Source organism: Streptomyces sp. CRN 30, from assembly GCF_034105845.1.
Map to the genome: position 1 here is coordinate 1 of NZ_JAVRHI010000210.1, position 46913 is coordinate 46913.

Sequence of the window (46913 nt, forward strand, 5' to 3'; positions counted from 1 at the left end):
GGTCGACTTCAGCTCCAGGATCTCGCCCTTCGCCTCGACCGTGATCTTCTTGCCGAGGTCGCCCTGCGCGACGGCCGTCGAGACAGCGGCGATGTTCCGCACCTGATAGGTGAGGTTGTCCGCCATGAAGTTGACGTTGTCGGTGAGGTCTTTCCACACTCCGCTGACGCCGCGTACCTGCGCCCGGCCGCCGAGGTTGCCCTCGGTGCCGACCTCGCGGGCGACCCTGGTCACCTCGTCGGCGAAGGCGGAGAGCTGGTCGACCATGGTGTTGATGGTCGACTTCAGCTCCAGGATCTCGCCCTGCGCGTCGACGGTGATCTTCTGGCTCAGGTCGCCGTTGGCGACGGCCGTGGTCACCTGTGCGATGTTGCGCACCTGGGAGGTGAGATTCGACGCCATGAAGTTGACGTTGTCGGTGAGGTCCTTCCACACCCCGCTGACGCCGCGCACCTGCGCCTGACCGCCCAGCTGCCCCTTCGTACCCACCTCGCGGGCGACCCTGGTCACCTCGTCGGCGAAGGCGGAGAGCTGGTCGACCATCGTGTTGACGGTCAGCTTCAGCTCCAGCAGCTCACCGGTCGCCTCCACGGTGACCGTGCGGGTCAGGTCGCCCTGCGCCACCGCCGTCGTCACCGCCGCGATGTCCCGCACCTGCGCGGTCAGCCGGGACGCCATCGTGTTGACCGCCTCGGTCACGTCCCGCCAGCTGCCCGACAGGCCCCTGACCTGCGCCCGGCCGCCGAGCCGCCCCTCCGTGCCGACCTCCCGTGCCACCCGCGTCACCTCGCCGGTGAACCGCGACAACTGGTCGACCATCGTGTTCACGGCCCGGCCCAGATGGCGCAGGTCGCCCCGCAGCTGCCGGGTTCCGTCGTGCAGATCGACCCGCTGCGTCAGGTCGCCGCCGGCCACCGCGTCCAGCACGCGCGTGGCGTTCGCCGCCGGTGCGACCAGGGCGTCCAGGAGCTGGTTGACGTCGCTGACACGCGACATCCAGCAGCCCTGTCCCGGACTGGCCGACAGCCGCTCGTCCAGCCGGCCGTGCCGCATCAGCTCCCGTCCGACCCGCTGCACCTCCTCGTTGAAGTGCAGGTTCCGGTCCATGATCTGGTTGTAGACGGCGGTCAGCTCCGCGACAATGCCATGGCCGGCGTCCGGGATCTTGGTGACGTTGCCGTCGCGCGTGGCGATCATCGCGGCGAGCAGGGGGCGGAGTTCGGATACGCAGAGCCGGTCGTCCCCCGGACCGTCAGGGCGCACAGATGTAGCACGGTTCTCACTCATGGCGGCCCACTTCGGTAACTCGACGCTTATGGGCGGGGCCAGTCTGTCACTCTGTCGGCATCGACTGCGGCGTATTCGTACGAACTGCCCGGGGAGCTGTCCATGGGGGCCATTCCGACGCAACGGGAGACCGTCTCCCGTGCCACAGGTGCGCCCGTGTACCTGTCGGAGACGACCGCGCAGGCGCACGCGAGCCTGCCCGGGGGTTCCCTCGCGCCGGGCGCCGCCCGCGCGCTGGTCCGTGTCGCGCTCGCCGACTGGACGGAACTCGGCCTGCCCGGCACGGAGTACCTGACCGACCGGCACGCCGACGACGCGCTGCTGGTCATCAGCGAACTCGTCACCAACGCGGTCGTGCACGCCGGTACGGACGTCGGGGTGCACTTCCGGCTGGAGCCGTCGGGCACGCTGGTCGTCGAGATCTCCGACCACCATCCGGCGCGCGCCCCGCGCGGCAGTGACGCGGAGTCGTCGACGGAGACGCCGGAGTACGGCCGCGGGCTGCGGCTGGTCGCCGCGCTCTCCGACGCGTGGGGCATCACGTACCGCACCGGCACCAAGACCGTCTGGGCGAGCCTCCCGGCGGACGGCGACGCGATCGCCGTCGCCGAGCAGATCGAGGCGTACGCGGAGGAGCGCGCGCTGGAGCGGGGGCTACGGGCGGCGGAGATCCTGGCGCCGGGACCGACGTCGCTGCCGGGGGCGGTTGTGACACCGGGGGTGAGCGATACGCCGGGGGCGCCTGGTACGCCGGGGGCGCCTGGTACGGCGGAGGCGGTTGCGCGATCAGGGACGTCTGGTTCGACGGGGGCCCCGGAGAATCCAGAGGTCCCGGAGGTCCCGGAGGTCCCAGAGATCCCTGGGGCCCCTGGTGTCCCAGCAACCTCGGGTTCTCCGACCGCTGCGGAGTCACCGGAGCCGCCGGAGTCACCGGAGCCGCCGGGTGCTCCGCAGTCCCGGGGACCTGCGGTCGTCGTGCCGGGCGCCCCGGGAACGCGAGCCCCGCAAGCGGATACCCAGGGAGCCCCGGAGCCCCGGGGAATCCCGGCAACGGAAGCCCCGCAGACCTCGCAGCCCCCGGAGCCCCCGCAGACCCCAGAGACCCCGGAAACCCCGGTGACCACCGCACCCCCCGCCGCACCGGGGCAGGTGCCGCCAGTCGGGGCGGCGACCCGGGAGCCGCACGGCGTGGCGGACCCGGAACGGTCGCGGGCCCAGCGCGGCGGCGGCCCGCAGTGGCAGCACGAGGACGCCCCGAAGGAGGGCACCGCCCGCTCCGCCCGCGACCACCAATGGCTCGGCCGCGGGGCGCTCTCCTTCCTAGCCGAGGCGTCCGACCTGCTCGCCGGCCAGCTCGACGAGGACAAGATCGCCTCCCTCGCCGGACAGCTCGTCGTGCCCCGGCTCGCCGACTGGTGCGCGGTCTGGCTGGAGGACGAGTCCCTGGGCCGCGCCGACTGGGGCGACGGCATCACCTCCGTCGGCTCCCGCCTCGCCCGCGTCTGGCACGGCAGCGAGACCCGTATCGAGGAACTGCGCCGGGCTCTGGAGAAGGACCCGCCGCGCCCGCCGGACCAGTGGCACTCCGGGCCGGTCGAACACCCCTGGCCGGGCGACGCGCTCGGCCCCCGCGCCGCCTGGGGCGCGGCCCTCGCCTACCCGCTCGTCGCGGGCGGCCGCCCCCTCGGCACCCTGGTCATCGGCCGGGCCGCCACCGAACGCTTCCCCGACGAGATCACCGGCCTCGTCGAGGACCTCGGCCGCCGGGTCGCGCTCGCCATCGGCACCGCCCGCCAGTACGCCCGCCAGGCCACCATCAGCGCCGTCCTCCAGCGCGGCCTGCTGCCCGGTGCTGTCGCCGACATCCCCGGGATGCGCAGCGCCCTCGTCTACGAACCCCGCGACAAGGGCGGCCCGAGCGGCGACTTCTACGACCTCTTCCCGGCCGGCGACGGCCGCTGGTGCTTCGCCGTCGGCGACGTCCAGGGCAAGGGCCCCGAGGCCGCCGTCGTCATCGGGCTGGCCCGGCCCTGGATCCGGCTGCTCGCCCGCGAGGGCTACGGCGTCGCCGACGTCCTGGACCGCCTCAACCAGCTCCTCCTCGACGACGCCACCGAGGCCGCGGACGCCGCCGCGAAGGCGCTGGTCGTCTCCGGGGGACAGCCGGTTGCCCCGGGCGACGGCCCGCAGACGAGGTTCCTGTCGCTGCTCTACGGGGAGCTGGCGCCCTTCGACGGGGGCGTCCGCTGCACCCTCGCCTCCGCCGGACACCCGCTGCCGCTGCTGCTCGACCCCGACGGCGGGGTCCGCGCGGTCGCCGGCTCCCAGACCCTTCTCGGCGTCATCGAGGACGAGACGTATCTCAGCGAGAGCTTCGACCTGCCGGCCGGCCACAGCCTGCTGTGCGTCACGGACGGCGTCACCGAGCGGCGCGACGGCTCCCGTCTGTTCGATGACGACGACGGCCTCGCCACCGCGCTCGCCGGCTGCGCGGGCCTGGACGCCCAGCTGATCGCCGAGCGCATCAGACGGCTGGTCCACGAGTTCGGCCCCCGTCCCCCGGAGGACGACCTGGCCCTGCTGGTCCTCCAGGCCGAGTAGGCCCAGTAGGTCGAGTAAGCCCAGTAGGCCGAGTAGGCCGAGCAGCGGCCTCGCCGTCAGGCAGGACGGGCCGTACGGGCCGTACGGGCCGGACGGGCAACGCCCGCGGTGCGGGACAATGGAGCCCATGCCCTCCGCACTCCCCGACGGCGAGCCCGTCCCCGCCGACGGCGCCCTGCCCGCCTCCGCGCTCGCCGGGGCCGCGCACCGCCCCCTCGGCTTCTACCTGCACGTCCCGTACTGCGCGACCCGCTGCGGCTACTGCGACTTCAACACCTACACCGCCACCGAGCTGCGCGGCTCCGGCGGTGTCCTCGCCTCCCGCGACAACTACGCCGAGACCCTCGTCGACGAGGTCCGCCTCGCCCGCAAGGTCCTCGGTGACGACCCCCGCGAGGTCCGCACGGTCTTCGTCGGCGGCGGTACGCCCACGCTGCTGGCCGCCGACGACCTCGTACGGATGCTGGGGGCGATCCGGGACGAGTTCGGCCTCGCCCCCGACGCCGAGGTGACGACGGAGGCCAACCCCGAGTCCGTCGACCCGGCGTACCTCGCCACGCTCCGCGCGGGCGGCTTCAACCGGATCTCCTTCGGCATGCAGAGCGCCAGACAGCACGTGCTGAAGATCCTCGACCGCACGCACACCCCGGGCCGGCCCGAGGCATGCGTCGCGGAGGCGCGCGCGGCCGGATTCGAGCACGTCAACCTCGACCTGATCTACGGCACGCCCGGCGAGTCCGACGACGACTGGCGGGCCTCCCTGGACGCCGCGCTCGGCGCCGGTCCCGACCATGTCAGCGCGTACGCCCTGATCGTCGAGGAGGGCACGCAGCTCGCCCGGCGCATCCGCCGCGGCGAGGTCCCGATGACCGACGACGACGCGCACGCCGACCGGTACCTGATCGCCGAGGAGACCCTGTCGGCGGCCGGTTTCGACTGGTACGAGGTCTCCAACTGGGCCACCTCGGAGGCGGGCCGGTGCCTCCACAACGAGCTGTACTGGCGTGGCGCCGACTGGTGGGGCGCGGGCCCCGGCGCGCACAGCCACGTGGGCGGCGTGCGCTGGTGGAACGTGAAGCACCCCGGCGCGTACGCGGCGGCGCTGGCGGCGGGGCGGTCCCCGGGTGCCGGACGCGAACTGCTCACGGACGAGGACCGCCGCGTCGAGCGGATCCTGCTGGAGCTGCGGCTGCGTGAGGGGGTCCCGCTGGGCCTCCTGCGCGAGGACGGCCTCGCGGCCGCCCGCCGCGCCCTGTCCGACGGACTCCTGCGGCCCGGCCCGTACGAGGAGGGCCGCGCGGCCCTCACCCTGCGGGGACGGCTGCTGGCGGACGCGGTGGTACGGGACCTGGTCGACTGAGGGAAGACCGGGCTAGCCGGCCGCCCCGGCGGCCGGGACGGTCACGAAGTCGATCAATTCCTCGACCCGTCCCAGCAGCTCCGGCTCCAGATCCCTGTACGACCGCACCCGGCCCAGAATGTGCTGCCAGGCCGCGCCCGTGTTCTCCGGCCAGCCCAGCGCCCGGCACACGCCCGTCTTCCAGTCCTGGCCGCGCGGCACCCGGGGCCAGGCGTCGATGCCCAGGGAGGCCGGTTTCACGGCCTCCCAGATGTCGATGTACGGGTGTCCGACGACCAGCGCGTGCTCGCTGGTCACCGACTCGGCGATCCGCCACTCCTTCGACCCCGGCACCAGGTGGTCCACCAGGACGCCGAGCCGCGCGTCCGGACCCGGTGCGAAGCCGTCCACGATCGCCGGCAGGTCGTCGACGCCCTCCAGGTACTCCACGACCACGCCCTCGATCCGCAGGTCGTCGCCCCACACCTTCTCGACCAGCTCGGCGTCGTGCCGCCCCTCGACGTAGATGCGCCCGGCGCGCGCCACCCGCGCGCGGGCACCGGGCACGGCGACCGAACCGGAGGCGGTACGGGAGGGCCGTACGGGACCAGAGGCGGGCTTGACCAGCGTCACCACGCGCCCCTCCAGCAGGAAGCCGCGCGGCTCCAGCGGGAAGACCCGGTGCTTGCCGAAGCGGTCCTCCAGCGTCACCGTGCCCGCCTCGCAGCCGATCACCGCCCCGCAGAAGCCGGTCCCGGGCTCCTCGACGACGAGTCCGGGCTCGGCGGGAACCTCGGGAACCGCGCGCGGTTTCTTCCACGGCGGGGTCAGGTCGGCGGAGTACTGGCGCATTCTGATGACGATACGAGCGGTGGGCCCGGTGTGATCAGTACGACACGCCGTAGCGGGCCGCCAGCGCGTCCCGCTGGGCCCGGACGAACGCCGCGTCCACCGCCGCGCCGTGCCCGGGGACGTACACCGCGTCCTCGCCGCCCAGTGCGAGGAGCCGGTCCAGCGCGGCCGGCCAGTGCGCGGGCAGGGCGTCGGGGCCCGCCTGCGGCTCCCCTGACTCCTCCACCAGGTCGCCGCAGAAGACGACCTCCGGGGCGCCCGGCACCAGTACCGCCAGGTCGTGCGGGGTGTGGCCCGGCCCCACGTCGGCGAGCAGCACCTGCCGGCCGCCGCCGAGGTCGAGGGTCCACTCGCCGCTCACCCGGTGGTGCACGGCGGCCGGCGCGTCGGCCGCCTCCGCCGCCCGCTCCGGGTCGAGGCCGTTGGCCACCGCGTCCGCCCGCAGCGCCTCCCGGCCGCCGGACAGGGCCGTCTCCACGCCCGCCGCGCCGAACACCTGCGCACCCGCGAACGCCGCCGCACCGAACACGTGGTCGAAGTGGGCGTGGGTCAGCGCGAGATGCGTCACACGGTGACCGGCGAGCCGCTCGGCGTCCCGGCGCAGCCGCGCGCCCTCCCCGAGCCCTGACCCGGCGTCGATCACCAGCGCCGCGCCGCCGCCGACGACGAGGCCCGCCGTGCAGTCCCACACCGGCAGCCGCCGCCGGCCCACCCCGGCGGCCAGCCGCTCCCATCCCAGCTCTTCCCAAGTCACGGTCATGGCAGCGACGCTAACGGTGCGGACCGGCCGCGGGCCGCAGGGCGGGCCCGGCCTTGCCGGGGGCGTACCCCACGGCCGTACACTGGGCCGGGGAAGTCTGGCACTCGCCTACGCAGAGTGCCAGGAAGGCGGCGAACGAGCATGATCCTGGAGGTGTGCGCGATGCTCAGTGAACGCAGGCTCCAGGTGCTGCGCGCGATCGTCCAGGACTATGTGGGCACCGAGGAGCCCGTCGGCTCCAAGGCCCTCACCGAGCGGCACAACCTCGGCGTCTCCCCGGCCACCGTGCGCAACGACATGGCGGCCCTGGAGGACGAGGGGTTCATCGCCCAGCCGCACACCAGTGCCGGGCGCATCCCCACGGACAAGGGCTACCGGCTCTTCGTCGACAAGCTCGCCGGGGTCAAGCCGATGACGGCCCCCGAGCGCCGCGCCATCCAGAACTTCCTGGAGGGTGCCGTCGACCTCGACGACGTGGTGGCCCGCACGGTGCGGCTGCTGGCGCAGCTGACCCGGCAGGTCGCCGTGGTGCAGTACCCCTCGCTGACCCGTTCGACCGTGCGCCACGTCGAGTTGCTCTCGCTGGCGCCGGCCCGGCTGATGCTGGTGCTGATCACGGACACCGGGCGGGTCGAGCAGCGCATGGTGGACTGTCCGGCGCCGTTCGGCGAGGCTTCCCTCGCCGATCTGCGGGCGCGGCTCAACAGCCGGGTCGCGGGGCGCCGGTTCACGGATGTGCCGACGCTCGTCGAGGACCTCCCCGAGGCGTTCGGCGCGGAGGATCGCGGTACGGTCTCGACGGTGCTCTCCACACTGCTGGAGACGCTGGTCGAGGAGAACGAGGAGCGGTTGATGATCGGCGGTACCGCCAATCTCACCCGCTTCGGCCATGATTTCCCCTTGGTGATCCGGCCGGTGCTGGAGGCGCTGGAGGAGCAGGTCGTGCTTCTCAAGCTCCTCGGCGAGGCGAAGGATCCGGGCGTGACCGTACGGATCGGTCATGAGAACGCCCATGAGGGACTCAACTCCACGTCCGTCGTGTCGGTGGGCTACGGTTCGGGCGGCGAGGCGGTTGCCAAGCTCGGCGTGGTCGGACCGACCCGCATGGACTACCCGGGAACGATGGGAGCGGTACGCGCAGTGGCACGGTACGTCGGACAGATCCTGGCGGAGTCGTAGGTGGCCACGGACTACTACGCCGTACTCGGCGTGCGCCGCGACGCGTCCCAGGACGAGATCAAGAAGGCGTTCCGGAGGCTCGCCCGCGAGCTGCATCCGGACGTCAACCCCGATCCGAAGACCCAGGAGCGGTTCAAGGAGATCAACGCCGCCTACGAGGTGCTGTCGGACCCGCAGAAGAAGCAGGTCTACGACCTCGGCGGCGACCCGCTGTCCCAGTCGGGCGGCGCCGGCGCCGGTGGCTTCGGCCAGGGCGGCTTCGGGAACTTCTCGGACATCATGGACGCGTTCTTCGGCACGGCGTCGCAGCGCGGGCCGCGCTCGCGCACCCGCCGGGGCCAGGACGCGATGATCCGGATCGAGGTGGAGCTGGACGAGGCCGCGTTCGGCACGACCAAGGACATCCAGGTCGACACGGCCGTCGTCTGCAACACCTGCAACGGTGAGGGCGCGGCGCCGGGCACCTCGGCGCAGACCTGCGACATGTGCCGCGGCCGCGGTGAGGTCTCCCAGGTCACCCGGTCCTTCCTGGGCCAGGTCATGACCTCGCGCCCCTGCCCGCAGTGCCAGGGCTTCGGCACGGTGGTGCCGACTCCGTGCCCCGAGTGCGCGGGCGACGGCCGTATCCGCTCCCGCCGCACGCTGACGGTGAAGATTCCGGCCGGTGTGGACAACGGCACCCGCATCCAGCTGGCGGGCGAGGGCGAGGTCGGCCCCGGCGGCGGCCCCGCCGGCGACCTGTACGTGGAGATCCACGAGCTGCCGCACTCCACGTTCCAGCGGCGCGGTGACGACCTGCACTGCACGGTCACCATCCCGATGACGGCGGCGGCGCTCGGCACGAAGGTGCCGCTGAAGACCCTCGACGGCACGGAGGAGGTCGACATCCGTCCGGGCACCCAGTCCGGCCAGTCGATCCCGCTGCACGGCCGGGGCGTCACGCACCTGCGCGGCGGCGGCCGTGGCGACCTCATCGTCCACGTCGAGGTCCAGACCCCGACGAAGCTCGACCCCGAGCAGGAGCGCCTCCTGCGCGAACTCTCCGCCCTGCGCGGCGAGGAGCGTCCGACGGGTCAGTTCCAGCCCGGACAGCAGGGGTTGTTCTCCCGGCTGAAGGACGCGTTCAACGGTCGGTGAGGCCGTGTTCGGCGGTCGGCCGCTGAGCCGTGTCCGGTGGTCGGTGAGCCGGTGGTCGTTCGGATTCGGACTTGTTCGGAGGACGTGACAACATGCCGTCATGTCCTCCGCGCTGACCGATCTCTTTCCGTATCCGATCGTGCAGGCTCCGATGGCGGGCGGCGTCTCCGTGCCGCGGCTCGCCGCCGCCGTGTGCGAGGCGGGCGGGCTCGGGTTCCTCGCCGCCGGGTACAAGACCCCGGACGGGATGTACCAGGAGATCAAGCAGCTGCGCTCCCTGACCAACCGCGCGTTCGGCGTGAACCTCTTCCTGCCGCAGCCGGAGACGGCCGACCCCGCGGCCGTCGGGGTCTACGCCCACCAGCTGGCCGGCGAGGCCGCCTGGTACGAGACGGAGCTGGGCGACCCGGACAGCGGCCGCGACGACGGCTACGAGACCAAACTCGCCGTGCTCCTCGACAACCCCGTGCCCGTGGTGTCGTTCCACTTCGGCGTGCCCAGCCGTGAGGTGGTCGACTCCCTGCACCGCGTCGGGACCTTCGTCCTGGTCACCGCCACCACCGCCGAGGAGGCGCGGGCCGTCGAGGAGTGCGGCGCCGACGCGGTGATCGCGCAGGGCGTCGAGGCCGGCGGCCACCAGGGCACCCACCGGGACCTCCCCGAGACCGACGGCTCAGGCGTCGGGCTGCTCTCCCTCCTCGCCCAGGTCCGCGAGACGGTCTCCCTCCCCGTCATCGCCGCCGGCGGTCTCATGCGCGGCGAGCAGATCGCCGCGGCCCTCGCGGCCGGTGCGAGCGCCGCACAGCTCGGCACGGCGTTCGTCGCCGCCTCCGAGTCCGGCGCGCACGCCCTGCACAAGGACGCCCTGACCAATCCCTTGTTCGTCCGCACGGAACTGACCCGCGCCTTCTCCGGGCGTCCGGCCCGCGGCCTGGTCAACCGCTTCCTGCGCGAGCACGGCCCCTATGCCCCGGCCGCCTATCCCGACGTCCACCACCTCACCGCGCCGCTGCGCAAGGCCGCCGCCGTCGCGGGCGACGCGCAGGGCCTGGCCCTGTGGGCGGGCCAGGGCCACCGGCTGTCCCGCCCGCTGCCCGCCGGCCGGCTGATGGAGCTGCTGGTCGGCGAAGTCACCGCCGCGGGCGCGGCGTTGACGCACTACACGACCGGAGGTACGGGCCGATGACGGCACCGGTGTTCGTGGCCGACTCGCTCCGCCCGGAGGACCTGCCCGGCGGCGAGTACGTCCTCGACGGGCCCGAGGGACGGCACGCCGTCTCCGTGAAGCGCCTGCGCCCCGGCGAGGACGTCGTCCTCACCGACGGCCGCGGCCGCTGGGCCGAGGGCGTCGTCAAGGCCGCCGAGGGCAAGGACCGCCTGGTCGTCGCGGGGCTGGCGCCGGTCTCCGAGGAGCCCGCGCCCGCGCCCCGGATCACCGTCGTCCAGGCCCTGCCCAAGGGCGACCGCGGCGAACTCGCCGTGGAGACGATGACCGAGGTCGGCGTCGACGTGATCGTGCCGTGGGCGGCGTCCCGCTGCGTCACCCAGTGGAAGGGCGAGAGGGGCCTGAAGGCGCTGGCCAAGTGGCGGGCGACGGCCCGCGAGGCCGGCAAGCAGTCCCGCCGGGTCCGCTTCCCCGAGGTCGCGGACGCCGCCACGGCCAAGCGGGTCGCCGCGCTGCTGGCCGACGCCGACTTCGCCGCCGTACTCCATGAGAGCGGTACGACCCCGCTGGCCACCGCCCCGCTCCCGGCCACCGGCGACATCGTCCTGGTCGTCGGCCCCGAGGGCGGCGTCTCCCCCGAGGAGCTGGCCCTGTTCGAGGCGGCGGGCGCCGCGCCGTACGTCCTCGGCCCCACCGTGCTGCGCACCTCCACCGCGGGCACCGCCGCCGCCGCCCTGCTCCTGGGCCGCACCGGCCGCTGGGGGTGAGCGCGCGCGGGGGGTGGTGAGGAGTGGCCGTATGCGCCCTTCCGCGCCGTGCGGCTCGGTGGCAGGCTGCCCGCCATGGGGGCTACGAGGCGGTCACGGCGCGGGCGGCGAGCGGTACTGGCGGTCGCCGCCGTGGGTGTCGCCGTCGGCGGCGCGGTGGCGTGCGACCCGGCCGGGATGAACTCCGCGACGGTGGCGTACACCACGGACGAGACGGTGACCAGCGAGCTGGAACGCCGGGACCTGAACGTCCAGTGGCTCACCTGCAACGCCTCCTACGACAACGGCGCGAGTCCGTCGGCGGGCGAGCAGACGGTGGCGACCGTCGACTGCCAGGGACAGACCGACGACGGCCGTGACATCACCGTCGACGGCAAGATCACCCGTGTCGTCGAGGGCTCCTGCGTGCGCGGTCAGCTCACCGCGAAGGTCGGCGACAAGGAAGCCTTCCGGGTCACCGGCCTGGGCAACTGCGACGCCACGCCCACCCCGCCGGTGAACAACCCCACGACGTACGAGCCGGGCGGGCCCACCGTCACCGTGACCGTCACCAAGACCGTGTACTGCCGCACCGAGCCCGGCTGCTGGCCCGAGGGCAAGTGATCAAAACCTCTGTCCGGGGCCGCCACCGCTGCTTAGGGTGAGGGGGTGACTCAGTCATCGGCTGCTGCCTACCTCCGGTTTCCCCACCCGCGCGGCGAGTTGACCGCCTTCACCGCCGAGGACGACGTGTGGGTCGCGCCCCTCGACGGGGGACGCGCCTGGCGGGTCAGTGCCGACAACACCCCTGTGACCCAGCCGCGCATCTCGCCCGACGGCACGACGGTCGCCTGGACCTCCACCCGGGACGGCGCCCCCGAGGTGCACGTCGCGCCCGTGGACGGCGGCCCGGCCCGGCGCCTGACCCACTGGGGCAACCACCGCACCCAGGTCCGCGGCTGGCTGCCGGACGGCCGTGTGCTCGTCATCAGCGCCTACGGCCAGGCCTCCCTGCGCCGCAGCTGGGCCCGCGCCGTCCCGCTGGACGGCGGCCCCGCCGAGATCCTGCCCTACGGCCCCGTCGGCGACGTCGCGCTCGGCCCGGCCACCGTGCTGCTCTCCGCGCCGATGGGCCGCGAGGCCGCCTGGTGGAAGCGGTACCGGGGCGGCACGGCGGGCAAGCTGTGGATCGACCGCGACGGCGAGGGCGACTTCGTCCGCGTCCACGACGACCTCGACGGCAACATCGAGTACCCGCTCTGGGTGGGGGACCGGCTCGCCTTCCTCTGTGACCACGAGGGCACCGGCGCCCTGTACTCCTCCCTCGCCGACGGCTCCGACCTGCGCCGCCACACCCCTCTCGGCGGTTTCTACGCCCGGCACGCGGCCGGCGACGGCGCCCGCGTCGTCTACTCCGCCGCCGGTGAGCTGTGGACCCTGGACGACCTGGACGGCGCCGAACCCCGCCGCCTCGACATCCGGCTCGGCGGGGCCCGCGCCGACCTCCAGACCTACCCGGTCAACACCGCGCGCTGGTTCGGCTCCGCCTCGCCCGACCACACCGGCCGGGGCAGCGCCGTGGCCGTGCGCGGCGGCGTCCACTGGGTCACCCACCGCTCCGGGCCCGCCCGCGCGCTCGCCGCGACCCCCGGCGTCCGCGCCCGGCTGCCGCGCGCCTTCCGCGCCGACGGGGAGCAGTTCGTCGTATGGGTGACGGACGCCGAGGGCGAGGACGCCCTGGAGTTCGCGCCCGCCACCGGCGCCCTGCCCGGCGCCACCCCGCGCCGCCTGGCCGCCGGGCAGCTCGGCCGGGTCCTGGGCCTCGCCATGGCCCCCGACGGCAGCCGCGCCGCCGTCGCCTCCCACGACGGACGCGTCCTGCTCGTCGAGCGGGAGACCGGCGAGGTCCGCGAGGTCGACCGCAGCGGCGACGGCGACGTCTCCGGCCTCGTCTTCTCACCCGACTCCGCCTGGCTGGCCTGGTCCCACCCCGGCCCCCGCCCCCTCTCCCAGCTGAAGCTCGCCAACACCACCGACCTCACGGTCACTGAGGCGACCCCGCTGCGCTTCCAGGACTACGCCCCCGCCTTCACCCTCGACGGCAAGCACCTGGCGTTCCTCTCCACCCGCTCCTTCGACCCGGTCTACGACGAGCACGTCTTCGACCTCGGCTTCGTCGAGGGCACCCGGCCGTACCTGATCACGCTGGCCGCGACGACCCCGTCGCCGTTCGGCCCGCAGCGCCACGGCCGCCCCTTCGACACCTCCGAGAAGGAGGAGACCCCCGACAGCGAGGGCACCCCCGCCACCCGCGTCGACCTCGAAGGGCTCGCCGACCGGATCGTGCCCTTCCCCGTCGAGGCCGCCCGCTACTCCGGGCTGCGCGCCGCCAAGGACGGCGTGCTGTGGCTGCGGCACCCGGTCACCGGCGTCCTCGGCGCCTCCCGCGCCACCCCCGAGGCCCCGGACCCGACGAGCGACCTGGAGCGCTACGACCTCGCCCAGCAGCGCGTCGAGCACCTCGCGACGGACGCCGACCGCTTCTCCGTCACCGGCGACGGCAAGCGGGTCCTGCTGTGGACCGACGGCCGGCTGAAGGTCGTACCCAGCGACCGCCGCGCCTCGAACGACGACGACAGCGACACCAACATCACCGTCGACCTCTCCCGCGTCCTGCAGACCGTCGACCCGGCGGCCGAGTGGCGGCAGATGTACGAGGAGACCGGCCGCGTCATGCGCGACCACTTCTGGCGGCCCGACATGAGCGGCGTCGACTGGGACGGCGTCCTCGACCGCTACCGCCCCGTCCTCGACCGCCTCGCCACCCACGACGACCTCGTCGACCTCCTCTGGGAGGTCCAGGGCGAGCTGGGCACCTCGCACGCCTACGTCGTCCCGCGCGGCGGCCACGGCCACGGCGCCCGGCAGGGCCTGCTCGGCGCGGACCTCTCCCGGCACGAGGACGGCACCTGGCGTGTCGACCGCGTCCTGCCCTCGGAGACCTCCGACCCCGACGCCCGCTCCCCGCTGGCCGCGCCCGGCGTCGCCGTGCGCGCCGGGGACGCGATCGTCGCCGTCGGCGGCCGGCCCGTCGACCCGGTCACCGGACCCGGCCCGCTGCTGGTCGGCACCGCCGGCAAACCGGTCGAGCTGACCGTCTCGCCGTCCGGCGGCGGCGACCCGCGGCACGCCGTGGTCGTCCCCGTCGCCGACGAGGAGCCCCTGCGCTACCACGCCTGGGTCGCCGACCGGCGGGCCCGCGTCCACGAACTGTCCGGCGGCCGGCTCGGCTACCTCCACGTCCCCGACATGCAGGCCCCCGGCTGGGCGCAGATCCACCGCGACCTCGCCGTCGAGGTGGCCCGCGAGGGCCTGGTCGTCGACGTCCGCGAGAACCGCGGCGGCCACACCTCGCAGCTGGTGGTGGAGAAGCTGGCCCGCCGCATCGTCGGCTGGGCGGTGCCGCGCGGCATGCGGCCCTACAGCTACCCGCAGGACGCCCCGCGCGGCCCGGTCGTCGCCGTCGCCAACGAGTTCTCCGGCTCCGACGGCGACATCGTCAACGCCGCGATCAAGGCCCTGAACCTGGGCCCCGTCGTCGGCACCCGCACCTGGGGCGGCGTCATCGGCATCGACTCCCGCTACCGCCTGGTCGACGGCACGCTGGTCACCCAGCCGAAGTACGCCTTCTGGCTGGAGGGTTACGGCTGGGACGTGGAGAACCACGGCGTCGACCCGGACGTCGAGGTCGTACAGCGACCGCAGGACCACGCGGCGGGCCGGGACCCCCAACTGGAGGAGGCGGTACGCATCGCCGTCGAGGCGCTGGAGACGGCTCCCGCGAAGACCCCGCCCACTCTGCCCACCTGAGCCCCCCGACCGGCGACGATACGATGCCGTGACGGACGAACCCGAAGGGACCGCACATGCCAGGGGAACCCCAAGAGGACTGCCTCTTCTGCAAGATCGTCGCCGGCGGCATCCCGGCTACGCTCGTCCGCGAAACGGAGACGACCCTCGCGTTCCGCGACATAAACCCCCAGGCCCCCACCCACGTCCTCGTCATCCCCAAGGCTCACTACAAGGACGCCGCCGCCCTCGCCGCGGGCGCCCCGGAGCTGGCCGCGGACGTGCTCCGCGAGACCCAGGCCGTCGCCGACGACGAGAAGCTCGACAGCTACCGCACCGTCTTCAACACGGGCGCCGGCGCCGGCCAGACCGTCTGGCACGCGCACGCGCACGTCCTCGGCGGCCGCGGCCTCCAGTGGCCCCCCGGCTGAGCCACCGTGTCCGTACGCGAACTCGTCGTCCTCGGCACCGCCAGCCAGGTCCCCACCCGGCACCGCAACCACAACGGCTATCTGCTGCGCTGGGACGGCGAGGGCATCCTCTTCGACCCCGGTGAGGGCACCCAGCGCCAGATGGTGCGCGCCGGGGCGGCTGCCCACGACCTGAACCGGATCTGCGTCACGCACTTCCACGGCGACCACTGCCTCGGCCTGCCGGGGGTGATCCAGCGGATCAACCTCGACAAGGTCCCGCACGAGGTCACCGCCCACTACCCCCGCTCCGGGCAGCGCTTCTTCGACCGGCTGCGGTACGCCACCGCCTACCGCGAGACCGTCGGCGTCACCGAGGCGCCGGTGGCCGAGGACGGCGTCCTGGCGCGCACCGCCGCGTACACCCTTCAGGCGCGCCGGCTCGCCCACCCCGTGGAGTCCTTCGGCTACCGGCTGACCGAACCCGACGGCCGCCGCATGCTGCCCGACCGGCTCGCGGCGCACGGCGTCAAAGGCCCGGACGTGGGCCGGCTCCAGCGGGAGGGGTCGCTCGGCGGCGTCACGCTGGACGACGTCAGCGAGGTCCGCCGCGGCCAGCGGTTCGCGTTCGTCATGGACACCGGCCTGTGCGACGGGGTGCATGCGCTCGCCGACGGCTGCGACCTGCTGGTCATCGAGTCGACCTTCCTCGACGAGGACGAGGGCCTCGCCGTCGAGCACGGCCACCTCACCGCCGGGCAGGCGGCCCGCGTGGCCCGCGACGCGGGCGTCCGTCACCTGGTCCTGACCCACTTCAGCCAGCGTTACTCCGACCCGGAGGAGTTCGAACGGCAGGCCAGGGCCGCCGGGTTCGAGGGGGAGCTGACCGTGGCGCGCGACCTGCTCCGGGTGCCGGTTCCGAAACGTCGGTAAAGTCCCCGTACCATTCTCTGATGCCCCTGCCCAAAGCTGAACTGCACCTGCACATCGAAGGCACCCTGGAGCCCGAGCTGGCCTTCGAGCTGGCCGCCCGCAACGGCGTCGCGCTGCCGTACGCCGACACCGACGCCCTGCGCGAGGCGTACCGGTTCACCGACCTCCAGTCGTTCCTGAACCTGTACTACGAGCTGATGGCCGTCCTGCGCACCGAGCGGGACTTCGAGGCCCTCGCCGACGCCTACCTCGCCCGCGCCGCAGCGCAGGGGGTGCGGCACGCCGAGATCTTCTTCGACCCGCAGGCGCACACCGCCCGCGGCGTCCCGCTGGCCACGGTCGTGGACGGGCTGTGGCGGGCGCTGTCCCGCAGCCGGGAGAGCCACGGCGTCTCCACCCGGCTGATCATGTGCTTCCTGCGCGACCAGCCCGCCGAGTCGGCCCTGGCGACGCTGACCGCCGCGCGGCCCCACCTGGACCGGATCACCGGGATCGGCCTGGACTCCGCCGAGGTCGGGCACCCGCCGGCGAAGTTCCGCGAGGTGTACGAGGCCGCCGCCGCGCTCGGGCTGCGCCGGGTCGCGCACGCGGGCGAGGAGGGTCCGCCCGCGTACATCACCGAGGCGCTGGACCTGCTCGGCGTCGAGCGGATCGACCACGGGCTGCGCTGCGCCGAGGACCCCGAGCTGGTGAAGCGGCTGGTCCGGGAGCGCGTTCCGCTCACCCTGTGCCCGCTGTCCAACGTCCGGCTGCGCACGGTCGACACCCTCGCCGACCACCCGCTGCCCGCGCTGCTCGACGCCGGGCTGATGTGCACGGTCAACTCCGACGACCCTGCCTACTTCGGCGGTTACGCGGGCGACAACTTCGACGCCGTCCGCGACACCCTCGGTCTGACCGAGGACCGGCTGCGCGAACTGGCCCGCAACTCCTTCCTCGCCGCCTTCCTGGAGGACGACGAGGAACTGCGGGCCGCGTACCTCGCCGAGGTCGAGTCGTACGCCTTCCCCCGGTGAGACGCCGGTGAGACGCCGGTGAGGCCGCTCAGGCCGCGGAGCCGGGCAGCGGGCCGGCCGTGTCGTAGGCGTCCTGGTCGGTGACGGCCGGGACCTCCACCTCGATCTCCACGACCGGCTGTTCGCCCGCGACCGCCTCGGGCACCGCGCCGGGCAGCGGCCGGCGTCCGCCGGCGCGCAGGGCGACGGCGGTCAGCGGTACGGCGATCAGCAGCAGCCCGGCGCCGAGGACCAGGCCCATGCCCGTGAACCCGGCCCGCGCGGAGAGCACGCTGCCGGTCAGGGGCCCGGCCGCCGTGCCGAGCGAGGCCGCCGACCCGGCGAGCACCGCCCACCGGCCGCGCGGGTCGAGGGAGGCGGCGAGGCCGATCAGATAGGAGAGCACCACCGGGTAGAGGGTGTTCCAGGCGATCTCCCCGGCGGTGAAGGTGACCGGTCCGGTCGCGGACGCGGTCAGCACGATGCACCCGGCGATCAGGACGGTGCCCGCGCCGACCGGTACCGCACGGCCGAGCCGGGAGCCGAGCGCGCCGGCCGTGACCACGCCGATCAGTCCGGCGCCCAGCGCCGCGGCCAGCACCACGCCGAGCGCGGCCTCGCCGAGCCCCGCCTGGCCGAGTCCGATGCGGCTGGTGACGCCCCACAGCGAGTTCTGCGCGAGGGCCCAGAGCACCATGGCCCCGGCGAGCACGAGGCCGGACCGGCGGTGGGGGAGCGGGGAGGTGTCCGGTCCGGCGGCCGTGTGCCGGGTGGCGCCGGGCAGCCGGCCGGTGGCCGGCCACACGGCGAGCGCGGTCAGCGCGATCGCGGCGAGCGGGGTGCCGTGGCCGGGACCGAGGTGGGGTACGGCGAGATACACCGCCGCGGCCAGCGCGGAGACGGTGAGCAGGCCCAGGGTGGACGCGCGGTGCGGGTCCTTCTCGGCCGCGATCCGCGACGCGGCGACGGTGGTGGCGGTGCCCGAGCCGAACCCGCCGAGGACGACGCCGGCGACGACGGCGGGGAGGAAGTCGGTGAGCGCGGCGGTGCCGTAGCCGACGGCGGCCAGCGCGAGGCCGGTCCGGGCCAGGGCGCGGGCCCCCGCGCGCTCCACGCGGGAGGCGAGCAGGAATCCGGCGGTCGCGGAGCTGAGCAGCAGGGCGCTGCCGACCGCGCCGGCCTGGGTGGCGGTCAGGCCGAGACCGGAGCCGAGCCGGCCGACGGTGGTGGGAAGCAGGTACGGGGCGAGGTACCCGGCCGTGAAGAGGGCGACCAGGGGCCATGGAGTGGTGCGGGCGAACACGGGCGTTCCCAGGGCATGCGAAAGGAAGCGGTCAAAAGGCTGTCAAAAAGAGAGAAGCGACGGCCGTCGATCGACGGGAGCGCGGGCAATTTGTATCAAGCGCGAGGGCGCGCGAACGAAGCCGAAAAGTATGATCTGGATCACTTAACGGTTTGGCATTTGTAGTACCGGGTAACAGAGGCCGTTCTGTCCAGCCCCCGCAACGCCCGACAGTGGACGTTCCGCCGGTGCCGTGGTGCACACTGGCCTGCATCCGCACCAGGCCAGGGAGCACACACCGTGACCGCGTCCACCGCGCACTTCGGAGAGGAACACCACCGCCACCCGGGCGCCGACCCGCTGGCCGCCCTGCGCACTCCCGGCGACCCGCCCGTGGACGTTTACCTCACCGGCACGGTCTTCCTCGACATCGTCTTCACCGGCCTCGACTCCGCCCCCGTGCGCGGCACCGAGTCCTGGGCCCGCGGCATGGGTTCGAGCCCCGGCGGCGTCGCCAACATGGCCACCGCCCTCGCCCGCCTCGGCCTGCGCACCTCCCTGGCCGCCGCGTTCGGCGACGACCACTACGGCGACTACTGCTGGGACGCCCTCGAACAGGGCGAGGGCATCGACCTGTCCCCCTCCCGGACCGTCTCCGGCTGGCACTCCCCGGTGACGGTCTCCCTCGCCTACGAGGGCGAGCGCACGATGATCTCCCACGGCCACGAGGCACCGCCCGAGGACCGGACCGTCCCCGGCCGCCCGCCCCGCGCCCGCGCCGCCGTCGCCTCCCTCACCCCGGGGCTGCGCGCCCCGTGGATCGCCCGCGCCGCCGCGGACGGCACCCGGATCTTCGCCGACGTCGGCTGGGACGACACCGGAGCCTGGGACCTCGCGGCCCTGCCCGACCTCGCGCACTGCGAGGCGTTCCTGCCCAACGCCGAGGAGGCGATGCGCTACACGGGCACCGACTGCCCGCGCGCCGCCGCCCACGCCCTCACCGAACACGTCCCGCTCGCCGTCGTCACCCTCGGCGCGGACGGCGCCTACGCCGTCGACCGGCGCACCGGCGAGACCGCCGAGGTCCCCGCCATCGCCGTGGAGGCCCTCGACCCCACCGGCGCCGGGGACGTCTTCGTCGCCGGATTCGTCACCGGCACCCTCGCCGGGTGGCCGCTCGCCGACCGCCTCGCCTTCGCCGGGCTGACCGCCGCCCTCTCCGTCCAGGAGTTCGGCGGCTCGCTCTCCGCGCCCGGCTGGTCCGAGGTGGCCGCCTGGTGGCGGGAGGTCCGCTCGGTCGACGACCAGGACCCGGCGGCCCTCACCCGGTACGCCTTCCTCGCCGGCCTCGTCCCCGACGGCCCCGGCCCCGGGCCCGGACACCCGGCCCGCCCCTGGCCGCTGCGCCGCGCGGTCCCGACGATCGGCTTCCGCCGGCCGCTGTGAGCGGACCGCCGGGCCGGACCCCCGTGAGCGAACCGCCGGGCCGTCCCCGCGAGCGTGTCCCGGACGCTGCGCGAAAAGCCCTACGGCGTTGTCAGATCCCCGTCGTACCCTGGAAAGTGCGAGGCCGCTCCAGCCGTGCGGCCGTGACGAGGAGGAACCGCAGGCCTTAAGCGCCGGCCCATGACTCAGACACCCACAGCTCACACTCCCGCGCAGGAGCAGGCGAGAGCACGGTTCACCGTCCCCGCCCAGCACCCCATGGTGACCGTCCTGGGGTCCGGAGACTCCCTCCTCCGCGTGATCGAGAAGGCCTTCCCGGCGGCCGACATCCATGTCCGGGGCAATGAGATCAACGCGACCGGCGACCCTGCGGACGTCGCCCTGGTCCAGCGCGTGTTCGATCAGATGATGCTGGTGCTCCGCACGGGGCAGCCGATGACGGAGGACGCAGTGGAACGCTCGATCGCCATGCTCAAGGCGAGCGTGAACGGGGAGAGCGACGGCCAGGAGACCCCGGCCGAGGTGCTCACGCAGAACATCCTGTCCTCGCGCGGCCGCACCATCCGCCCCAAGACGCTCAACCAGAAGCGGTACGTCGACGCCATCGACAAGCACACCATCGTCTTCGGCATCGGCCCCGCGGGCACCGGCAAGACCTACCTGGCGATGGCCAAGGCGGTGCAAGCCCTGCAGTCCAAGCAGGTCACCCGCATCATCCTGACCCGCCCCGCGGTTGAGGCCGGCGAGCGCCTGGGCTTCCTCCCCGGCACCCTCTACGAGAAGATCGACCCCTATCTGCGCCCGCTGTACGACGCGCTGCACGACATGCTCGACCCCGACTCGATCCCGCGCCTGATGGCGGCGGGGACGATCGAGGTCGCGCCGCTGGCCTACATGCGCGGCCGTACGCTCAACGACGCCTTCATCATCCTGGACGAGGCCCAGAACACCAGCCCCGAGCAGATGAAGATGTTCCTCACCCGCCTCGGCTTCGACTCGAAGATCGTGATCACGGGTGACGTGACCCAGGTCGACCTGCCGGGCGGCACCCAGTCCGGTCTGCGCCAGGTCCAGTCCATCCTGGACGGCGTCGACGACGTCCACTTCGCCCGCCTGTCGTCCCAGGACGTCGTCCGCCACAAGCTGGTGGGCCGTATCGTCGACGCCTACGAGAAGTACGACAGCACGCACGGAACCGAGAACGGCGGGCACAAGTCCCACGGCAAGCCGTCCGGCACCACGCGGTCCAAGGGGAAGTAGACCAGCACGACCATGTCCATCGACGTCAACAACGAGTCCGGAACCGAGGTCGACGAGCAGGCGATCCTCGACATCGCCCGCTACGCGCTCGCGCGGATGCGCATCCACCCCCTCTCCGAGCTCTCGGTGATCGTCGTGGACGCCGACGCCATGGAGCAGCTGCACATCCAGTGGATGGACCTGCCGGGACCCACGGACGTCATGTCCTTCCCGATGGACGAGCTGCGCCCGCCGTCCAAGGACGACGACGAGCCGCCGCAGGGCCTGCTCGGCGACATCGTGCTCTGCCCCGAGGTCGCCGAGAAGCAGGGCAAGGACGCCGAGACGCAGCACACCATGGACGAGGAGCTGCAACTGCTCACCGTCCACGGCGTGCTGCACCTGCTCGGCTACGACCACGAGGAGCCGGACGAGAAGGCCGAGATGTTCGGCCTCCAGGCGGCCATCGTGGACGGGTGGCGCGCGGAGAAGGGCCTGACCGGCCCCTCCCCGGCCCCGACCGTCTCATGAGCCTCCCCCTCGTCGCCGGCGCCGTCGCTCTGGTCGTCGTCGCCTGGCTCGCCGCCTGCGCGGAGGCCGGACTCGCCCGCGTCTCCAGCTTCCGCGCCGAGGAGGCCGTCCGCTCCGGGCGGCGCGGCAGCGCCAAGCTCGCCAAGGTCGCCGCCGACCCCACCCGCTACCTCAACGTGGCGCTGCTGGTCCGCGTCGCCTGCGAGATGGCCGCCGCCGCGCTCGTCACCTACGGCTGCCTCAACGAGTTCACCGACACCACCGAGGCGCTGCTCATCGCCATCGCCGTCATGGTGCTCGTCAGCTACGTCGCCGTCGGGGTCTCCCCGCGCACCATCGGCCGCCAGCACCCGCTGAACACGGCGACCGTCGCGGCGTACGTCCTGGTGCCGCTGGCCAGGATCATGGGCCCGATCCCGTCCCTGCTGATCCTCATCGGCAACGCGCTCACCCCCGGCAAGGGCTTCCGCCGGGGCCCGTTCGCCTCCGAGGCGGAGCTGCGCGCGCTGGTCGACCTCGCCGAGAAGGAGTCGCTGATCGAGGCCGAGGAGCGCCGCATGGTGCACTCCGTCTTCGAGCTGGGCGACACCCTCGTCCGGGAGGTCATGGTGCCGCGCACCGACCTCGTGGTCATCGAGCGGTACAAGACCATCCGCCAGGCCCTGACCCTCGCCCTGCGCTCCGGGTTCTCCCGCATCCCCGTCACCGGGGACAGCGAGGACGACATCGTCGGCGTCGTGTACCTCAAGGACCTCGCCCGCAAGACGCACATCAGCCGCGACGCCGAGAGCGAGCTGGTCTCCACCGCGATGCGCCCGGCGTACTTCGTGCCCGACACCAAGAACGCCGACGACCTGCTGCGCGACATGCAGAAGGACCGCAACCACGTCGCCGTCGTCATCGACGAGTACGGCGGCACGGCCGGCATCGTCACCATCGAGGACATCCTGGAGGAGATCGTCGGCGAGATCACCGACGAGTACGACCGCGAGCTGCCGCCCGTCCAGGACCTCGGCGAGGACCGCTTCCGGGTCACCGCCCGCCTCGGCACCGGCGACCTCGGCGAGCTGTACGGCCTGGAGGAGTTCGACGACGAGGACGTGGAGACCGTCGGCGGCCTCCTCGCCAAGGCCCTCGGCCGGGTCCCGATCGCCGGTGCCTCCGCGACCGTGGAACTCCCCGACGGCCGCTCCCTGCGGCTGACCGCGGAGGCCGCCGCCGGGCGCCGCAACAAGATCGTCACCGTCCTGTCGGAGCCGGTGCCCGCGACGGCCGGCCAGAAGGCCGAGGAGCCGCGGTGACCCGGGGCCCGGCCGCCCCCGAGCCCGCTCCCGGCCTTCCGGCCGTGCTCCGTATGCTCGGATCATGACCGACAGCAGCGCGCTCACCGCCGAAGACCGCAAGATCGTCACCCTGGCCCGTTCCGCGCGGGCCCGCAACCAGGTGCCCGAGGGGGCCGCCGTGCGCGACGAGACCGGCCGTACGTACGTCGCCGGCACCGTCGACCTGGACTCCCTCAAGCTCAGCGCGCTGCGTACGGCGGTGGCGATGGCGGTGGCGTCCGGCGCGACCTCCCTGGAGGCGGCGGCCGTCGTCACCGCCGCGGAGACCGCCTCGGACGAGGACCGGGCGGCCGTACGGGACCTCGGCGGCGCCGGGACGCCGGTACTGGTGGCCGGCCCCGACGGCGCGCTCCGCACGACGGTCACCGCGGGCTGACCGGACGGCTCGGGCGGCCCGGTGCCGCGGGCCGGCCGGCGGGCTCCGGACGGCTGGTGCGGCGGGGTCTTCTGGATCAGGGACAATGGGCGCCATGAGCGTTCGCAGTCAGTCATCCGAGCCGTCGGACACCTCCGGGACCGAGGCCGTCCACCGGGCGGGCTTCGCCTGCTTCGTGGGCCGCCCCAACGCGGGCAAGTCCACCCTCACGAACGCTCTGGTCGGGAAGAAGGTGGCGATCACCTCCAACCGTCCGCAGACGACCCGGCACACCGTGCGCGGCATCGTGCACCGGCCCGAGGCCCAGCTGATCCTGGTCGACACCCCGGGCCTGCACAAACCGCGCACTCTCCTCGGCGAGCGGCTCAACGACGTGGTCCGCGCCACCTGGGCCGAGGTCGACGCGATCGGCTTCTGTCTGCCGGCCAACGAGAAGCTCGGCCCCGGCGACCGGTTCATCGCCAAGGAGCTGGCCGGGATCAAGCGGACCCCGAAGGTCGCGATCATCACCAAGACCGACCTGGTGGACTCCAAGACCCTCGCCGAGCAGCTGATCGCCGTCGACCAGCTCGGCAAGGAGCTGGGCATCACCTGGGCGGAGATCATCCCCGTCTCGGCGACCGCGAACCAGCAGGTCGACCTGTTGGCCGACCTGCTGATCCCGCTGATGCCCGAGGGGCCCGCGCTCTACCCCGAGGGCGACCTGACCGACGAGCCCGAGCAGGTCATGGTCGCCGAGCTGATCCGCGAGGCCGCGCTGGAGGGCGTACGCGACGAGCTGCCGCACTCCATCGCCGTCGTCGTCGAGGAGATGCTCCCGCGCGAGGACCGGCCCGCCGACCGGCCGCTGCTCGACATCCACGCCAACGTGTTCATCGAGCGCCCCAGCCAGAAGGGCATCATCATCGGCCCCAAGGGCAAGCGCCTGAAGGACGTCGGCATCAAGTCCCGCGCGCAGATCGAGGCGCTCCTCGGCACCCCGGTCTTCCTGGACCTGCACGTCAAGGTCGCCAAGGACTGGCAGCGCGACCCGAAGCAGCTGCGGCGGCTCGGGTTCTGAGACCCTGAGCGCGGGCGTCGTCCCGGCTTCCCCGAGCGGGCGGGTCGCCCCGTCTCACGCCACCGAGCGGATGCGCCCCACCAGCGCCGCCCCCGCCAGCGCGATCACCGCCGCCACCGCGTACAGCACCCGGTACCCGCCGAGGTGGGTGACGAGGGGCGCGGCGAGGGCGGGGGCCGCCACCTGCGGCAGGGCGTTGGCCACATTGACCAGGCCGAGGTCCTTGCCGCGGTCCGCGGCGCTCGGCAGCACCTCCGTCATCAGCGCGAAGTCGACGGAGGTGAACACCCCGAAACCGACGCCGAGCAGCGCGGCGGCGACGACCGCGGCGGGCCAGGTCTGCCACCCGGCGAGCAGCGCCGTCGCCCCGGCGATCAGCAGCCCCGCCCCGGTCACGAAAGGCCGGCGGCGGCCCGCCCGGTCCGACCACGCGCCCCCGACGACCACCGTGGCCAGCAGCGTCACCGCGTTCACGGCCGTCAGGACCAGCACGCCCCGCTCGGGGTCGTCGATCTCCAGCCGGTCCCGCAGGTAGTAGAGCAGGTAGAGCAGCACCAGGGCGTTGCTGAGGTTGATCAGGCACCGGGTCAGCCAGGCCCAGCCCAGATCGGGGTACCGGCGCGGGCTCAGCCAGAAGCCCCGCAGGAAGTCCCGCCACGACGACGGGGATCGCGGCCGCACGGGCGCCGCCCCCGGCTCCGACCGGCCGAGGACGTACGGCAGGACCCCCACCACGACGAACACCGCACAGGCCGCGTATCCCGCCCCCGTCCCGCCCGCCGCCGTCGCCAGGCCGGTACCGCCGACCACGCCCAGGATCTGGGCCACCCCCAGCCAGCCGCCCACCGCGCCCCGCTGCGCGCGCGGCACCCGGTCCGGGACCGCCGCCGTCACCGCCGCGAACGCCGCGTTCAGCGTCAGCTGCGCCAGGCACCAGCCGGCCGCCAGGACGGCCGCGCCGCCCGCCCCCGCGAGCAGCAGCAGCGACAGCGCGCCGCCCGCCGCGCCCGCCGCGACCCACGGCCTGCGCGGTCCCCACCGCCCCGCCGTCCGGTCGGAGAGCGCCCCGAAGAACGGGTTGGCGAGCAGCGACACCGCCGCGCCCGCCCCCGTCACCCAGGCGAGCAGCGTCTCCTTCGACATCCCGGTGCCCGGCGCGAACTCCTCCGCCTGGTCGGCGAGCAGGATCTGCAGCGGACCGAACCACCCCACCCAGACCGCCGCGTTCGCCAGTGCCAGCGCCGTGACCCAGCCCCGTCCGGCCCGGCCGCCCGGTCCGCCCGCGTCCGGTGTCGCGTCCGGGCCGCGGGTCGTGGTCACCGCTGTGCCTTCAGCAGCTCCCGGAACCAGTGGTAGGAGGCTTTCGGCGTACGTGTCAGCGTGGCGAAGTCGACGTGCACCAGCCCGAACCGGCGGGCGTACCCCGCCGCCCACTCGAAGTTGTCCAGCAGCGACCACACGAAGTAGCCGCGGACGTCCACGCCCCCCGCCACCGCCCCGTGCAGGGCCCGCAGATGGGCGTCGAGGAACGCGATGCGGTCCTGGTCGTCCAGGCCGGGGTACGAGCAGCCGTTCTCGGTGATCAGCACCGGCGGCAGCCGGTCGCCGTAGCTGTCCCGCAGCCCGGTGACCACCTCCGCCAGCCCCCCGGGGACGACCGGCCATCCGAAGTCCGTCACCGGGTACCCCTCGATCTGCCGTACGGAGAAGGGCAGCCCGGCCGGGACCGGCACCCCGCCGGCGTCGCTCGGGGCGTCCGTCGGGGCGCCCACCGAGGTCGGCGCGTAGTAGTTGACCCCGTAGAAGTCCAGCGGCTCCGCTATGACCGCCAGATCGGCCGCCACGTCCCCCGGCATCAGCTCCGCCACGCCCCGCGGGTACCGCCCGGTGAGCAGCGGGTCGGCGAAGAGCCGGTTGAGGAGGAGGTCGTAGAAGTCGGCCGCCTCCCGGTCGGCCGGGGCGTCGGAGGCGGCCCGCACGGGGGTGTGGGAGTTGGCGATGCCGATGTCCCGGGCGCCCGCCGCGCGCAGCGCCCGTACCGCCAGGCCGTGCGCCAGCAACTGGTGGTGGGCCACCGGCAGGGCGTCGAAGAGCAGCTCCTCGCCGGGCGCGTGCACCCCCAGGGCATGGCCCAGCAGGGTGTGCTCGGCGGGCTCGTTGAGTGTGATCCAGGACGGTACGCGGTCCCCGAGCCGGTCGGCGACCCGGGCCGCGTACTCGGCGAACCGGAACGCCGTGTCCCGTATCCGCCAGTCCAGGGTGACGGGCAGGTCCCAGTGGAAGAGCGTCGGCACCGGCCGCACGCCCGCCGTGCACACCTCGTCCACCAGCCGGTCGTAGAAGTCGAGGCCGCCGGGGGAGTTCACCCGGGGCCAGGAGACCGAGAAGCGGTAGGCGTCCACGCCGAGACCGGCCAGGAGGGCGACGTCCTCGCGGTAGCGGTGGTAGTGGTCGCAGGCGACCGCCGCCGTCGAGCCGTCGGCCACCCGTCCCGGCCGGTCCGTGAACGCGTCCCACACGGACCGCTCGCGCTTCTCGGCCGCCCCCTCGATCTGGTGGGCCGAGGTCGACACTCCCCACAGGAAGCCGGCCGGGAACCTGGGCATCGGGTCGGTCGTCATGCGCGGATCATCCGCACCCCCCTCGGGGGAAGTCAACGGCCGTACCGCACACGGAAGTTACCGGCCCTCCTTCAGTACCCGGGAGATCAGCCGCCGCTGTTCCTCGGTCAGCCGGGGATCGGCGGCGTACACCGTCCGGTCGTCCACGGTGATCTGGTAGCTGAAACCGTCCGGTACCCCGACGGGCGGCGTGGCCCGAGCGGTCTCGACCGCCTGCTGGGCCAGCGCGTGCCACTCGTGCGCGTCCGCGCGGCCCGCCGTGTCCACCTCCGCGTGGCGTTCGATGCCCGCGAAGCCTCCTGTGCGCCTCACCTGAATCCGCATGGGTCCGTGTCTAGTACCTCCGCGTCCCGTACGGAACTACTGCGCGGGCACGCCGACCTGTTCCCATGCCTTGCTCACCGCGTCCAGTTCCTCACCGTTGCCGTAGCGGGCGCGGGCGGCGGCCAGGGTCAGCCCGGCGAACTCCTCGAACTCCGCGGTCTGTGTCAGCTCACCGCCGGTCAGCGTGTCGTACCAGACCTGTCCGGCGCGCTCCCACGCCTTGCCGCCGAGTGCCGTGGCGAAGAGGTAGAACGCGTGGTTGGGGATGCCGGAGTTGATGTGCACGCCGCCGTTGTCCTGCCCGGTGTGGACGTAGTCGTCCATGGTCGCGGGCTGCGGGTCCTTGCCGAGGACGTCGTCGTCGTAGGCCGTGCCCGGGGCCTTCATCGAGCGCAGCGCCGTGCCGGTGACGTCCGGTCCGAGCAGGCCCTCGCCGATCAGCCAGTCGGCCTGCTCGGCGGTCTGGTCCTTCGAGTACTGCTTGATGAGGGAGCCGAAGACGTCCGAGACCGACTCGTTGAGGGCGCCGCTCTGGCCGAAGTACTCCAGGTTCGCCGTGTACTGGGTGACGCCGTGGACGAGTTCGTGGCCGATGACGTCGATGGCGACGGTGAAGTCGAGGAAGATCTCGCCGTCGCCGTCGCCGAACACCATCTGCTCGCCGTTCCAGAAGGCGTTGCCGTAGTCGCGGTCGTAGTGCACGGACGCGTCCAGCGGCAGTCCGCTGCCGTCGATCGAGTCCCGCCCGTACGCCGTGAGGAGCATCTCGAAGGTGGCGCCGAGGCCCGCGTAGGCGCGGTTGACGGTGGCGTCCTTGCCGGGCTCGTCGCCCTCGCCGCGGACCTTGGTGCCGGGCAGGTCGGTGCCGTGCTGGAGGTCGTAGATCGTGCGGTGCGGCTTCCCGGCCTCGGCGGCCGCGGGCGCGGCCACGGCGCGGGCGCCGACCACCGTGGTCAGGCGGCGCTGGGTGCGCTCGGCGGCGTCGCGCCTGAGGGTGCGGCGGGCCCGGTCGGCGACCGTGGAGTTCTCCGCACGGGCGAGCCTGTCGAGCAGGTGCGGCGGGACGATGGTGCAGAAGACGGGCTGGAAGCCCCCGTTGGTGTTCATGCCCGAAACCCTTGCACTGCGTAGCGCTACTGTCACTACCTGCAACCGTTATTGGTAAAACTGAGGCGCCGGTGAGTGAATGCGGCTTCCGAAGTGGTATACGGCACTTTTCGTCCCTGTTTCCTCACGGGTCCCGCATACTGATACGGACCCGCGTATCCGGCACGGCTGGGCTAGGCTGCACAGCACCATGCGTTTCGGGCTGCTTCTCCTTAGCTGCCGCGGCGAGGGCCTGTAGTCGAGGCCGACTCCCTCCCCGCGGAGCTTCGTGTTGCGTCGGCCGTCCTTCCGGACTCGCGGACACCGCGGAAAAAACGAGGAGCCCACGCCACCATGGCCAATCGCCAGCAGCCCAGTTCCATGCCCGTCAGCAAGTACCGCGGCTACGAGCAGGTCGACATCGCCGACCGCACCTGGCCGAACCGGCGGATCACCGCCGCCCCCCGCTGGCTCTCCACCGACCTGCGTGACGGCAACCAGGCCCTGATCGACCCCATGTCGCCCGCCCGCAAGCGCGCGATGTTCGATCTGCTGGTCAAGATGGGCTACAAGGAGATCGAGGTCGGCTTCCCGGCCTCGGGCCAGACCGACTACGACTTCGTCCGCTCCATCATCGAGGACCCGGACGCCATCCCGGACGACGTCACCATCTCCGTACTGACCCAGGCCCGCGAGGACCTGATCGAGCGCACGGTGGAGTCGCTGCGGGGTGCCCGGCGCGCCACCGTCCACCTGTACAACGCCACCGCGCCGGTCTTCCGCCGGGTCGTCTTCCGCGGCTCCAGGGACGACATCAAGCAGATCGCCGTCGACGGCACCCGGCTGGTGATGGAGTACGCGGAGAAGCTGCTGGGCCCGGAGACCGTCTTCGGCTACCAGTACAGCCCGGAGATCTTCACCGACACCGAGCTGGACTTCGCGCTGGAGGTCTGCGAGGCGGTGATGGACGTCTACCAGCCCGGCCCCGGCCGCGAGATCATCCTCAACCTGCCCGCCACGGTCGAGCGCTCGACGCCCTCCACCCACGCCGACCGCTTCGAGTGGATGCACCGCAACCTGTCCCGCCGCGAGCACGTCGTGCTCTCCGTCCACCCGCACAACGACCGCGGTACGGCCGTGGCGGCGGCCGAACTGGCCGTGATGGCCGGCGCCGACCGCGTCGAGGGCTGCCTGTTCGGCCAGGGCGAGCGCACCGGCAACGTCGACCTGGTCACTCTCGGCATGAACCTGTTCTCGCAGGGCGTCGACCCGCAGATCGACTTCTCCGACATCGACGAGATCCGCCGTACGTGGGAGTACTGCAACCAGATGGAGGTCCACCCGCGCCACCCGTACGTGGGCGACCTGGTCTACACGTCCTTCTCCGGCTCCCACCAGGACGCCATCAAGAAGGGCTTCGACGCCATGGAGGCCGACGCGAAGGCCAAGGGCGTCACCGTCGACGACATCGAGTGGGCCGTCCCGTACCTGCCGATCGACCCCAAGGACGTCGGCCGCTCCTACGAGGCCGTCATCCGCGTCAACTCGCAGTCCGGCAAGGGCGGCATCGCCTACGTCCTGAAGAACGACCACAAGCTGGACCTGCCGCGCCGGATGCAGATCGAGTTCTCGAAGCTCATCCAGGCGAAGACGGACGCCGAGGGCGGCGAGATCACGCCGAAGGCGATCTGGGCGGTCTTCCAGGACGAGTACCTGCCCAACCCCGAGAACCCCTGGGGCCGCATCCAGGTCAGGACCGGCCAGACCACCACCGACCGGGACGGCGTCGACACGCTCACCGTCGAGGCCACGGTCGACGGCGCGGACACCGTCCTGACCGGCTCGGGCAACGGTCCGATCTCGGCCTTCTTCGACGCGCTGGCGGCCGTCGGCATCGACGTACGGCTGCTGGACTACCAGGAGCACACGATGAGCGAGGGCGCCTCCGCGCAGGCCGCCTCGTACATCGAGTGCGCCATCGACGGCCAGGTGCTGTGGGGGATCGGAATCGACGCGAACACGACACGTGCCTCGCTGAAGGCCGTCGTCTCCGCCGTCAACCGAGCGGCTCGCTGACCGGCCGGACCAGTGGTTCGAAGCCCCGTCCGCCTCATAGGGGGCGGGCGGGGCGCCGTCGTGTATCGGCCATAAACCCGTGCAGGTCACGGAGAGGTCTCGTACGGGGTACTGACTCCACGTCGGCGATGTGGCTAACATCACGCCAGCACGGCGATGTTGCCGTGCGGTTACGGAGGTGCGACGTGCTGCCTGGACGGGGACGGAACGGCAGGGCTGCCCGGCCGCCGCGCATCCTGGGGACCCGCACCGCGTGGACGGCCGTCGGCGACGGCGAGTTCTACTGCCCCGGCTGCGGGGGCGACCGCAACTACCAGCGCCTCACCGGCCGCAGGCGCCTCACCCTGTTCCGCGTGCCCGTGCTGCCGCGCGGCGAGACCGGACCGGTCGTCGAGTGCGCCGCCTGCCGCCGGCACTTCGGCACCGACGTCCTGGACCACCCGACCACCACCCGCTTCTCCGCGATGCTCCGCGACGCCGTGCAGACCGTCGCCCTCGCCGTGCTGACCGCGGGCGGCACCCGCTCCCGCACGTCCCTGGAGGCGGCGGCCCTCGCGGTGCGCGCCGCCGGCTTCGAGGAGTGCACCGAGGAGCGGCTGGACACGCTGGCGCGGGCGGTCGCCGAGGACACCGGGCGGGTCCACGGGGAGCCCTGCGGACCCGGGCTGGCCATAGAGCTGCACGAGGCGCTGGACCCGCTGGCCCCGCACCTCGCCGCCGCGGGCCGCGAGTCGATCCTCCTCCAGGGCGCCCGGATCGCGCTCGCCGACGGCCCCTACACACCCGCCGAGCGGGACACCCTCGCCACGGTGGGCGCCGCCCTGACGATCTGCTCCGACGACGTCACCCGACTGCTGGCGGCGGCGCGGACGCCGTCCTGAGGGACGCGTACCCCGCTTCCCGGTCCAGCGGGCCGATGTCCAGGAACATCACCTCGCGGTCCATCCCGGGGCCGAAGTAGTCCCGCCGCAGGCCGCCGTCCGGCGGCTCGGGGACGAAGCCCAGGGAGCGGTAGAGCAGGATCGCCGCCCGGTTCGCGGGCTCCACGGTGAGCCGCACCCGCTCGGTCCCGCAGCGCCGCAGCCGCGCCAGCACCTCCTCCATCAGTTCCCGGCCGAGGCCGTGCCGCCGCCGGTCCTCGGCCACGCACAGCCCGAGGATCCAGCTCTCCCGGTCCAGCGCCGTGGTGCCGGCCAGTACGTAGCCGCGCAGGCGGCCCCGGCCGTCGTCCAGGACCAGGAAGTGCTCGGCGTACATGTCCCACAGCTGGCGCAGCAGGAACCCCGGGTAGGCGACCTCCTGGAAGACCTCCTCGTCCAGTCGCCGCAGCTCGGGCAGGTCGGCCTCCCGAGCCGCCCGCAGGACCAGCGGTTCCGGGTCCGCGACGGCCCGCGGGTCCGGTATGCGCAAGGGGGTCACGAGCTGTTCGGGATCATTGAGGAAACGTTCCAGCGATTCTGCGGTCATTACTTCCCCCAGTCGGATCATATGGGCAAAAGTCAACTTGACGATGACGTGGTTACCCCTTGCGGGAACGTGGTTCCGTGTGGCGGACGGTGGCGGCTTCTGGCTAGAGTGTGCTGCCAACTCCCGTCGTGCAAGGGAGAGTTGGCGTGTGCGACGGTGCGCCCGACGTGCGCCCGCTGGAAGGGGACTGGCGTATTTCGTGCTGGCCGCACCGTATTTCGTGGCCTATCGTGCGGAATGACGATGTGCTGTTTCCGTCGACAGCCGTCCCGGCGATCACACGCACGGCACACTCTTTTGTCGATGACGAACGGAAAGCGGCAGGGTGATTATGGATCGCAACGCCGACGCGCCTTGGTCGAAGTTCGATCCGGAGGCTTACGTCGACGTCAATTACAGGACACCGCTCGACGTCGATCTCCTGATCCTTCGGGCGATGCGGGATCACTTCAGCCGTTGTTTCAGAGACTCCGCCCCGCAGTCCGTGCAGGGTATCGACGTCGGCGCCGGCGCGAACATGTACCCGGCGCTGGCCATGCTCCCGTGGTGCGAAAAGATCGTTCTGCTCGAATACGCCCAGCCGAATGTCGAATATCTGGAACGGCAGACCGTCGACGGCGGCCTCGACGCGACATGGAACGCATTCTGGGACGTCCTCCTGGAAGATCCGGCCTACCGTGACGTCAAACCGGCCGGCCGGGTCTCCGAGATCGTCCGCGTCGAGCGCGGCAACCTCTTCGACCTCGACGGACCCCAGCGCTACGACCTGGGCACCATGTTCTTCGTGGCCGACTCGATGTCCGAGTGCCCCGACGAGTTCCGGCGCGGCGTCCGGTGTTTCATGAACACCTTGTCGAAAGGTGCCCCCTTCGCCGCCGCCTTCATGAAAGAATCGGTCGGCTACCAGGTGGGAGATCAGCACTTCCCGGCGTACCGGGTGAACGAGGAGCGGGCCAGGGAGAGCCTCGCCGCGTACACCGACGACCTGGAAATCCACGATCTTCACCAGGTGGTGCGGAAGGGGCACGAGGGAATGCTGCTCGTACTCGGACGACGCAATTCCGCGGTTGCCCTTCCCTGACGGCGGGGACGATTACTGCGTATAAGGCAGAGAGATCTGTGCGAGGGGTGCGGGGATGCAGATCAAGCCACGTCAGCATCTGCTGGACGTCTGGCGGGCGGTGGCCCGCTACTCGTTCGACAACGGGAAATATCTCGCGGGGGACTCCAGAGGGCTGAGCAGCGTCGCGGACGCGGAGCGGCTGCTGTGTCTGCTCTACCCGGCCACGGAGGTCCCCGCCTTCCGCCTGGACCAGCCGGACACGACCGACCGGGAGGTCCTGCGCGTCCTGGAGGACGCCGGCGGCCGACTGGAGATCCCGTCCAACCTCATCACCGCCCTGACCCAGTACATGCGCACGCACACCGGACCGGACGAAAGCCCCACCTTCGCCGGCGGCTACTACTTCAGGACCGCCGACCCCGAGGCCGAACTCACCCACCAGCAGTCCCAGTTGGGAGTGGTGGACTCCTTCTCCATGTCCGTCACCCTGTGCCTGGCCACCCTCGGCTTCCTCAAGGTGTACGAGACCACCACCACCCGGCCCGACGTGCGCGCCTCCGTCGCCGAGCTGAGGGAGGTGACCAAGACCCGGCTCACCGCCGCGATGATCAGCCTGCTGCGCTCCTTCACGGTCAACGTCTTCGACGCCGAGTCCGAGCAGGGCCGCCGCCTCATCCAGGTCATCGGGCAGAACAGACAGTCCGACCGGGTCGTGCTCCAGCAGTTCGCCCGCCGGCTCCGGCCGCTGCGCGCCACCATCATCGAGAGCCTCACCCGCGGCATCCAGGTCGACGAGTCCATCCGCGACGAGACCCAGCTCTTCGAGTGCGGCTGGGCCTGGGGCGTGGTCCGCGACGCCCCGCGCGTCACCGACCTCGACATCCAGGTCCCCGGCCAGCCCGACGGCATCGCCGACCGGCTGCCCTACGTGTACTTCACCGTCGTCGCCCTCGACGGCATCCAGGACCTCTTCTCCAACCGCACCCTCACCCTCGGCCTGCTCGACGAGGACCAGCAGAAACTGGCCGAGGCCCTCCGGCTGCGCTGGGAACTGAGCCAGCAGTACTGGTCGGCCGTCGCCCGCTTCGGCGCCGACCGCTGGCCCCTGGAGGACCTGCCCTGGCAGACCACCGGACTGCGGCTGGAGTCCGAGTACTTCTCCCTCACCGTCGCGGCCATCCTCGTCCACGACCTGGTCCGCCGGAACGCCACCGACGACGACCTCACCCGCACCGTCGCCGTCATGGAACGCCTCGCCGACCGCGGCCGCATCAACAGCCGCATGACCAAGGACGACCCGACGATCCGGCTGCACCACCCGGGCGTCACCATGCCCCTCGCCGGCTCCGAGCGCTCCGGCGGTCCCCTGCTGTGGCGGATGACCGACTACTCCGCCCAACTGCTCAAGCGCATCATCCAGCTCGCCGTGCTCTCCCAGAACATCAACTCCCAGGGCCGCCTGCTGCGCCTGGCCGAGCAGACCTTCGAACACCTCTGGCACCGGCGTATCCGCTCCGGCGAGGGCCTCGACCTCTGGGACGACGTGCGGTCCGTCTACCCCAACGCGCACGACACCGACCGGCGCCTGTCCTGGTCCGTCACCGAGCGCGTCACCGAATGCCTGGTCGCCGCCCGCAACCTCTACGAGCAGCAGCCCATCCCCAGCGTCGAACTGGCCCAGCTCGCCCGGGAACTGCTCAGCGAGGCCAACCACCTCTTCGGCAAGGAGCAGCTGGAGGCGGCCAGCGACGTCGGCGGCAACCGGGGCCGCGCCATGCGCTCCATCGAGAACCGCCTCGACCGGGCCCGCGCCCTGGTCGACAAGCAGCCCGCCACAGCCTTCTCGCTGACCCTGCCGGTGCTTCAGGAACTCGACACCCTGGCCCAGGCCCGGGACGCCGGCGTGAAGGAGGCGTGATCCGTGCTCGTCTTCGCCGCCTCCGACAAGGGAGGCACCGGCCGCTCGGTGACCAGCGCCAACCTGGCCTACCAGCGCGCTCTCAACGGCGACCACGTGGCCTACGTCGACTTCGACTTCGGCTCCCCGACGGCCGCCGCGGTCTTCGACGTGCCCAGCGCCGTCCGCGGCACCAAGGAGCGGGGACTCCACTCCTACCTGGAGGGCGGCACCCCGGAACCCGTCATGATCGACGTGTGGCGGCAGACCGAGCACCCGCAACTGCACGCCTGGCCCAACCAGTCCGGCCGCCTCGTCCTCTTCCCCGGCGACATCGGCGGCGGTGAGTTCGCCACCGACGAGGACGCCCTGGAACGCTGCGTCGACCTGCTGCTGCGGCTCAACGGCGAGTTCGACGTCATCGTGGTCGACCTCAGCGCCGGCCGCAGCTACGCCGTCGACATGGCGCTCGCGGCCACCGCCCACCCCCGGATGCGCAACGTCCCCTTCCGCTGGCTCGTCTTCCACCGCTGGACCCGGCAGCACGTCATCGCCGCCTCCGGCCTCGTCCACCGCGAGCACGGCATCATCCGGGGCGGCGTCGAACGCGGCCACGACGAGAACGCCCTGAGGGCCGCGATCCGCTTCGTCCGGGCCGCCGTACCCGACCCGGAGTCGGCCGTCTGGTCGCAGGGGTCGCCCGCGCAGGCCGCCTGGATGCAGTCCTGCGACGAGGCGCTGCGCAGGCTCGCCGCCGAACACGCCATCGGCGACAGCGTCGTCCTCGGCATCGTCCCCCTGGAGCCCATCCTGCAGTGGCGGGAGCAGCTCATCACCGAGGAGGACGTCCTCGCCACGCAGATAGCGAACAAGGAGACACTGGAGGCGCTGGAGGAGATCGCCCGGCGGCTGACCGACGACTCGTACTGGGGGCTGCCGTGACGGAGCCCGTGTTCCGCGAGACCACCGCCGATCCCCGGACCCAGGCGGTGCCGCTGTCCCACCTCTCGCTGGAGCTGGGCCACGTCTACATGGAGGACTTCGAAGCCGGCCCCGCGCGGCTGCGCGAGCACTTCGCCCGGGTCCGGCCCTGGGCCGAGGCCGCCCGCGCCGTCGCCGCCGCGGCCACCGGCGGCAGACGCCCCCGGATCAGCACCTGCTTCCTGATAGACGACTACTTCGCCCGGTTCTCCAGCCCCGCGCGGATCGTCCCGCTGATCCGCGACGAGGCCGAGCGGGCCGGACTCGCCGTCGACTACGTGGCCCGCGAGTCCGGCTGCGCCGTCACCGGCAAGGTCCCCGTCGCCGACGCCGTCGCCGCCCGCATCGTGGAGTCCCCGCCGCCCGGCAGCTACGGGCTGCGCCCGCCCGCCGCCCAGACCGGCTGGCTGGCCAACGGCGAGCGCAGCCCCGTCGCCCGCGCCCCGCAGGCGATGAAGCGGGCCGCCGCCTGGGAGCCGCCCAAGGAGACCGCCGCCCGCAACCACTCCGTCTTCCTCGACGTCGAGCTGTGGAGCGAGGACGCCGACGGCCGGCGGCTGTGGTCCTGCCCCTTCCTCGCCGCCGTCTGGCAGCTCGCCCGCCTCGGCCTCCTGCGCAACGAGGGCGAACCCGTCTTCACCGCCCAGCCGCACACCGACGACGGCTTCCCCGACGACTGGGACGAACTGCCGTCCCTGATCCGGCTCAACCCCAAGGCCGACCCGTTCGCCGCCTACCGGACCGCCTCGGTCGTCCCCAACCGCTTCCTCCCCGTCGAGCACTCGGTCCGCGTCATCCTCGACCAGCTCGACGTCGACCACGGCGCGCTGCGCCAGGTCGCCGAGCGCTCCGCACGGGAGCAGGCGGCCGTCCCCGACTCGGTGGCCGACCGCGTCTCCTACGTCTTCTACGCGGGACCCTGACATGGTGGCCGCGGCCGGCGCACCCGAGACCGTGCTCGCCTGCGGCGAGATCCGCACCCGTCTGCTCCCCACCCGGCAGGCCCTCGACATCCGCACCGCCGCCCAGTTCCTCGCCCTGCGCGCCGACGAACGCGTCCTGGTCTCCGAACGTCCCGGTCTCTACGCGCGTTCCCCCGAGACCCTCACCGGCGTCGACTGCCCGCTGCCCAGCGCCAACGGCGCCCGGATCCGCGCCGTCGGCACCGTCGCCGCCCGCGCCGCGCTCACCGAGGGCCGCGTCCTGCAGACCTCCGCCTGGTTCCGCCTGCCGGCCGGCGGGCCCGACCGGCGCCGCCCCTGGGGCCACTACCTGGTCCGGCCCGGCGTCGTGGAACCGTTCGGCAAGCTGTCCGCCGAGGCGGTCGCCCAGGGCGTCCTCACCGGCGGACACCACGGCGACCTGGACGTCGGCCTCATCGCCGACGCCCTGCTCACCCGGCTGCTGCGCCACCCCCTCCTCGACCAGCGCCCGCCGCTCAGGTCCCGGCCCACCCGGGTCCGCTGGGCGGCGCTGCCCGCGGCCCCCGGCGAGGGCCCGTCGATCGAGCGGTTCACCCTCGCCGAGGGCGAGCTGCGCACCGTACGCCTGCGGGTGCCCGCCGGGACACCGGCCGCCGACATCGCCGGACTCTGCGACGACCTCGCCCTGCACGACTGGCTGCTGACCACCGTGGTCCACCTGCTCGACGGAGTACGCCTCGGAGCGCCCGGACCCGCCGCCCGGCCGCGGCCCGGCGCCGACGACCGCCCCGCCGTCGTCATGGCGCTGCGCCCCGCCGTGGACCACCTGCTCCACCTGTGGATGCCGCGGGCCCGGGTGACACGGGAACTGGCCCCGCTGTGGGAGACGTTGGAAGAACGCCCGGGATTCACCCGGCAGTGGCAGGCTCTGGTGCAGCGCATCCGCGACCAGCTCACCCTGCACGCGATCCCCTCGCTCTACCGGGAGGTGGAACCCGCTCCCTGAACCTTCCGCGTCGAACCCGACCCGGCCCGCCCCGACGCCCCCACGCACATCCCCGCACCTCGATCCGAGCACATCCCGACGGGGGGAGAAGCGAGATGAGCACGGCAGAGTCACCTCAACCCCAGGAACCGGCCGCACCGCACGGCCCGCGGAGTCCGGCCCTGACCGGCCGGAGCGCCCGTGTGCGGGCCCTGGGCACCGAACATCCCGGCGCGGACCTGTGGCTGCGCCGACTGGCGGCCGGCCTCGTCGTCGGCGCCCTGGCCTGGGCCGTCGCCGCACTGCTCGGCCAGGAGGACAGCACCGCCCGGCAGTTCTCGGCGGCGCTGCTCTGCGCCGCCGCGGCGGTCGCCGTCCAGCACGTCCTCGGCCTGGACCGGCGCGCCCGGGACCTGGAGCGCCGAACCCGGACCGCGCTGTTCGAGACCACCACGGCCGTACAGGACGGCCTGCGCCGCTACGACGACGAACTCCGCACCGAACTGGCCCGCTGGACCGAGGACGTACGGCAGCTCGTCGACAAGCGCCTGCCCCGCGCCGACCTGGACGACGGGGTGCGCCTGCCCGACCGGGCCGACGGGGAGGGCGTGCCCGACCTCGCCAGAAGCTTCGCCGAGGTGCTGGCGCCCGGCCCGGCGATCCTCGGCACGTTCGTCCGCATGGAGATGAAACGGGTGGTCGCCCACCTGTCGGACCTGACCAACCTCAGCGCGGAGTGCCCCGGCGAGAACCACGACTGGATGCTCACCCTCACCCGCGCCGCCCAGCACTCCATCTGCGCCATCAGCACCTCCGTGGACCGCGAGTTCTGGACCAGCGAGCCCGCCAGCCGCTACCTCCAGGCGCAGAAGGAGGTCATCGAGGAGCGGGGCGTCCCGGTCAGCCGGCTCTTCCTGCTGCAGAGCGCCCGCGAACTCGACGACCGGCTGCTGAGCCTCTGCGACGAACAGGAGGTCCTGCGGATCGAGGTCCGCGTGGCCGTCCTGCCCGAGCTGCCGCCGCACCTCCAGCGCGGCACCACCGACGACTTCATCGTCTACGACGAGGAGGTCACCTTCGAGATCGAGCAGGACCTGCGCAGCGTCAACGTCCGGACCCGGCTCAATGCCCGCCAGGACCACGTCCAGGACCGGATGAAGCGGTTCCGGGAGCTGTGGGAGGCGGGCATGAACGTACGGGAGCTGGAGGTCCGGGTCGACGACGAGGAGGACGGCACCTGGATGGTCGACCGGGGCTGAGCGGACCGCTCAGCAGCAGTACGTGTCGTCGGCCGGCCGGACACCGGTGGCCAGGAACCGGGAGACGGTCGCGTCGCCCCAGGCGGTGCCGTTGGCCAGGTAGGCGTCGTGGCCCGTGGCGTCCAGGGTGATCATGACGGCCCGCCGGCCGAGCGCCGCGCGGAGCTTCTGCGCGCCGGCGAGCGGGGTGGCGACGTCCCGCTCGTTCTGCACGAGCAGCACGTTGGAGGGTCCCCGGTCGGTGATGCGCACGGGGGCCTGCCGCGGCGGGTAGGGCCAGGCGGCGCAGACCATCGCGTTGCGCGGCATGCCGGCGGTGAGCGGGTACGTCGCCCGGCTCTCGGCGACGTCCGCGCGGTACGCGTCGGCCGTCCGGGGCCAGGCGGCGTCGTTGCAGACCGTCGCGATGCCGACCGCCATGACGTTCTGCAGCACCTCCTCGGGCGGCGCGGCGGGCGCGGGCGGCACCGTGCCCTTCACCGCGGCGTTGATCAGCCGCGCCAGCGTCGGGTACTTGCCCGGCGCGTACAGGCTGTCCAGCATCGTCTGCCGCAGCACGTTGCCGGTCAGCTCCTCCGGGTTGGCGCCCGGCCAGGGGATCGGCTCGCGGTCCAGGCGGGCGGCGAGCCGCAGGAACAGCGGCCGGATCTCGTCGGCGGTGGCGGCCACCCGGTCCGGGTTGTCCGGCGCGGACGCCCACGCCGCGAAGTCCGGGAAGACGTCCTCGACCCCGCGCTCGTACATGGCGAGCCAGCTCCGCTGGACCCGGACCGGGTCCGGGTCGTCGTTGCTGTCCAGCACGATCCGGTCGGTGCGGTGCGGGTACAGCTCGTTGTAGACCGCGCCGACGTACGTGCCGTAGGACACGCCCCACGCGGAGATCTTCCGCTCGCCGAGCGCGGCCCGGACACGGTCGATGTCGTGGGCCTCGGCGACCGTGCTGAGGTGCTTCACCAGCTCCCCGCCGTTCTCGGCGCAGGCGTCGGCGAGGCGCCGCGCGGTGGCCAGGTTGCCGTCGACGGAGCCGTCGGGGGCGGGCCAGGGGCGGGTGACGGACGTGGCCAGGTCGGCGCGGTCCAGGCCGCAGCTCACGGATGTCGACGGCGCGTTGCCGCGCGGGGCGAAACCGATCAGGTCGTAGCGGTCCCGCACCTCCTGCGGCAGTCTCTGCCCCTTGCCCGAGGGGTCGTTCAGACTTGAGCCGCCCGGTCCACCGGGGATGAGCAGCAGGACGCCGCGCCGCGCGGACGGCTGCTCGCTCGGTATGCGGGAGAGCGCGAGGTCGACGGTGGGGCCGTCGGGGTCGGTGTGGTCCAGCGGTACCGCGAGCGTCGCGCACTGCTGCCGGGGGTCGACGCCGGTCCCGGCCGGGCAGTCCGCCCAGTCGAGCGGGGCGGCGGCGGAGGAGGGGGCGCGGCTCACGGCGGCGGCCCCCACGGGCGCCGCCGCGCCGAGCAGGACGGCGGAGACACCGAGGAGGGCGGCGGCCCGCCGGACACGAGAGGTGCGTGTGATCCGAGTCATGGGGAGAGCCTCGCGGAACGGCACCCGCCGTCGAATCCGGCCAGCAGCCGTGTTCGTACGGGGGTATGCCCCCGTATTCGCGCTCACGCTCGAAAACAGGCGGGGCAGGGCATCACTTGCTCGAACGGCGTACGCCCCCGCTGTCCGGCCCCGATCGTGAACTTCCCGCCAAGACAGCGCACTTGCCGCTCCCTGACCCCCCGGCCGCCCGGTGCCGAAACGTCACCTTGGGGACGCGGAACGGACGGCCGAAGAACAGAGGAGGCACGGTGGGAGAGCGGAGGACGCGGTGAGGGAACCGGTGGGTTCGTACGTCGTGGACACACGGAACGGCAAGGTGGGGATCGTCATGGGGCACGAGGGCCCGTACACGCAGCTGCGGCCGCACGGCGGCGGCCGGGAGTGGGACGCCGACCCCGGAGCCGTGCGCCGGGCCACACCCAGGGAGCGCATCGGCGTGGCGACGGCGTACGCCAATGCCCGCAGCCGCGGAGAGGTGTCCTGAACGTGGGGGACAATGGGTGCCATGAGTCTGTTCCGCGACGACGGCATCGTGCTGCGCACCCAGAAGCTGGGTGAGGCGGACAGGATCATCACTCTGCTCACCCGCGGTCACGGACGGGTACGCGCCGTGGCGCGCGGCGTGCGCCGCACCAAGAGCAAGTTCGGCGCGCGCCTCGAACCGTTCTCCCACGTCGACGTGCAGTTCTTCGCGCGCGGCAGCGAGCTGGTGGGCCGCGGCCTGCCGCTGTGCACGCAGAGCGAGACCATCGCGCCCTACGGTGCGGGCATCGTCACCGACTACGCCCGGTACACGGCGGGGACGGCGATGCTGGAGACCGCCGAGCGGTTCACCGACCACGAGGGCGAACCGGCCGTGCAGCAGTACCTGCTGCTCGTCGGCGGCCTGCGCACGCTCGCCCGCGGCGAGCACACCGCGGGCCTCGTCCTCGACGCCTTCCTGCTGCGCTCCCTCGCGGTCAACGGCTACGCGCCGACCTTCGGTGACTGCGCGAAGTGCGGCCTGCCGGGGCCGAACCGGTTCTTCTCGGTCGGATCGGGCGGCTCCGTCTGCGTGGACTGCCGGGTGCCCGGCAGCGTCGTACCCTCGCCCCAGGCCCTGGAACTGCTCGGCGCGCTGCTTGCGGGAGACTGGGGCACGGCGGACGCGGCCGAGCCCCGGCACGTCCGGGAGGGCAGCGGACTGGTCTCCGCCTACCTGCACTGGCATCTGGAGCGGGGACTGCGCTCCCTGCGGTACGTCGAGAAGTAGGAGAACCACACATGGCCGTACGCGGAATCCTCGGAGGCAGGCGCCGGGAGTACCGGACGCCCGACCCGCATCCGTCCGGCGCGCGGCCCCCGAAGGTCCCCGGCGAGCTGGTCCCCGAGCACGTGGCCATCGTCATGGACGGCAACGGCCGCTGGGCCAAGGAGCGCGGACTGCCGCGCACCGAGGGCCACAAGGTCGGCGCCGAGCGGGTCGTGGACGTCCTCCAGGGCGCGATCGAGATGGGCGTGCGGAACATCTCGCTGTACGCCTTCTCCACCGAGAACTGGAAGCGCTCGCCGGACGAGGTGCGCTTCCTGATGAACTTCAACCGCGACTTCATCCGCAAGTCCCGCGACACCCTCGACGAACTCGGCGTCCGGGTCCGCTGGGTGGGCCGGATGCCCCGGCTGTGGAAGTCGGTGGCCAAGGAACTCCAGGTCGCCCAGGAGCAGACCAAGGGCAACGACCGGCTCACCCTGTACTTCTGCATGAACTACGGCGGCCAGGCCGAGATCGCCGACGCCGCGCGGTCCATCGCCGAGGCGGTCCGGGCGGGCCGGCTGGACCCTGCCAAGGTCACCGAGAAGACGATCGCGAAGCACCTGTACTACCCGGACATGCCGGACGTGGACCTGTTTCTGCGGCCCAGCGGCGAGCAGCGCACGTCCAACTTCCTGCTGTGGCAGTCCGCGTACGCGGAGCTGGTCTTCCAGGACGTGCTGTGGCCGGACTTCGACCGGCGTGATCTGTGGCGCGCGTGCCTTGAGTTCGCGTCCCGCGACCGTCGGTTCGGGGGTGCGATCCCCAACGAGGTGCCTCCGGCGGAGGAGGAGTAACCGGCTGCGGGCAGGTGGGTGGAGTGCGCAGTTCCCCGCGCCCCCAGAAGGGGCGCGGGGAACTGCGCGACCAGCCGACCACCCGCCCGCGGACGAGCTTCGCTCAGCGCGCCGCGCAGTCGGCACACGTGCCGAAGATCTCCACCGTGTGGGCGACGTTGACGTAGCCGTGCTCGGCGGCGATCGCCTCCGCCCACTTCTCCACCGCCGGCCCCTCCACCTCGACGGCCTTGCCGCACGACCGGCACACGAGATGGTGATGGTGGTCACCACTGCTGCACCGGCGGTAGACGGACTCGCCGTCGGCGGTGCGCAGGACATCGACCTCGCCCGCGTCGGCGAGGGACTGCAGCGTGCGGTAGACCGTGGTGAGCCCGACCGAGTCGCCCTTGTGCTTGAGCATGTCGTGGAGCTCCTGTGCGCTGCGGAACTCCTCCACCTCTTCGAGGGCCGCCGACACGGCGGCCCGCTGCCGGGTGGCGCGGCCCTTCACGGGCGGTCCAGCGGTGGTCACCGGTTGCCTCCTCACGTCTGCGCTGCCCGGCCCATTGTGCCAGTCCGGACAGCGGTCGGTCAGACGTCGATCACACACCGGTCATACCCCGACCTCGTCACCGGCCGCCCGCCCGGCGGGAACGGAGCATCCCTCGACGGGGGCGGCCGCTGCCGCCGCCCGCGCGCGTCGCCGGGCCAGCGGCGTGGAGAGCGCGGTCAGCACGATGAACGCGGCGATGGTCAGCAGCACGATCGTCGCGCCGGGCGGCACGTCCTGGTAGTACGAGGTGACCGTGCCGCCGAGGGTGACCGCGACGCCGATCGCGACGGCGATGGCGAAGGTCGCGGCGAAGCTGCGGCTGAGCGCCTGCGCGGCGGCCACCGGGACCACCATCAGCGCGGAGACCAGCAGCAGGCCGACGACGCGCATGGCGACGGTCACGGTCACGGCGGCGGTGACGGCGGTCAGCAGGTTGAGCGCGCGCACCGGCAGCCCGGTGACCCGCGCGAACTCCTCGTCCTGGCTGACCGCGAAGAGCTGTCGGCGCAGTCCCAGGGTGACGAGGACCACGAACGCGGCGAGGCAGCAGATCGCGGTGACGTCCGACTCGCTCACCGTCGACAGCGAACCGAAGAGGTACGAGGTGAGGTTGGCGTTGGAGCCGCCGGGCGCGAGGTTGATGAACATCACACCGCCGGCCATGCCGCCGTAGAAGAGCATCGCGAGGGCGATGTCGCCGCGGGTGCGGCCGTACCAGCGGATCAGCTCCATCAGGACGGCGCCCAGCACGGAGACCAGCGTCGCCATCCACACCGGGGACCAGGAGAGCAGGAAGCCGAGGCCGACGCCGGTCATCGCGACGTGGCCGATGCCGTCGCCCATCAGGGCCTGGCGGCGCTGGACCAGGTAGATGCCGATCGCGGGGGCGGTGATGCCGACCAGGACGGCCGCGAGCAGCGCCCGCTGCATGAAGGCGTAGTTCAGGATGTCCATCAGCTCAGCAGTCCCGTGCGGATCGGTTCGGCGCCCGCCGGTGCGTGCGGGTGTACATGGTCGTGGCCGGGCAGAGCATGCTGGCCGACGGCCTTCGGGGGCGGGCCGTCGTGCAGGACGCAGCCGTCGCGCAGGACGACCGCCCGGTCGATCAGGGGTTCCAGGGGGCCCAGTTCGTGCAGGACGAGCAGGACCGTCGTACCGGCCGCGACCTGCTGTTTCAGCGTCTCGGCGAGGACTTCCTGGCTGGCCAGGTCGACGCCGGCCATCGGCTCGTCCATGATCAGCAGCTCGGGTTCGGCGGCGAGCGCGCGGGCGATCAGGACCCGCTGGTGCTGGCCGCCGGAGAGGGCGTTGACCGAGTCCTTGGCCCGGTCCGCCATGCCGACCAGCTCCAGGGCGGCCCGTACGGCCGCGTGGTCGGCCTTGCGGAGCACGCCGAAGCGGGCCCGGGAGAGCCGGCCCGAGGAGACGACCTCGGTCACCGTGGCGGGGACGCCGCCCGCGGCGGTGGTGCGCTGCGGTACGTAGCCGACGCGCGCCCAGTCGCGGAAGCGGCGCCGCGGGGTGCCGAACAGCTCGACGTCCCCGGCCGCCACCGGCACCTGGCCGATGACGGTGCGCACGGCGGTGGACTTGCCGGAGCCGTTCGCGCCGAGCAGCGCGACGACCTCGCCGCGGTGGACGGCGAGGTCGATGCCGCGCAGGACGAGGCGTGAGCCCAGTTCGGCGCGGACGCCGCGCAGGGATATGACGGGCTCGTCGCTCACGGATTCCTCCAGGGGGTCACTTGGCGCCGAGGGCGGACTTCAGCGCTTCGAGGTTGGACTGCATGACCTCGACGTAGTCCTCGCCCTTGGACTTGTCGGTGATGCCTTCGAGCGGGTCGAGGACGTCGGTCTTCAGCCCCGCGTCCTTGGCGAGTGTCTTCGCGGTCTTGTCCGACACCAGTGTCTCGTAGAACACGGTGGTCACGCCGTCGGCCTTGGCCTCGGTCTGCAGCTCCTTGATCCGGGCGGGGCTGGGCTCGCTCTCCGGGTCGAGGCCGTTGATGGCCTCCTGGGTGAGGCCGTAGCGCTCGGCGAGGTAGCCGAAGGCGGCGTGGTTGGTGAAGAAGACCTTGGTCTCGACGTCCTTGAGGCCGTTCTCGTAGGCGGTGTTCAGCCCGTCGAGGCGGACGGCGAGCTTCTCGGCGTTGGCCTTGTACGTCTCGGCGTGGTCCGGGTCGGCCTTCTCCAGCGCCTTCGCGACACCGTCGGCGATCTCGGCGTACTTCACCGGGTCGAGCCAGACGTGCGGGTCGAGGCCGCTCTCCCCCTCGGAGTGCTCCTCCTCTTCCGCGTGCTCCTCGTCCCCGTGGTCGTGCTCGACGTCGCCGTGGTCCTCCAGCTTCGTCAGCGTCGCCGCGTCGATCTTCGTCTTCACGTCGGACTGGGCGACGGCCTCGTCGACGGCGGGCTGCAGGGACTTCAGGTAGAGCACCGCGTCCGCCTCGCCCATCTCGGCGGTCTGCCTGGTGCTCAGCTCCAGGTCGTGGGGTTCCTGGCCGGGCTCGGTGAGGGAGGTGACCTTCACCCGGTCTCCGCCGATCTGCTCGGCGAGGTACTGCATGGGATAGAACGACGCGACGACGTCCAGCTTGCCGTCACCGCTCCCGCTGTCCGCCTCCGCGCTGTCGCTGGAGCAGGCGGAGAGAGTGGTGAGGCCGAGGGCGGCGGCTGCCGCGACGGCTATTCCGGATATATGGCGTCGTCGTACGTTCATGACACTCATTTTCAACGATTCTGGAAACCGTTGTCAACAACGCCCTCATGTGACCCGGGGAACCCCCGATTTGGTCGAGGGGCAGGCCCCGCCGGTAACCTGAAGCATTCGCTGGAAGCATCTCGCTTCGTCGCCCGTCGTCGTAATGAAGAGAGCACCGTGGCCGCCGACAAGATCGACACCATCGTCAGCCTGAGCAAGCGCCGTGGCTTCGTTTTCCCCTGTAGTGAGATCTACGGCGGTCAGCGTGCCGCCTGGGACTACGGCCCGCTCGGTGTCGAGCTCAAGGAGAACCTCAAGCGCCAGTGGTGGCGCTACATGGTGACGTCGCGCGAGGACGTCGTCGGTATCGACTCGTCCGTGATCCTCGCCCCCGAGGTCTGGGTCGCCTCCGGCCACGTCGCCACCTTCACGGACCCGCTGACCGAGTGCACCTCCTGCCACAAGCGGTTCCGCGCGGACCACCTGGAGGAGGCGTACGAGGAGAAGAAGGGCCGCGCCCCGGAGAACGGCCTCGCCGACCTCAACTGCCCCAACTGCGGCAACAAGGGCACCTTCACCGAGCCCAAGCAGTTCTCGGGCCTGCTCTCCACCCACCTCGGCCCGACCCAGGACAGCGGCTCCGTCGCCTACCTGCGGCCCGAGACCGCGCAGGGCATCTTCACCAACTTCGGCCAGGTGCAGACCACTTCGCGCCGCAAGCCGCCGTTCGGCATCGCCCAGATGGGCAAGTCCTTCCGCAACGAGATCACGCCCGGCAACTTCATCTTCCGCACCCGCGAGTTCGAGCAGATGGAGATGGAGTTCTTCGTCAA

General features: G+C 72.6%; 43 protein-coding genes. 29 read left to right on the forward strand and 14 right to left on the reverse strand.

Annotated elements, in window-relative coordinates:
- Nucleotides 1-1197 (reverse strand): HAMP domain-containing protein (locus UW392_RS22375; protein WP_320776858.1); only part of this gene is annotated, 1197 nt, incomplete at its 3' end.
- Between the two features lie 192 nt (nt 1198-1389).
- Here UW392_RS22375 and UW392_RS22380 point away from each other — a divergent pair.
- Nucleotides 1390-3888: a SpoIIE family protein phosphatase gene (locus UW392_RS22380; RefSeq protein WP_320776859.1), complete on the forward strand. Its 2499-nt coding sequence runs from the start codon at nt 1390-1392 to the stop codon at nt 3886-3888.
- A 127-nt stretch (nt 3889-4015) separates the two neighbouring features.
- Nucleotides 4016-5248 carry a radical SAM family heme chaperone HemW gene (gene hemW, locus UW392_RS22385; RefSeq protein WP_320776860.1) on the forward strand — a complete coding sequence of 411 codons (1233 nt, stop codon included), beginning with the start codon at nt 4016-4018 and terminating at the stop codon, nt 5246-5248.
- 12 nt (nt 5249-5260) lie between these two features.
- Here the strand turns inward: hemW and UW392_RS22390 are convergent, their stop codons facing one another.
- Nucleotides 5261-6079 (reverse strand): DUF3097 domain-containing protein, encoded by an 819-nt coding sequence (locus UW392_RS22390; RefSeq protein WP_320776861.1) that lies wholly within the window; start codon nt 6077-6079, stop codon nt 5261-5263.
- A 34-nt stretch (nt 6080-6113) separates the two neighbouring features.
- Entirely contained in the window at nt 6114-6839 is a 726-nt protein-coding gene (locus tag UW392_RS22395) for an MBL fold metallo-hydrolase (RefSeq protein WP_320776862.1), read from the reverse strand.
- Between the two features lie 162 nt (nt 6840-7001).
- On the opposite strand from UW392_RS22395, the gene hrcA reads away from it, so the two are divergent.
- The 9 genes from hrcA (at nt 7002) to UW392_RS22440 (ending at nt 17274) form a co-directional block, all read left to right on the forward strand.
- Nucleotides 7002-8018 carry a heat-inducible transcriptional repressor HrcA gene (gene hrcA, locus UW392_RS22400; protein ID WP_320776899.1) on the forward strand — a complete coding sequence of 339 codons (1017 nt, stop codon included), beginning with the start codon at nt 7002-7004 and terminating at the stop codon, nt 8016-8018.
- Complete coding sequence (gene dnaJ, locus UW392_RS22405) at nt 8019-9155, forward strand: molecular chaperone DnaJ (protein WP_320776863.1); 1137 nt, start codon at nt 8019-8021, stop codon at nt 9153-9155. It begins immediately after the preceding gene.
- A gap of 100 nt (nt 9156-9255) precedes the next feature.
- Nucleotides 9256-10341: a nitronate monooxygenase gene (locus UW392_RS22410; protein WP_320776864.1), complete on the forward strand. Its 1086-nt coding sequence runs from the start codon at nt 9256-9258 to the stop codon at nt 10339-10341.
- Nucleotides 10338-11087 (forward strand): 16S rRNA (uracil(1498)-N(3))-methyltransferase, encoded by a 750-nt coding sequence (locus UW392_RS22415; protein ID WP_320776865.1) that lies wholly within the window; start codon nt 10338-10340, stop codon nt 11085-11087. The genes UW392_RS22410 and UW392_RS22415 overlap by 4 nt, the downstream gene beginning before the upstream one ends.
- Nucleotides 11088-11162: 75 nt before the next feature.
- On the forward strand, nt 11163-11690 hold the full coding sequence (locus tag UW392_RS22420) for a hypothetical protein (RefSeq protein WP_320776866.1): 528 nt from the start codon (nt 11163-11165) through the stop codon (nt 11688-11690).
- Between the two features lie 45 nt (nt 11691-11735).
- Entirely contained in the window at nt 11736-14936 is a 3201-nt protein-coding gene (locus UW392_RS22425) for a S41 family peptidase (RefSeq protein WP_320776867.1), read from the forward strand.
- 56 nt (nt 14937-14992) lie between these two features.
- Nucleotides 14993-15346, forward strand: a complete 354-nt coding sequence (locus UW392_RS22430; RefSeq protein ID WP_320776868.1) for a histidine triad nucleotide-binding protein — start codon at nt 14993-14995, stop codon at nt 15344-15346.
- Between the two features lie 6 nt (nt 15347-15352).
- On the forward strand, nt 15353-16258 hold the full coding sequence (locus UW392_RS22435) for a ribonuclease Z (protein ID WP_320776869.1): 906 nt from the start codon (nt 15353-15355) through the stop codon (nt 16256-16258).
- Nucleotides 16259-16278: 20 nt separating this feature from the next.
- Nucleotides 16279-17274, forward strand: a complete 996-nt coding sequence (locus UW392_RS22440) for an adenosine deaminase (protein ID WP_320776870.1) — start codon at nt 16279-16281, stop codon at nt 17272-17274.
- Nucleotides 17275-17302: 28 nt separating this feature from the next.
- Here UW392_RS22440 and UW392_RS22445 read toward each other — a convergent pair whose 3' ends face one another.
- Complete coding sequence (locus UW392_RS22445) at nt 17303-18556, reverse strand: MFS transporter (RefSeq protein ID WP_320776871.1); 1254 nt, start codon at nt 18554-18556, stop codon at nt 17303-17305.
- 279 nt (nt 18557-18835) lie between these two features.
- Here UW392_RS22445 and UW392_RS22450 point away from each other — a divergent pair, with 279 nt between their 5' ends.
- From UW392_RS22450 to era, 6 genes are all read left to right on the forward strand, one after another.
- Nucleotides 18836-19981 (forward strand): carbohydrate kinase family protein, encoded by a 1146-nt coding sequence (locus tag UW392_RS22450; protein ID WP_320776872.1) that lies wholly within the window; start codon nt 18836-18838, stop codon nt 19979-19981.
- A 180-nt stretch (nt 19982-20161) separates the two neighbouring features.
- The gene (locus UW392_RS22455) at nt 20162-21241 is read left to right on the forward strand and encodes a PhoH family protein (RefSeq protein ID WP_320776873.1); all 1080 of its coding nucleotides are present in this window, start codon (nt 20162-20164) and stop codon (nt 21239-21241) included.
- A 12-nt stretch (nt 21242-21253) separates the two neighbouring features.
- Nucleotides 21254-21751, forward strand: coding sequence for an rRNA maturation RNase YbeY (ybeY, locus tag UW392_RS22460; RefSeq protein ID WP_320776874.1), 498 nt, complete (start codon nt 21254-21256; stop codon nt 21749-21751).
- Nucleotides 21748-23052 carry a hemolysin family protein gene (locus tag UW392_RS22465; RefSeq protein WP_320776875.1) on the forward strand — a complete coding sequence of 435 codons (1305 nt, stop codon included), beginning with the start codon at nt 21748-21750 and terminating at the stop codon, nt 23050-23052. The genes ybeY and UW392_RS22465 overlap by 4 nt, the downstream gene beginning before the upstream one ends.
- A 64-nt stretch (nt 23053-23116) precedes the next feature.
- Nucleotides 23117-23470: a cytidine deaminase gene (locus UW392_RS22470; protein ID WP_320776876.1), complete on the forward strand. Its 354-nt coding sequence runs from the start codon at nt 23117-23119 to the stop codon at nt 23468-23470.
- Nucleotides 23471-23564: 94 nt separating this feature from the next.
- On the forward strand, nt 23565-24530 hold the full coding sequence (gene era, locus UW392_RS22475; RefSeq protein ID WP_320776877.1) for a GTPase Era: 966 nt from the start codon (nt 23565-23567) through the stop codon (nt 24528-24530).
- A gap of 54 nt (nt 24531-24584) precedes the next feature.
- On the opposite strand, the gene UW392_RS22480 is transcribed toward era, so the two are convergent.
- From UW392_RS22480 to UW392_RS22495, 4 genes are read right to left on the reverse strand one after another with little or no spacing between them, the layout of a single operon-like run.
- The gene (locus tag UW392_RS22480) at nt 24585-25850 is read right to left on the reverse strand and encodes an MFS transporter (protein ID WP_414496590.1); all 1266 of its coding nucleotides are present in this window, start codon (nt 25848-25850) and stop codon (nt 24585-24587) included.
- Nucleotides 25847-27151, reverse strand: coding sequence for a GH1 family beta-glucosidase (locus UW392_RS22485; RefSeq protein WP_320776878.1), 1305 nt, complete (start codon nt 27149-27151; stop codon nt 25847-25849). Before UW392_RS22485 ends, UW392_RS22480 begins: the two co-directional genes overlap by 4 nt.
- A gap of 57 nt (nt 27152-27208) precedes the next feature.
- The gene (locus UW392_RS22490; protein ID WP_320776879.1) at nt 27209-27475 is read right to left on the reverse strand and encodes a protealysin inhibitor emfourin; all 267 of its coding nucleotides are present in this window, start codon (nt 27473-27475) and stop codon (nt 27209-27211) included.
- A 36-nt stretch (nt 27476-27511) separates the two neighbouring features.
- A complete protein-coding gene (locus UW392_RS22495; RefSeq protein ID WP_320776880.1) occupies nt 27512-28582 on the reverse strand; it encodes a M4 family metallopeptidase in 1071 nt (356 codons plus the stop codon).
- 333 nt (nt 28583-28915) lie between these two features.
- On the opposite strand from UW392_RS22495, the gene leuA reads away from it, so the two are divergent.
- Together leuA and UW392_RS22505 are read left to right on the forward strand one after the other, a co-directional pair.
- Nucleotides 28916-30637, forward strand: coding sequence for a 2-isopropylmalate synthase (gene leuA, locus UW392_RS22500; protein WP_320776881.1), 1722 nt, complete (start codon nt 28916-28918; stop codon nt 30635-30637).
- 185 nt (nt 30638-30822) lie between these two features.
- Nucleotides 30823-31518 carry a TerB family tellurite resistance protein gene (locus UW392_RS22505; RefSeq protein ID WP_320776882.1) on the forward strand — a complete coding sequence of 232 codons (696 nt, stop codon included), beginning with the start codon at nt 30823-30825 and terminating at the stop codon, nt 31516-31518.
- On the opposite strand, the gene UW392_RS22510 is transcribed toward UW392_RS22505, so the two are convergent.
- Nucleotides 31481-32104, reverse strand: coding sequence for an N-acetyltransferase (locus tag UW392_RS22510; RefSeq protein ID WP_320776883.1), 624 nt, complete (start codon nt 32102-32104; stop codon nt 31481-31483). The two genes, UW392_RS22505 and UW392_RS22510, sit on opposite strands and share 38 nt — an antisense overlap.
- A 331-nt stretch (nt 32105-32435) precedes the next feature.
- On the opposite strand from UW392_RS22510, the gene UW392_RS22515 reads away from it, so the two are divergent.
- The 6 genes from UW392_RS22515 to UW392_RS22540 all read left to right on the forward strand — a co-directional run bounded on the left by UW392_RS22515 (nt 32436) and on the right by UW392_RS22540 (nt 39212).
- Nucleotides 32436-33185, forward strand: coding sequence for an SCO2525 family SAM-dependent methyltransferase (locus UW392_RS22515; protein ID WP_320776884.1), 750 nt, complete (start codon nt 32436-32438; stop codon nt 33183-33185).
- Between the two features lie 55 nt (nt 33186-33240).
- On the forward strand, nt 33241-35085 hold the full coding sequence (locus UW392_RS22520; RefSeq protein ID WP_320776885.1) for an SCO2524 family protein: 1845 nt from the start codon (nt 33241-33243) through the stop codon (nt 35083-35085).
- 3 nt (nt 35086-35088) lie between these two features.
- On the forward strand, nt 35089-36006 hold the full coding sequence (locus UW392_RS22525) for an SCO2523 family variant P-loop protein (RefSeq protein ID WP_320776886.1): 918 nt from the start codon (nt 35089-35091) through the stop codon (nt 36004-36006).
- Nucleotides 36003-36968: an SCO2522 family protein gene (locus tag UW392_RS22530; protein WP_320776887.1), complete on the forward strand. Its 966-nt coding sequence runs from the start codon at nt 36003-36005 to the stop codon at nt 36966-36968. Before UW392_RS22525 ends, UW392_RS22530 begins: the two co-directional genes overlap by 4 nt.
- Before the next feature lies 1 nt (nt 36969).
- Nucleotides 36970-37974 (forward strand): SCO2521 family protein, encoded by a 1005-nt coding sequence (locus UW392_RS22535; protein ID WP_320776888.1) that lies wholly within the window; start codon nt 36970-36972, stop codon nt 37972-37974.
- A gap of 95 nt (nt 37975-38069) precedes the next feature.
- Nucleotides 38070-39212 carry a hypothetical protein gene (locus tag UW392_RS22540; protein ID WP_320776889.1) on the forward strand — a complete coding sequence of 381 codons (1143 nt, stop codon included), beginning with the start codon at nt 38070-38072 and terminating at the stop codon, nt 39210-39212.
- A gap of 9 nt (nt 39213-39221) precedes the next feature.
- Here UW392_RS22540 and UW392_RS22545 read toward each other — a convergent pair whose 3' ends face one another.
- On the reverse strand, nt 39222-40736 hold the full coding sequence (locus tag UW392_RS22545; protein WP_320776890.1) for an alpha/beta hydrolase: 1515 nt from the start codon (nt 40734-40736) through the stop codon (nt 39222-39224).
- Between the two features lie 289 nt (nt 40737-41025).
- Between UW392_RS22545 and UW392_RS22550 the strand changes: the two genes are divergently transcribed.
- Genes UW392_RS22550 through UW392_RS22560 form a run of 3 tightly spaced genes read left to right on the forward strand, consistent with a single transcriptional unit; the run spans nt 41026 to nt 42845 of the window.
- Nucleotides 41026-41241 (forward strand): hypothetical protein, encoded by a 216-nt coding sequence (locus UW392_RS22550; RefSeq protein ID WP_320776891.1) that lies wholly within the window; start codon nt 41026-41028, stop codon nt 41239-41241.
- A gap of 21 nt (nt 41242-41262) precedes the next feature.
- Nucleotides 41263-42009, forward strand: a complete 747-nt coding sequence (recO, locus tag UW392_RS22555; RefSeq protein ID WP_320776892.1) for a DNA repair protein RecO — start codon at nt 41263-41265, stop codon at nt 42007-42009.
- 11 nt (nt 42010-42020) lie between these two features.
- Entirely contained in the window at nt 42021-42845 is an 825-nt protein-coding gene (locus UW392_RS22560) for an isoprenyl transferase (RefSeq protein ID WP_320776893.1), read from the forward strand.
- A 103-nt stretch (nt 42846-42948) separates the two neighbouring features.
- Here the strand turns inward: UW392_RS22560 and UW392_RS22565 are convergent, their stop codons facing one another.
- The 4 genes from UW392_RS22565 to UW392_RS22580 form a co-directional block, all read right to left on the reverse strand.
- Nucleotides 42949-43359: a Fur family transcriptional regulator gene (locus tag UW392_RS22565; protein ID WP_320776894.1), complete on the reverse strand. Its 411-nt coding sequence runs from the start codon at nt 43357-43359 to the stop codon at nt 42949-42951.
- Nucleotides 43360-43440: 81 nt separating this feature from the next.
- Complete coding sequence (locus UW392_RS22570) at nt 43441-44334, reverse strand: metal ABC transporter permease (protein WP_320776895.1); 894 nt, start codon at nt 44332-44334, stop codon at nt 43441-43443.
- The gene (locus UW392_RS22575; protein WP_320776896.1) at nt 44334-45104 is read right to left on the reverse strand and encodes a metal ABC transporter ATP-binding protein; all 771 of its coding nucleotides are present in this window, start codon (nt 45102-45104) and stop codon (nt 44334-44336) included. Before UW392_RS22575 ends, UW392_RS22570 begins: the two co-directional genes overlap by 1 nt.
- A 16-nt stretch (nt 45105-45120) precedes the next feature.
- Nucleotides 45121-46098 (reverse strand): zinc ABC transporter substrate-binding protein, encoded by a 978-nt coding sequence (locus tag UW392_RS22580; protein ID WP_320776897.1) that lies wholly within the window; start codon nt 46096-46098, stop codon nt 45121-45123.
- A 159-nt stretch (nt 46099-46257) separates the two neighbouring features.
- Between UW392_RS22580 and UW392_RS22585 the strand changes: the two genes are divergently transcribed.
- A partial coding sequence (locus UW392_RS22585) for a glycine--tRNA ligase (RefSeq protein ID WP_320776898.1) occupies nt 46258-46913 on the forward strand: 656 nt, incomplete at its 3' end.

Excerpts from the sequence above, each read along its gene's own strand:
- UW392_RS22380 (WP_320776859.1), top strand. The coding sequence starts at position 1,390 with ATGGGGGCCATTCCGACGCAACGGGAGACCGTCTCCCGTGCCACAGGT.
- hemW (WP_320776860.1), top strand. The coding sequence starts at position 4,016 with ATGCCCTCCGCACTCCCCGACGGCGAGCCCGTCCCCGCCGACGGCGCC.
- UW392_RS22390 (WP_320776861.1), bottom strand. The coding sequence starts at position 6,079 with ATGCGCCAGTACTCCGCCGACCTGACCCCGCCGTGGAAGAAACCGCGC.
- UW392_RS22395 (WP_320776862.1), bottom strand. The coding sequence starts at position 6,839 with ATGACCGTGACTTGGGAAGAGCTGGGATGGGAGCGGCTGGCCGCCGGG.
- hrcA (WP_320776899.1), top strand. The coding sequence starts at position 7,002 with ATGCTCAGTGAACGCAGGCTCCAGGTGCTGCGCGCGATCGTCCAGGAC.
- UW392_RS22410 (WP_320776864.1), top strand. The coding sequence starts at position 9,256 with ATGTCCTCCGCGCTGACCGATCTCTTTCCGTATCCGATCGTGCAGGCT.
- UW392_RS22415 (WP_320776865.1), top strand. The coding sequence starts at position 10,338 with ATGACGGCACCGGTGTTCGTGGCCGACTCGCTCCGCCCGGAGGACCTG.
- UW392_RS22420 (WP_320776866.1), top strand. The coding sequence starts at position 11,163 with ATGGGGGCTACGAGGCGGTCACGGCGCGGGCGGCGAGCGGTACTGGCG.
- UW392_RS22430 (WP_320776868.1), top strand. The coding sequence starts at position 14,993 with ATGCCAGGGGAACCCCAAGAGGACTGCCTCTTCTGCAAGATCGTCGCC.
- UW392_RS22440 (WP_320776870.1), top strand. The coding sequence starts at position 16,279 with ATGCCCCTGCCCAAAGCTGAACTGCACCTGCACATCGAAGGCACCCTG.
- UW392_RS22455 (WP_320776873.1), top strand. The coding sequence starts at position 20,162 with ATGACTCAGACACCCACAGCTCACACTCCCGCGCAGGAGCAGGCGAGA.
- ybeY (WP_320776874.1), top strand. The coding sequence starts at position 21,254 with ATGTCCATCGACGTCAACAACGAGTCCGGAACCGAGGTCGACGAGCAG.
- UW392_RS22465 (WP_320776875.1), top strand. The coding sequence starts at position 21,748 with ATGAGCCTCCCCCTCGTCGCCGGCGCCGTCGCTCTGGTCGTCGTCGCC.
- UW392_RS22470 (WP_320776876.1), top strand. The coding sequence starts at position 23,117 with ATGACCGACAGCAGCGCGCTCACCGCCGAAGACCGCAAGATCGTCACC.
- era (WP_320776877.1), top strand. The coding sequence starts at position 23,565 with ATGAGCGTTCGCAGTCAGTCATCCGAGCCGTCGGACACCTCCGGGACC.
- UW392_RS22485 (WP_320776878.1), bottom strand. The coding sequence starts at position 27,151 with ATGACGACCGACCCGATGCCCAGGTTCCCGGCCGGCTTCCTGTGGGGA.
- UW392_RS22490 (WP_320776879.1), bottom strand. The coding sequence starts at position 27,475 with ATGCGGATTCAGGTGAGGCGCACAGGAGGCTTCGCGGGCATCGAACGC.
- UW392_RS22495 (WP_320776880.1), bottom strand. The coding sequence starts at position 28,582 with ATGAACACCAACGGGGGCTTCCAGCCCGTCTTCTGCACCATCGTCCCG.
- leuA (WP_320776881.1), top strand. The coding sequence starts at position 28,916 with ATGGCCAATCGCCAGCAGCCCAGTTCCATGCCCGTCAGCAAGTACCGC.
- UW392_RS22510 (WP_320776883.1), bottom strand. The coding sequence starts at position 32,104 with ATGACCGCAGAATCGCTGGAACGTTTCCTCAATGATCCCGAACAGCTC.
- UW392_RS22515 (WP_320776884.1), top strand. The coding sequence starts at position 32,436 with ATGGATCGCAACGCCGACGCGCCTTGGTCGAAGTTCGATCCGGAGGCT.
- UW392_RS22520 (WP_320776885.1), top strand. The coding sequence starts at position 33,241 with ATGCAGATCAAGCCACGTCAGCATCTGCTGGACGTCTGGCGGGCGGTG.
- UW392_RS22535 (WP_320776888.1), top strand. The coding sequence starts at position 36,970 with ATGGTGGCCGCGGCCGGCGCACCCGAGACCGTGCTCGCCTGCGGCGAG.
- UW392_RS22540 (WP_320776889.1), top strand. The coding sequence starts at position 38,070 with ATGAGCACGGCAGAGTCACCTCAACCCCAGGAACCGGCCGCACCGCAC.
- UW392_RS22545 (WP_320776890.1), bottom strand. The coding sequence starts at position 40,736 with ATGACTCGGATCACACGCACCTCTCGTGTCCGGCGGGCCGCCGCCCTC.
- recO (WP_320776892.1), top strand. The coding sequence starts at position 41,263 with ATGAGTCTGTTCCGCGACGACGGCATCGTGCTGCGCACCCAGAAGCTG.
- UW392_RS22560 (WP_320776893.1), top strand. The coding sequence starts at position 42,021 with ATGGCCGTACGCGGAATCCTCGGAGGCAGGCGCCGGGAGTACCGGACG.
- UW392_RS22570 (WP_320776895.1), bottom strand. The coding sequence starts at position 44,334 with ATGGACATCCTGAACTACGCCTTCATGCAGCGGGCGCTGCTCGCGGCC.
- UW392_RS22580 (WP_320776897.1), bottom strand. The coding sequence starts at position 46,098 with ATGAACGTACGACGACGCCATATATCCGGAATAGCCGTCGCGGCAGCC.